The sequence below is a fragment of the Pseudovibrio exalbescens genome (genome assembly GCF_028737195.1).
GTDB lineage: Bacteria > Pseudomonadota > Alphaproteobacteria > Rhizobiales > Stappiaceae > Pseudovibrio > Pseudovibrio zosterae.
Window position 1 is genome coordinate 685,360 of sequence record NZ_JAQZAJ010000001.1, and the last position, 57,671, is coordinate 743,030.

Annotated in this window: 47 protein-coding genes and 2 tRNA genes (1 of these 49 running past the window's edge); 18 read left to right on the forward strand and 31 right to left on the reverse strand. The window is 55.6% G+C overall.

The window, feature by feature from the left end; genetic code table 11:
- The 5 genes from PUV47_RS03270 to PUV47_RS03290 form a co-directional block, all read right to left on the reverse strand.
- Nucleotides 1-512: the 5' portion of an inositol monophosphatase family protein gene (locus tag PUV47_RS03270; RefSeq protein ID WP_274217012.1), read on the reverse strand. It extends 271 nt beyond the left edge of the window; 512 of the gene's 783 nt are visible here — the first part of the coding sequence; its start codon is at nt 510-512; the stop codon falls past the left edge of the window.
- Between the two features lie 118 nt (nt 513-630).
- Complete coding sequence (der, locus tag PUV47_RS03275) at nt 631-2,049, reverse strand: ribosome biogenesis GTPase Der (RefSeq protein ID WP_274217013.1); 1,419 nt, start codon at nt 2,047-2,049, stop codon at nt 631-633.
- A 34-nt stretch (nt 2,050-2,083) separates the two neighbouring features.
- On the reverse strand, nt 2,084-3,418 hold the full coding sequence (locus PUV47_RS03280; protein WP_274217014.1) for a PQQ-binding-like beta-propeller repeat protein: 1,335 nt from the start codon (nt 3,416-3,418) through the stop codon (nt 2,084-2,086).
- A 12-nt stretch (nt 3,419-3,430) separates the two neighbouring features.
- Nucleotides 3,431-4,081, reverse strand: coding sequence for a tetratricopeptide repeat protein (locus tag PUV47_RS03285; RefSeq protein WP_274217015.1), 651 nt, complete (start codon nt 4,079-4,081; stop codon nt 3,431-3,433).
- Between the two features lie 212 nt (nt 4,082-4,293).
- The gene (locus PUV47_RS03290) at nt 4,294-4,881 is read right to left on the reverse strand and encodes an NnrU family protein (protein ID WP_337994491.1); all 588 of its coding nucleotides are present in this window, start codon (nt 4,879-4,881) and stop codon (nt 4,294-4,296) included.
- Nucleotides 4,882-5,150: 269 nt separating this feature from the next.
- Between PUV47_RS03290 and PUV47_RS03295 the strand changes: the two genes are divergently transcribed.
- From PUV47_RS03295 to PUV47_RS03305, 3 genes are all read left to right on the forward strand, one after another.
- Nucleotides 5,151-5,459, forward strand: coding sequence for a PilZ domain-containing protein (locus PUV47_RS03295; protein ID WP_274217017.1), 309 nt, complete (start codon nt 5,151-5,153; stop codon nt 5,457-5,459).
- 36 nt (nt 5,460-5,495) lie between these two features.
- Nucleotides 5,496-5,837 carry a TraR/DksA family transcriptional regulator gene (locus PUV47_RS03300; protein WP_274217018.1) on the forward strand — a complete coding sequence of 114 codons (342 nt, stop codon included), beginning with the start codon at nt 5,496-5,498 and terminating at the stop codon, nt 5,835-5,837.
- A gap of 99 nt (nt 5,838-5,936) precedes the next feature.
- Nucleotides 5,937-6,434: a DUF4405 domain-containing protein gene (locus PUV47_RS03305; RefSeq protein WP_274217019.1), complete on the forward strand. Its 498-nt coding sequence runs from the start codon at nt 5,937-5,939 to the stop codon at nt 6,432-6,434.
- 73 nt (nt 6,435-6,507) lie between these two features.
- On the opposite strand, the gene PUV47_RS03310 is transcribed toward PUV47_RS03305, so the two are convergent.
- The 3 genes from PUV47_RS03310 to PUV47_RS03320 form a co-directional block, all read right to left on the reverse strand.
- The gene (locus tag PUV47_RS03310; RefSeq protein ID WP_274217020.1) at nt 6,508-6,930 is read right to left on the reverse strand and encodes a VOC family protein; all 423 of its coding nucleotides are present in this window, start codon (nt 6,928-6,930) and stop codon (nt 6,508-6,510) included.
- 293 nt (nt 6,931-7,223) lie between these two features.
- Entirely contained in the window at nt 7,224-8,771 is a 1,548-nt protein-coding gene (guaA, locus tag PUV47_RS03315) for a glutamine-hydrolyzing GMP synthase (protein WP_274217021.1), read from the reverse strand.
- Nucleotides 8,772-8,897: 126 nt separating this feature from the next.
- A complete protein-coding gene (locus PUV47_RS03320; RefSeq protein WP_274217022.1) occupies nt 8,898-9,389 on the reverse strand; it encodes a MarR family winged helix-turn-helix transcriptional regulator in 492 nt (163 codons plus the stop codon).
- A gap of 303 nt (nt 9,390-9,692) precedes the next feature.
- Between PUV47_RS03320 and PUV47_RS03325 the strand changes: the two genes are divergently transcribed.
- Complete coding sequence (locus PUV47_RS03325) at nt 9,693-10,970, forward strand: tetratricopeptide repeat protein (protein WP_274217023.1); 1,278 nt, start codon at nt 9,693-9,695, stop codon at nt 10,968-10,970.
- Between the two features lie 11 nt (nt 10,971-10,981).
- Here PUV47_RS03325 and PUV47_RS03330 read toward each other — a convergent pair whose 3' ends face one another.
- Both PUV47_RS03330 and PUV47_RS03335 read right to left on the reverse strand, forming a co-directional pair.
- The gene (locus PUV47_RS03330; RefSeq protein WP_274217024.1) at nt 10,982-12,280 is read right to left on the reverse strand and encodes an RsmB/NOP family class I SAM-dependent RNA methyltransferase; all 1,299 of its coding nucleotides are present in this window, start codon (nt 12,278-12,280) and stop codon (nt 10,982-10,984) included.
- Nucleotides 12,281-12,534: 254 nt separating this feature from the next.
- The gene (locus tag PUV47_RS03335; RefSeq protein ID WP_274217026.1) at nt 12,535-13,197 is read right to left on the reverse strand and encodes an OmpA family protein; all 663 of its coding nucleotides are present in this window, start codon (nt 13,195-13,197) and stop codon (nt 12,535-12,537) included.
- A gap of 420 nt (nt 13,198-13,617) precedes the next feature.
- Between PUV47_RS03335 and PUV47_RS03340 the strand changes: the two genes are divergently transcribed.
- The gene (locus PUV47_RS03340) at nt 13,618-13,806 is read left to right on the forward strand and encodes a hypothetical protein (RefSeq protein ID WP_274217027.1); all 189 of its coding nucleotides are present in this window, start codon (nt 13,618-13,620) and stop codon (nt 13,804-13,806) included.
- Nucleotides 13,807-14,389: 583 nt separating this feature from the next.
- Here PUV47_RS03340 and guaB read toward each other — a convergent pair.
- Nucleotides 14,390-15,892, reverse strand: coding sequence for an IMP dehydrogenase (guaB, locus tag PUV47_RS03345; protein ID WP_274217028.1), 1,503 nt, complete (start codon nt 15,890-15,892; stop codon nt 14,390-14,392).
- Nucleotides 15,893-16,229: 337 nt separating this feature from the next.
- On the opposite strand from guaB, the gene PUV47_RS03350 reads away from it, so the two are divergent.
- On the forward strand, nt 16,230-17,660 hold the full coding sequence (locus PUV47_RS03350; RefSeq protein ID WP_274217029.1) for an MFS transporter: 1,431 nt from the start codon (nt 16,230-16,232) through the stop codon (nt 17,658-17,660).
- A gap of 38 nt (nt 17,661-17,698) precedes the next feature.
- On the opposite strand, the gene PUV47_RS03355 is transcribed toward PUV47_RS03350, so the two are convergent.
- The 3 genes from PUV47_RS03355 to PUV47_RS03365 form a co-directional block, all read right to left on the reverse strand.
- Nucleotides 17,699-18,406 carry an RlmE family RNA methyltransferase gene (locus PUV47_RS03355; protein WP_274217030.1) on the reverse strand — a complete coding sequence of 236 codons (708 nt, stop codon included), beginning with the start codon at nt 18,404-18,406 and terminating at the stop codon, nt 17,699-17,701.
- Entirely contained in the window at nt 18,403-19,746 is a 1,344-nt protein-coding gene (locus tag PUV47_RS03360) for a Ppx/GppA phosphatase family protein (RefSeq protein ID WP_274217031.1), read from the reverse strand. Before PUV47_RS03360 ends, PUV47_RS03355 begins: the two co-directional genes overlap by 4 nt.
- A gap of 460 nt (nt 19,747-20,206) precedes the next feature.
- Nucleotides 20,207-20,902 (reverse strand): gamma-glutamyl-gamma-aminobutyrate hydrolase family protein, encoded by a 696-nt coding sequence (locus PUV47_RS03365; RefSeq protein ID WP_274217032.1) that lies wholly within the window; start codon nt 20,900-20,902, stop codon nt 20,207-20,209.
- Between the two features lie 90 nt (nt 20,903-20,992).
- On the opposite strand from PUV47_RS03365, the gene PUV47_RS03370 reads away from it, so the two are divergent.
- Complete coding sequence (locus PUV47_RS03370; RefSeq protein WP_274217033.1) at nt 20,993-21,463, forward strand: DM13 domain-containing protein; 471 nt, start codon at nt 20,993-20,995, stop codon at nt 21,461-21,463.
- Between the two features lie 81 nt (nt 21,464-21,544).
- Here PUV47_RS03370 and PUV47_RS03375 read toward each other — a convergent pair whose 3' ends face one another.
- Nucleotides 21,545-22,540, reverse strand: a complete 996-nt coding sequence (locus PUV47_RS03375) for an amidoligase family protein (RefSeq protein ID WP_274217034.1) — start codon at nt 22,538-22,540, stop codon at nt 21,545-21,547.
- A 358-nt stretch (nt 22,541-22,898) separates the two neighbouring features.
- Between PUV47_RS03375 and PUV47_RS03380 the strand changes: the two genes are divergently transcribed.
- Together PUV47_RS03380 and PUV47_RS03385 are read left to right on the forward strand one after the other, a co-directional pair.
- Nucleotides 22,899-22,972: transfer RNA gene (locus tag PUV47_RS03380), tRNA-Gln, on the forward strand.
- Between the two features lie 344 nt (nt 22,973-23,316).
- Nucleotides 23,317-23,390 (forward strand) — tRNA-Gln (locus PUV47_RS03385).
- 27 nt (nt 23,391-23,417) lie between these two features.
- On the opposite strand, the gene PUV47_RS03390 is transcribed toward PUV47_RS03385, so the two are convergent.
- Nucleotides 23,418-23,762 (reverse strand): hypothetical protein, encoded by a 345-nt coding sequence (locus PUV47_RS03390; protein ID WP_274217035.1) that lies wholly within the window; start codon nt 23,760-23,762, stop codon nt 23,418-23,420.
- 222 nt (nt 23,763-23,984) lie between these two features.
- Here PUV47_RS03390 and PUV47_RS03395 point away from each other — a divergent pair, with 222 nt between their 5' ends.
- Nucleotides 23,985-24,326 (forward strand): hypothetical protein, encoded by a 342-nt coding sequence (locus PUV47_RS03395; protein ID WP_274217036.1) that lies wholly within the window; start codon nt 23,985-23,987, stop codon nt 24,324-24,326.
- A 38-nt stretch (nt 24,327-24,364) separates the two neighbouring features.
- On the opposite strand, the gene PUV47_RS03400 is transcribed toward PUV47_RS03395, so the two are convergent.
- From PUV47_RS03400 to puuE, 4 genes are all read right to left on the reverse strand, one after another.
- Nucleotides 24,365-27,529, reverse strand: coding sequence for an efflux RND transporter permease subunit (locus PUV47_RS03400; protein ID WP_274217037.1), 3,165 nt, complete (start codon nt 27,527-27,529; stop codon nt 24,365-24,367).
- A 30-nt stretch (nt 27,530-27,559) separates the two neighbouring features.
- Nucleotides 27,560-28,828: an efflux RND transporter periplasmic adaptor subunit gene (locus PUV47_RS03405; RefSeq protein WP_274217038.1), complete on the reverse strand. Its 1,269-nt coding sequence runs from the start codon at nt 28,826-28,828 to the stop codon at nt 27,560-27,562.
- A 299-nt stretch (nt 28,829-29,127) separates the two neighbouring features.
- Nucleotides 29,128-29,820 (reverse strand): L,D-transpeptidase, encoded by a 693-nt coding sequence (locus tag PUV47_RS03410; protein WP_274217039.1) that lies wholly within the window; start codon nt 29,818-29,820, stop codon nt 29,128-29,130.
- Between the two features lie 346 nt (nt 29,821-30,166).
- On the reverse strand, nt 30,167-31,072 hold the full coding sequence (gene puuE / locus PUV47_RS03415; protein WP_274217040.1) for an allantoinase PuuE: 906 nt from the start codon (nt 31,070-31,072) through the stop codon (nt 30,167-30,169).
- Nucleotides 31,073-31,274: 202 nt separating this feature from the next.
- Here puuE and PUV47_RS03420 point away from each other — a divergent pair, with 202 nt between their 5' ends.
- From PUV47_RS03420 to PUV47_RS03435, 4 genes are all read left to right on the forward strand, one after another.
- The gene (locus tag PUV47_RS03420; RefSeq protein WP_274217042.1) at nt 31,275-31,571 is read left to right on the forward strand and encodes a hypothetical protein; all 297 of its coding nucleotides are present in this window, start codon (nt 31,275-31,277) and stop codon (nt 31,569-31,571) included.
- Between the two features lie 192 nt (nt 31,572-31,763).
- Nucleotides 31,764-32,315, forward strand: coding sequence for a PadR family transcriptional regulator (locus PUV47_RS03425; RefSeq protein ID WP_274217043.1), 552 nt, complete (start codon nt 31,764-31,766; stop codon nt 32,313-32,315).
- A gap of 77 nt (nt 32,316-32,392) precedes the next feature.
- Entirely contained in the window at nt 32,393-33,433 is a 1,041-nt protein-coding gene (locus tag PUV47_RS03430; RefSeq protein WP_337994492.1) for an efflux RND transporter periplasmic adaptor subunit, read from the forward strand.
- Complete coding sequence (locus PUV47_RS03435; RefSeq protein WP_274217045.1) at nt 33,433-36,903, forward strand: efflux RND transporter permease subunit; 3,471 nt, start codon at nt 33,433-33,435, stop codon at nt 36,901-36,903. Before PUV47_RS03430 ends, PUV47_RS03435 begins: the two co-directional genes overlap by 1 nt.
- Nucleotides 36,904-37,029: 126 nt before the next feature.
- Here the strand turns inward: PUV47_RS03435 and pssA are convergent, their stop codons facing one another.
- The 4 genes from pssA to PUV47_RS03455 form a co-directional block, all read right to left on the reverse strand.
- On the reverse strand, nt 37,030-37,875 hold the full coding sequence (pssA, locus tag PUV47_RS03440) for a CDP-diacylglycerol--serine O-phosphatidyltransferase (RefSeq protein WP_274217046.1): 846 nt from the start codon (nt 37,873-37,875) through the stop codon (nt 37,030-37,032).
- Nucleotides 37,876-37,888: 13 nt separating this feature from the next.
- Nucleotides 37,889-38,590 carry a phosphatidylserine decarboxylase gene (locus PUV47_RS03445; protein WP_274217047.1) on the reverse strand — a complete coding sequence of 234 codons (702 nt, stop codon included), beginning with the start codon at nt 38,588-38,590 and terminating at the stop codon, nt 37,889-37,891.
- 96 nt (nt 38,591-38,686) lie between these two features.
- Nucleotides 38,687-40,594, reverse strand: coding sequence for an ABCB family ABC transporter ATP-binding protein/permease (locus tag PUV47_RS03450; RefSeq protein WP_274217420.1), 1,908 nt, complete (start codon nt 40,592-40,594; stop codon nt 38,687-38,689).
- 442 nt (nt 40,595-41,036) lie between these two features.
- The gene (locus PUV47_RS03455) at nt 41,037-42,344 is read right to left on the reverse strand and encodes a LysM peptidoglycan-binding domain-containing protein (RefSeq protein WP_274217048.1); all 1,308 of its coding nucleotides are present in this window, start codon (nt 42,342-42,344) and stop codon (nt 41,037-41,039) included.
- Nucleotides 42,345-42,572: 228 nt separating this feature from the next.
- Between PUV47_RS03455 and PUV47_RS03460 the strand changes: the two genes are divergently transcribed.
- The gene (locus PUV47_RS03460) at nt 42,573-43,175 is read left to right on the forward strand and encodes a TIGR00730 family Rossman fold protein (protein ID WP_274217049.1); all 603 of its coding nucleotides are present in this window, start codon (nt 42,573-42,575) and stop codon (nt 43,173-43,175) included.
- Between the two features lie 72 nt (nt 43,176-43,247).
- Here the strand turns inward: PUV47_RS03460 and rarD are convergent, their stop codons facing one another.
- From rarD to PUV47_RS03480, 4 genes are all read right to left on the reverse strand, one after another.
- Nucleotides 43,248-44,174: an EamA family transporter RarD gene (gene rarD, locus PUV47_RS03465; RefSeq protein WP_274217051.1), complete on the reverse strand. Its 927-nt coding sequence runs from the start codon at nt 44,172-44,174 to the stop codon at nt 43,248-43,250.
- 42 nt (nt 44,175-44,216) lie between these two features.
- Nucleotides 44,217-45,818 (reverse strand): citramalate synthase, encoded by a 1,602-nt coding sequence (gene cimA, locus PUV47_RS03470; RefSeq protein ID WP_274217052.1) that lies wholly within the window; start codon nt 45,816-45,818, stop codon nt 44,217-44,219.
- 109 nt (nt 45,819-45,927) lie between these two features.
- Nucleotides 45,928-47,370 carry a cysteine--tRNA ligase gene (gene cysS / locus PUV47_RS03475; protein ID WP_274217053.1) on the reverse strand — a complete coding sequence of 481 codons (1,443 nt, stop codon included), beginning with the start codon at nt 47,368-47,370 and terminating at the stop codon, nt 45,928-45,930.
- A gap of 39 nt (nt 47,371-47,409) precedes the next feature.
- On the reverse strand, nt 47,410-47,631 hold the full coding sequence (locus PUV47_RS03480; RefSeq protein ID WP_274217054.1) for a hypothetical protein: 222 nt from the start codon (nt 47,629-47,631) through the stop codon (nt 47,410-47,412).
- A 17-nt stretch (nt 47,632-47,648) separates the two neighbouring features.
- Here PUV47_RS03480 and PUV47_RS03485 point away from each other — a divergent pair, with 17 nt between their 5' ends.
- Entirely contained in the window at nt 47,649-49,502 is a 1,854-nt protein-coding gene (locus PUV47_RS03485; protein ID WP_274217055.1) for a L,D-transpeptidase family protein, read from the forward strand.
- Nucleotides 49,503-49,733: 231 nt separating this feature from the next.
- Here PUV47_RS03485 and PUV47_RS03490 read toward each other — a convergent pair whose 3' ends face one another.
- Nucleotides 49,734-50,237 carry a CreA family protein gene (locus PUV47_RS03490; RefSeq protein ID WP_274217056.1) on the reverse strand — a complete coding sequence of 168 codons (504 nt, stop codon included), beginning with the start codon at nt 50,235-50,237 and terminating at the stop codon, nt 49,734-49,736.
- A 185-nt stretch (nt 50,238-50,422) separates the two neighbouring features.
- Between PUV47_RS03490 and PUV47_RS03495 the strand changes: the two genes are divergently transcribed.
- Nucleotides 50,423-51,634 (forward strand): DUF2865 domain-containing protein, encoded by a 1,212-nt coding sequence (locus PUV47_RS03495; RefSeq protein WP_274217057.1) that lies wholly within the window; start codon nt 50,423-50,425, stop codon nt 51,632-51,634.
- Here PUV47_RS03495 and gltX read toward each other — a convergent pair.
- Nucleotides 51,597-52,961, reverse strand: a complete 1,365-nt coding sequence (gene gltX, locus PUV47_RS03500; protein WP_274217058.1) for a glutamate--tRNA ligase — start codon at nt 52,959-52,961, stop codon at nt 51,597-51,599. The genes PUV47_RS03495 and gltX overlap by 38 nt on opposite strands.
- Before the next feature lie 605 nt (nt 52,962-53,566).
- Here gltX and PUV47_RS03505 point away from each other — a divergent pair.
- Nucleotides 53,567-55,519, forward strand: a complete 1,953-nt coding sequence (locus PUV47_RS03505) for an acyltransferase family protein (protein ID WP_274217059.1) — start codon at nt 53,567-53,569, stop codon at nt 55,517-55,519.
- Nucleotides 55,520-55,939: 420 nt separating this feature from the next.
- On the opposite strand, the gene PUV47_RS03510 is transcribed toward PUV47_RS03505, so the two are convergent.
- Nucleotides 55,940-57,610 carry an NAD+ synthase gene (locus tag PUV47_RS03510; RefSeq protein ID WP_274217061.1) on the reverse strand — a complete coding sequence of 557 codons (1,671 nt, stop codon included), beginning with the start codon at nt 57,608-57,610 and terminating at the stop codon, nt 55,940-55,942.
- Nucleotides 57,611-57,671: the final 61 nt, after the last annotated feature.

The window sequence follows — 57,671 nt, forward strand, 5'->3', positions numbered from 1 at the left end:
TCCGTAACCTTCAAGGTCTTGTCCTTGTCGGACTTGGAACTGTGCCCCAGACCCACTGAACCTTCATGAAGGCCCGCGCTTTGAGAAATCTGCGCAGGTCGCCCATTTACCTTGGTGCCTTCGCCCTTGAGGGCGGTGAACATTTCACCAGAAACGGGATCATAGATGACGCCGAAGTGCTTTTCGTTGTCCTTCAGACACGCAATGATGACGCACCACTGGGGAATGCCTGTAACGAAGTTGGCGGTGCCATCAATTGGATCAATGATCCAAAGATAGCCGCTGGAGCCTTCGACGCGGCCGTGCTCCTCGCCAAGAATACCGTCTTGCGGATACGCCGCCATGATGGCATCGCGCACCAATGTTTCGGTATCGCGGTCGGCCTCGGACACCATGTCCTGATGGCCTTTGCTTTCAATGGTGAGGCTTTCAAAGCGATCAAAATGCTCGCGCGCAAACGCGCCTGCCCGCTCGGCAAGCGTTTTGGCAAACTCAAATCTTTCGTCAGACATGGTACTCAATCGAAGAACGGTGGGAGGGAGAGGCCTGCCCTTTTTTGGAGAAAGCTCCCAAGGGCAGGCTTTGTTATTTGAACCGCTCGGTTACCCGTCTTTTTCGACAGGTGTGTGACTAACGCCTCTTCTTGGAAGCGTATGGGTTGTCACCCTTGCGATAAGACAGGCGCACTGGCGTGCCCTTGATGTCAAAGCGTTCGCGAATGCCATTGACCAGATAGCGGGTATAGCTTTCTGGCAGCTGCTCCGGGCGGGAGCAGAACACCACAAAGTGTGGTGGGCGCGTCTTGGCTTGTGTCATATAGCGCAGGCGCACACGACGCCCACTGACCGCTGGGGGCGGATGGTGCACCAACACCCCATCGAGCCAGCGGTTCAGCGCTGAGGTGCTGACGCGGCGGTTCCACATCTCATAGGCACGGAACACAGCCTTCATAAGCCGATCTAGGCCCTGCCCGGTCTGGCCGGACATGGTGACGATCTCAACACCGCGCAGCTGGTTGAGGTAGCGCTCTTGAGCATCTTTCAGATGATCCCACGCGCCATCCCGGTCCTCAATGAGGTCCCACTTGTTGATTGCAATCACAATGGCGCGGCCTTCGCGGGCACACAGCTCAATGATCTGCAGATCCTGCTTCTCAAAGGAAATGGTGGCGTCCAGCGTGACGACAACGACCTCTGCGAACTTGATTGCGCGCAGGGCATCGGCCACGGAGAGCTTTTCCAGCTTCTCCTGAACGCGTGCCTTGCGGCGAATCCCGGCGGTGTCAAATACCTTGAGGTGACGGTCCTGCCACGTCCAATCCACGCTGATGGAGTCGCGGGTGATCCCCGCCTCCGGACCGGTCAGAAGGCGGTCCTCGCCCAGCATGTGGTTGATCATGGTGGATTTGCCCGCGTTCGGGCGGCCCACGATGGCAACGCGAAGCGGACGCTCCTTGGTGCCGATCTCCTCTTGTTCCTCTTCCTCCTCGCCATCGATCACATCGACGTTGGCGCGGGCTTCGTCGGCGTCAGCAGCTGCTTCCAGCTCCTCCACCGCTTCAACATAAGGCAGGAGCGCGGAATAAAGATCGGCAAGACCTTCACCGTGCTCTGCGGACATGGGGACCGGTTCACCAAAACCCAGACCGAAGGCTTCATAAAAGCCGCCTTCACCAGCCCTGCCCTCTGCCTTGTTGGCAGCAAGGATCACAGGGGTCTGATTGCGGCGCAGAAGATTGGCGAAGTGCTCGTCCAAAGGCATCAGGCCCGCACGGGCATCAATCAGGAACAACACAACGTCCGCTTCCCGAATGGCTTCTTCGGTCTGCGCACGCATGCGTCCTTCAAGGCTAGAGGCTTCAGCCTCTTCAAGTCCTGCAGTATCAACGATCCTGAATCGCAAATCGCCCAAGCGTGCATCCCCTGACCGTCGGTCACGGGTCACGCCGGGCTGATCATCGACAAGCGCCAAGCGCTTGCCTACCAGTCGATTGAAGAGCGTCGACTTGCCGACATTTGGTCTGCCGATAATGGCGACTGTCGCAGTCACGCGATTTCTCCTAAATAAGTTGGCGCTGAACCCTTTAGTTCAGCGCTGCAACCGAACCGTCTCCGCTCAGAACGATCATGCGGCCACCGGCCACGATCGGCGTTACGAACACGTCTTCGGATGTTTTCTTGGATGCGAGTACCGCACCGGTTTTCGCGTCTACCTGTACAAAATTGCCTTCGCTGGACATGGCGATCAACTTGCCATTGGCAAGAATTGGTCCGGCCCAGTTGCCAGCGTCGTCATCGCCAGCAGAAAGATCTGCTGCCCAAAGCACGCGGCCGCTCTTGTTATCGAGGGCGTACAGGTTGTCGTCAAGACCGATCATGAAGAGCGCGCTACCAGAAGCAACTGGTGTGTGAACGCTGCCGATGTCAGCTTCCCAGAAGCGCTCGCCATCGCGCAATGACACCGCGATGGTGCGGCCCGAAATGGATGTTGCAAACACACGGCCATCATGGATAACCGGGCTTGCAGAAACGTCAGAAAGACCAGAGAGCGCGCGTGTACGGAAAGAACGCGCCACGGCGTCAATCCACTTCGGCTCGCCGGACTTGACGTCCAGCGCCATCACTTCACCAGAAGAGAATGGCACAACAACGGTGTTGCCGGAGACTGCTGCACTTGAGGATGCAAGCAGGCCAGCGTTTTCAGAAATACCGGTAAAGGACCAGGACAGGGAACCGTCTTCCTGGCTGATGCCCATCACCTCGTTTTCCTGAGTGACGATGATCACCTGCCCGCCGGCTGCGGTTGGTGCGCCGCGAACAGGAATGTCGAGGTCCTTGGTCCAAAGGATCTGCCCTGCACCATCCAGCGCATGAAGCTGGCGGTAAGCGGTTGCGACGAAGATCTTGCCGTTGTCGAGGGCGACGCCGCCACCAATACCGACTTCAGACTCGCCTTCCGGGCGCAGCGACCGGGTAAAGGCCGAGCCACCGTTCATTGACAGGGCGACCAGATCGCCATCCTGCTTGTAAACGTAGATGCGGCTGCCGTCCGAGACCGGGCGCGCCGCGTTGCGTGGCGGAGAACCAACGCTCAGGAAACCGCCGCCGCGCGGCTTGCCGATGGACTTGTTCCAGGCCACTGAGCCGTTCACGTCCACGGCAATGTTGCCCGGATCGTTGTCGGCGGGACCTGCTGGCTGGGGCCACGCAGAGCCACCGGTTGCAGGACCGATGGACGCGCTGACATTTTCAGCATTGATGGTTTGGGAGCTGTAAAGCGGCTGACGGTCACCTGGCAGGAAGTCATCGTCACCGCCGAAGGGGTTCATACCAGACAGTGCGGAGCATCCGGACAACGCGGTTGCCAGAACAAGGGTTCCACATACTGCCCGCCAGGACTTTCGGTTGCATCCAATCACTTTAAAATCCCCTTAGCCGTTCGCAGCTTTAATCAAATCCAGGTAGACACGAGCGCGCCCGGCATAGTCACCAGAAGCTGCCGCGTCATTTACAATTTCTTCAAAACGGGCCTTGGCCGCATCCATATTGCCAGCCTTGTATTCCGCTGCACCAATGACTTCCAGCGCTGGGAAACGCCAAGCGTTTCCTGCCTGCGCCAGTGAGTTGGCACGCATCTTCACGTCTTCCAGGCTGCCGGTATCAAGCAGAACATAGGCTGCGCGAATGGATGCAAGCCCGCGGTACAGTTCAGACACGCCGCTGCGTGTTGCAACAGAATCGAACAGCTCCACAGCCTCAGCAGACTTGCCGCTTGCTGCCAGTTCAGAGGCAATGCGCAAATCCGCGAGCATTGGATAGCCGCCAATGTCGTCCTTGAGGGCTTCAAATGCCGCGATGGCTTCTTCGTGCTTGCCTTCATCGGAAAGCTGAACCGCTTCAAGGAAAGCTTGTCCGGCTGCCTTGGACTGGGTGTCCACCCAATACTCATAGCCACGGTAGCCACCGGTGCCGACGACGATCAAAGCGGCAGTGCCGTATACCAAAGGCGCGAAGCGTTTCCAAAGGCGTGAGTATTTTTCGTTTCTTACGTCTTCATCGACTTCGCGAAAGATGTCGGACATGGCTATGTTATTCCCGCAGCAACTTCTTCAGGTTCACTCCGCGCAGCTTCCGTGCCGTGCAGAGACCTTGTTAAAATTCATTTGCCCGTGCGCCCTCTTCCCCGTGCAAGGTGGCACAATTAGGGCAGAGCGTCATTTAGACCTTGCGCATCCGCTTAATCAAGCAGATGCGCGCAGACTCTACCGTGAAAACAGCAGGTTTACACAAAAGGTCAACCGATGACGGACACACCGATGATCAATTCGTGAAGTTTCCACACGAAGAGGAGATAAATACCCAACCCAATTATAAGGGCGATGGCGTCGTTACGGACCGCATGGGACATGTCGACTTGCGCCGGGCCACCTTGTGCCAGATCGCGCTTCTTCAGTGAAATGCGATCGATTACACCCCAGGCAAGGAAACCTCCGAAAAGAAGCAGAGACTGTGGCTCGCCATTGGCCAGAAGGTGCGCCAGAGCCCAGATCTTTACCGAGAGGATCATGGGGTGCTTGGTGCGCTTCTTGATGTGGCCGGGAAGATAAGCTGCTGCAAACAGGACAAAAACAGGCAGCATGAGGAGGAGAACAAGATGGCGCATCCAGATTGGCGGATCGTAGATTGGCAGGTAGCCCGCGAACCTTGCGTCACCGTAGCCGATCACGATCAACGTAATCCCGATCGCGGAAACAGCTGAAAAGGCCAATCGGTAAGGCCCATCACCCATTTTGGTTTTCAGCGAATCGTGCAATCCAACAAAAGTTGGCAGCATATGGCAGCCTAAGAAAACGATTAGGCCGAGGACTAGAATTAGCATCATCTCCCCCGAGAGTAGCGTGACAGGCACCTAGGTGCATAACGGATTGGTACAAAACCATAGTTTGCATAGATATGATAGGTCAGTACTGAGAAATCAAAGGGATGCAGTTCAAGTCGGCGAGATTTATGTGCAAGCTCGCGTCATGGCTTACTGTAATAGTCTTGATGAAAACTCGAAGTATGCACTGTTCATGAAAGTGTATTCGGGCAATATAGCCGCAAAAAGCAATCGACAGAAACTGCTACGCGAAAGCAACGAAGAGTTTAGGTATGAACCAAACCAATGCAGAGATGCCGGAGGACGAACGACGCCGCAGCCGCCGCCGCCGGACCTTGAAAGAAGGTCGTGTGGTCTTCAACGACCACAGTGTGGTTATCGACTGTACGATCCGTGATCTGTCGGATGAAGGCGCACGTTTGTTGCTGGAGACGACGCAAGACATCCCTGATGAGTTTTTTCTCTACATCGTGCAGCACAGACAGCGCGCAAAGGTTGAAGTTCGCTGGAGAACAGGCGACGCTATGGGCGTTGAGTTTGTAAGTGCCCTCGAAGAATTTCCGGGACTGTTGAAGTTCTAAAGCCTTCGGCAGGCACGCCTGCAGAAGGAACACGCCATGACGCTCTCACCAGATGAAGCCAAAGATCTTCTGGAAGGCAAAAGGAAAGAGCTTCAAGAACTGGACAGGATGTCGAAAGAGGCCCGAGCGCCGGTGCAACTGGATCAGCAATCTGTTGGCCGCTTATCGCGCATGGACGCTCTGCAGCAACAAGCGATGGCTCAGGCCAATGAGCGTCAGCGTGCCATCGACCTTCAACGCATCGACAGCGCCCTTCAGCGCATCAAGGAAGACGAATACGGCTATTGCCTTGAATGCGGCGAGGACATCCCGCAGGAGCGTCTGCGCATTGATCCTGCCGCGCTCTATTGCATCTCCTGTGCCCGACTTCAGAGCTGATACACTTTACGACAAACTGGTCTTTGTTCGGCACACTTAAAGAACATCTTCCTGTTAGGTTCCCTCGCAAATCCAATTGCATAGCGAAGGGAGCCTCCCATGAGTTCCACTCTAAAAACCTACGGCACGTTGTTTACGCTGGCTTTGTTCATGGTCACGGCGATCACAGGCGTGACCATGTTCTTCCATGTTGCTCCGGCTGGTTTTGCCTTTGTTCACGAATGGCTTGCCTTGCTTCTTCTGGTGCCTGTTGCCCTGCACGTTTGGAAGAACTGGTTGCCAATGAAAATGTACTTCCGCCGCAAGGTGGTGTGGGTGCCGCTTTGCCTGACATTGGGTTTGGCCACGGTCATGACTCTTCCCTCCGTGATGGCAGAAAACGCTTCCAATCCTTTGATGGTGACATTGACCGCCCTACAAGACAGCACAGTCTCTGAGGTGGCCGCCATTTATGATCTTGCCCCGGAAGAATTGGCCGCACGGCTCACGGCCAAGGGTTTTACCGTTACGGACACGGAACAATCGCTTTTTGAAATCGCACAGGCTTCGGGCAAAGAAAGCGGAAGAGCCATGATTTCCGCTGTCGCCTTGCCTTAGGAACAAACAGCCGGCCCGCTCGGCAGATGGCCTTAAAACACGTGCATTTGCGGCGCTTTGAACCTGACGCCACTTACCCGGCCTTTTCGTCGTGAAGCCATGGCGCATAGCTTAGACCCACCAGCACATTTTCCGGACTGATGAACCGAGCGACAGTCTGCCCCCATGGTTCTGTAATGGCACCATGAATGAACTTCTGCCCATTGGCCTGAAGCTCGGAAACTGCGGAGGATACTTCTTCCGGCGAGCCAAGCTCGAACTCAACTGTCGATGTCGGCTCAGGAAACTCTTCAGGCCATTCTTCCGTTCCGAAACAAGCCTTGGCTGCCATCTTGAGCGGCCAGACACCAAAGTGATTGCTGCCCGGAAACTTGTCCATGAAAAGATAGTCTTCTTGGGCTTGCAGCTCCAAACCAAGAAGCTCTTTGTACAGTTTCGCGCTCGCCTTTGGATCCTTGGTGATGGTCGCAAAACCGGCGATCGATTGTATCTTCATTATACCCCTCCTCAACTCTGATGAGGCGGAGTCTAATGCACGCACCGCGGGGCGTCCAATCATGGATACATTAAAAGGTTGTCACAGCGCGCAAGCTGATGCAGCGCAGACCTGCTTTCCCTGGACGTGAACGTTTCCCCGTCCCCAAGCATCAAAGCCAACACCAAATTTGCAGCAGGCACGAGGTGGCCCCCTCTATAAAGACTTCCTGCCACAAAACAAAAAAGCCCATGAAAACATGGGCTTAATTGCTATCTTATTCTGTTTCACAGCGGCAGATGCCTAGCCTGTGATCATTCCCACTCGATGGTTCCGGGAGGCTTCGACGTAATGTCATAGACACACCGGTTGATGCCTCGAACTTCGTTGATGATGCGGGTTGCCGCACGGCCAAGGAAATTCATGTCGAAGTGGTAGAAGTCTGCGGTCATGCCGTCCACAGAGGTGACCGCACGTAGGGCGCAGACATACTCGTAGGTGCGGCCATCGCCCATGACGCCAACGGTCTGGACCGGAAGCAGCACAGCAAACGCCTGCCAAATGGCATCGTAAAGGCCCGCCTTGCGGATCTCGTCCAAGTAAATGGCATCAGCCTGGCGCAGAATATCCAGCTTTTCGCGCGTTATGCCGCCGGGACAGCGGATCGCAAGACCTGGCCCAGGGAACGGATGACGGCCAATGAAGCTTTCCGGCAAACCAAGTTCACGGCCCAGTTCACGAACTTCGTCCTTGAACAGCTCGCGAAGAGGCTCAACCAGTTGCATGTTCATGCGCTCTGGCAAACCACCCACGTTGTGGTGAGACTTGATGGTGACAGAAGGACCGCCGGTGAAAGAGACACTCTCGATTACATCAGGATAAAGCGTGCCTTGCGCAAGGAACTCGGCACCGCCAAGCTTCTTGGCTTCTGCCTCGAAGACTTCGATGAAGAGGCGGCCAATGGTCTTGCGCTTGATCTCCGGATCGGTTTCGCCTTCCAGCTCGCCGATGAACAGGTCTGCAGCATCAACGTGAACCAGAGGAATATTGTAGTGATCCCGGAACATGGAGACCACTTGTTCACTCTCGCCCAGCCGCATCAGCCCATGGTCAACGTAGATGCAGGTCAGCTGGTCACCAATGGCTTCGTGGATCAGAACCGCAGCGACGGAACTGTCAACACCGCCGGAAAGACCACAGATAACGCGTCCCTCGCCCACCTGAGCGCGGATCGCCTCAACCGCCTGCTGACGGTATTCTGCCATGGTCCAATCGCCGGAACAGCCTGCGATCTTGTGGGTGAAGTTCTCGATCAGCTTCGCCCCATCGGGCGTGTGCACCACTTCCGGGTGGAACTGCACGCCATAGAGCTTGCGGGTTTCGTCCGCAATGGCAGCAAATGGTGCGCCTTCCGACGCCGCAATCACCTCAAACCCATCAGGGATGTTGTTGACGCGGTCGCCATGGCTCATCCAGACCTGATGGTCGGATCCCATCTCCCAGATGCCATCAAACAGCGCGCTGTCTTTCTTGACTGTGATGAAAGCACGACCAAACTCGCGGTGATCTGAGCTTTCAACTTCGCCGCCAAGCTGGGCGCACATGGTTTGCTGGCCATAGCAAATGCCCAGAACCGGGATGCCAGCGTCAAATACGATCTGGGGTGCGCGTGGGCTCCCCATTTCCGTGGTGGAAGCCGGACCACCTGACAGAATGACCGCTTTTGGATTCATTTCCTTGAAAGCGGCTTCAGCAGATTGGAACGGTACGATCTCGGAGTAAACACCTGACTCGCGCACGCGGCGGGCAATCAGCTGTGTGACCTGAGATCCGAAGTCAATAATAAGGATGCGGTCAGTCATGGGCTGCTCTTACTCCGTTACTGAGCATTTTTGAACCTCTTTCCATGCAAAAAACACCGAATGCGACGACGATGCACGACATTTCGCAGGATTGCCGGGACAGTCGGCATTGTGGCGCTGCCACCCTTAGCGTTTAGCCTTAGGCTCGCTCAGGTTTGCAAGGTGCTGGCCCAAGTGTTTGCGCTCGAGCTTGGCAAGCTTGCGCAGAACCCCCTGCTCGAAATCTTTCAGGTCACGATCAATCTCGTCAATCACGCCCTTGCCCGCATCCGTGGGCACCAGAACCACCAAGCGGCGGTCCTTCTGGTTGGGGTCCTTGATCACCAGCTCCCGGTCTGCAAGGCGCTTCGTTGCACGAGAAACGGCTACTGTATCGAGGTGAATACTCGGCCCCAGTTGCTTGACGGAGACGTTATCCTGCTTCATCAACGCGTTGAGCACCAGCCAGTCCGGAATGGTTAGGTCGTAGGTCGATTGCAAACGGTCTTGGAGCCACCGCTCCACCTTGCGGCCCGCCCAGATCAGTTTGACTGGGAGAAAGTTCTCCAAATCAAGACCGCGTTCGCCTTCAAAAAGGCTGCCTTGTGAAAACGAAAACAAGTCATCTGTTTCGGACATACTTCTTACCGGATACGCCTTGGACCGTGGGATGGGGTCAGAACTCTTCACGGCGGTGATATCAGTCAGGCTCTGGTGCAGGCAACTCATATTCGCAAATGCTCACGGATTGCAGAGATCCACAGTTGAAACCAGTGAGTACTTGACGGCGGTGATATGCACTGTTGTTGTTGATTACAGACGTCTTTGACGGAGTATTTACAAAGCCTTACCGTTTTACCGATCAGATGAATTCATGATTCGAACATGGTTACCATTTGCTTTCCAACGCAGGAAGCCAGATGAACCAAAAGGATCGGCAGAATGGCAGACGACAAGGACCAGAACTTGATGGCCTATACGACCGATGATGAACGCTCCGCGCAGATCCAACGCGCACTGGACGAGATCTCCTCCCTGGAGCAAAGCGGTCGCTATGAAGACGCTCTGCCCCTCTATCGCGACCTAATCAGCCGATACCCGGATGACATCGACATTCTGTACCGCATGGCAACCGCATTGATGCGTGCCGGAGAGCTGCGAGAAGCGATCGTTCATCTGCGCAAGGTGCTGTTCACCCGGCCTGACGATGTTGCCGCGCGCAGCAACATGGGCAACTGTCTGCTGCTACTGGGTTATCTGGAACAGGCTCAGGACGCCTTCGTTCAGGTTCTGGAACAAGCACCGGACAACCGGAACGCCCTTTATGGACTTGCCTCCATTCTGGTGCAGCTGGGCCACCATAAGGATGCGCTTGTTCCTGCGCAGGCACTGGTCAAACTGCTTCCCAAAAGCGCAGCGGCGCTGACGGTCTATGCGGACGCCTGTTCAACAGAGGCCAATCAGGAGACCGCTGTTCTCAAGTACCGCACCGCGCTGCGGATCGATTCTTCCTATGTGCCTGCCTTGCTGGGACTGGCAAAAATCTTGATCCGCCGCGGCAAGCCACAAGAAGCCCGCACCTATCTTGAACATGCCCATGGTTTGCAGGCGAGCAACATCGATGTTCTTCTCAGCCTCGGCCATTCGCACATCATGGAGGGGGACTATGAGCGCGCAATTTCTTCCTTTGAGATTGCGCAGGCCATAGAACCGGACAACGTGCAGGTTCTGCTCCACCTTTCCGTGGCAGAGCGTCGTCATGGCGAAGTCTACATGGCCGTTGCCCACGCAGCCGCTGCATGGCGCCAAGTTCCCGAAAGCCGTGAGGCTTGCAACACTTTGGGAGCCGCCCTCGCCGCCGCCGATGCGCAAGACGCCGCCCGCGCTGTCCTGACCTCACTGAACACCGGCGGCACTGTACCCGAAGCAACGCATTCCGCCATCGCAGCCATTGAAGACCTGGCAGCGCGCGGCATTACCGGTCGCCCGCAGGACACTCTGGGCCAGAGCGAAACTGTTGCAGGGACTGTTGAGAGCGAGGAAGAAGCCACCGCGCCTGACACAGCAGATGCCAGTGTGGACCGCGAGGAAGTGGAGTACGAGTTCCGCCACCCGGAAACAGATGAGCCGGTAACTGTTGTACCGGCCCGAGAGGCAGAAAACGAGGATGAACTGCCCCTTGATGAACCGCCACAGGAGGCGGAGCCAAGACGAGACTAAGCCTTGAAGGCTTAGTCTGCTTTCTTTCGCATCAACGAGATGAAGAAGCCATCTGTGTTCGTATGCGCAGGGGACAGCGTTGCATGGGTGCCATCCTCCGAGAACAATGGGTGCCGCTCCGTATTGCCGAACAGCTTGGCCCATTCAAGACGCATGTCCAGTGCTTCAAACTCGCTGTGGTTATCAAGGAACCACAGCACCTGATCCTGATTTTCTTCCGGCAACAATGAACAGGTGGCGTAAGCCATGATGCCGCCATCCTTGACGAACTCGGCAGCATGGGCCAGCACTTTTCGCTGCTCTTCGATGCGGCCAGCAAGGGCATTTTCCGTTACACGCCACTTTGTATCCGGACGACGACGCCATACACCCGTTCCGGAACAAGGTGCATCTACCATGACACGGTCCATGCGGCCCTTGAGCTGATCCAAAGAGCCTGTTTGCGGATCGACAACCTGAATGTTGCGCACACCCGCCCGCGTCATGCGCTCATAAAGCGGGGCAAGGCGTAGCTTGCTGGCATCGTAGGCGTAAATCTGGCCCTTATTATCCATGTTGGCTGCGAGCGCGAGACTTTTGCCGCCACCGCCTGCACACAGGTCGAGAACCTGCTCTCCCGGCTGAGCGCCAACAAGAAGCGCTGCGATTTGAGAGGCTTCATCCTGCAGTTCAAACCACCCCTTGCGGAAGCCTTCCTCTGCCTGAACATGCGGCGACTTCTTGGGGCCGGTTACCGGTGCCAGCCGAACACAGTTGCCAGACAAGCCACTGGGCTGAGCATTCAGGTGAGAAAGGCGCTTCAATACCTTTTCAGGGGTGCTCTTCAGTGTGTTGACGCGCATATCAATTGGCGCACGCTGCGACAGGGCCTTACCGACGGCAATCGCTTCTTCGCCAAAAGCGGACGCAAAACGGCTGAACAACCACTCTGGCACATCTGCAACGACATGATCAGGTGCAGCAGACAGATCCTGTTCGGTAAGCGCGGTGCGCTCTGCCTCGCTCAGGGGATCTGGAGCATGGGGGTCGCTTTCAATCGCGCCTTCCAACTGCTCAACGGCATTCCCCCAGCCAATCACGTAGGTCGCCAACGCCAAAGCCCGCGGCGTGCTCTCACCCATGATGTGAGCATATGAAAGCTTATGGCGGAGCGCATCGAACACAAGGTTGCCAATGGCGACGCGGTCGCCAGACCCTGCAAAACGATGTGAATTCCCCCAGTCCTTCAGAGCTTCCTGTACAGGCCGTCTGCGACTTTCAATCTCAGCCAAGACCTCAATCGCCGCAGCAAGGCGCCCACCATCACGCATAAAAAATCCTAATCTTCATCTCGGTACATCAATGCTTTCGACAAGGCACCGTTCGCGCGCCGGAGCGCCGCGATCAATCGTTCAATCGCCCCTGCGTTTAATGCAGCAAGCCTCTGCCTGTCTATAGTAACAGCGCCTTATAACCCAAGAAAATCCGAGGAATGTTTGAGTCTGGCGATATGAAAGGCATTCTGCAAAACAGAAAGGGCCCGCCTTGCGGCGAGCCCAATCAGTTAGCCCATAAAAACCGCTGCTTATAGCGGTGTCAGGACGATTTCCACGCGGCGGTTTTGCGCACGCCCCTGCTCGGTGTTGTTTGTCGCGATTGGACGGGAGAAACCGTAGCCGTAAGCGGTCAAACGCTGAGGAGCGATGCCTTGGTTCATCAGGTAACCGGAGACCGAATTGGCACGACGCTGAGACAACTGGATGTTGTAGCTCTCAGAGCCGGTGTTGTCCGTGTGACCGAGGACATTCAAGCGTGTGCGATCAAACTCTTTGCCAACCAGAGCAACACTGGAGAGCACCTGCATGGCACGTCCGCTCAGAGCCACTTCGTTGGTTCCGAAAGTCACATCATTCGGCATGTTCAGAATGATATCGTTGCCGCTGCGGGTAACAGAAACGCCACTTGCCTGCAGCTGCTGACGCAGCTTGGCTTCCTGCTGGTCCATGTAGGCACCGATACCGCCACCAACGAGGCCGCCAGCTGCTGCACCAATGAGCGCGCCCTCTGCACGGTGATCGCTACCACCAGCGATTGCACCAACAACAGCGCCGCCGAGCGCGCCGATACCAACGCCTGCAGCTGTATTTGAAACGCCAGACTGCCCGGTATACGGGTCGGTCGTCGTACAAGCTGCAACAGACAAAGCAAGCGCTGCCGCGATAGTCACTTGTGTAAGTTTTTTCATCATATTTGCCCAGAATTCCGCAGAGACCTTCGCGGATATCGGGACATTCAGAGCACCCTACCCGCTAGATCGGTCGAATCGAATGCGGCAACTGATAGCATCCAGAGCGCGACAAATAATGACCGCAGATAACAATCCACCGGATTTGATCGCGAGCTGACGCAGAGTTGACCCATTTCGGGACCTTTTCCAACAAACAAGTCTCTGAAAAGCCAGAGCTGTTGCCCATTGAATGGCCTTTCATCCAAAGTCTTCAAACCAATTGCCGAGAAGCATTCGGCAAAGAATAGGCTAGATTAGAACGATAGTGTGTGTTGTGAATGGCCCCGTTTCCGCCACTGAGGCATGCGAACATTATCGTCGCAGTCCACCGGCAGAAGATACCAAGTCAACTTGGTCCATGACTTGAAGACTGGATAAGCTATGCAGAGCAGATATTCCCCCGAAGCCACCTTCATTCTGGCACTCGCCGCATTGGTCATCACGTTCTGTCTTTATGTGACATGGCAAAGCGGCGGCATCGTACTGGCGCTGGTACTCGCTTACTTCATAGACAAGGCGTGGTACGCGCTGGCGCCGCACATTGGCAAGGATCTTATCGACAACCACTGAACGGTTCCTGAAACCGGTGCCTCTAAGCGTAGATCAAAAACGGCTGCGCCCCCACTCTTGCCGGGCACAGCCGTTTTTGTTTGGCACAGCCGCTTGTCTGTTCATTTGAAACCTAAAGCAATGCACAAAGCTGCGGCCGGGTGACTGTTCTGGCCCCGCATGTGCAGCCTGGGGCAAGTAAAGCCAAAAAAGATAATAGTTTAAGACTAAAATTCAGCTTAAATCTTCTATCGGCAATAGGTGGTTTTCTTTCTAGAAAGAGGGTTCAAATGAACAGGAATCAACTTATAAGGGTGGTGCCGTGCACTCTGCATCGCATCGCCACCCCTATTTGCTGCAGCACTCAGGGATGATGCTGATTGCTCTGTGCAGGCTGGTTTCCAGCTTATGGCGGAAGTGCCACATACCGCCAAGACGTCAATCACAGTCTGAAGCTGAAACCATAAAGAGAAAGCTAGCGCTTTTTCTTTCCCGGGGACGCCACACCCACCCTCTTTGGCTCCCCGGGTTTGGGCGCTAGAGACAAAAAAGGGCCAGCTGAACGTATCAGCGGACCCTCTTGATCTTTTATCTCACAACTCGCTTAAACAGCGCCAGGATAGTTCGGGCTTTCCTTGGTGATTGTCACGTCATGAGCGTGGCTTTCGCGCAAGGATGCGCCAGAGATGCGAACGAACTGCGCGCGCTCTTGGAACTCAGCCATGGTCGGCGCACCGACATAGCCCATGGAAGCACGAACACCGCCAGCAAGCTGGTGCAGTACGCTGAGCAGCGGCCCTTTGTATGGAACCTGACCTTCAATTCCCTCTGGAACCAGCTTGAGCTTGTCGCTGACCTCCGCCTGGAAATAACGGTCGGCAGAACCACGTGCCATGGCACCAACGGAACCCATGCCGCGATACGCCTTGTAGGAACGGCCTTTGTGGAGGTAGACCTCACCCGGGCTTTCTTCGGTACCAGCGAGAAGCGAGCCCACCATGGAACCGGATGCACCTGCTGCAAAAGCCTTGGCCATGTCGCCGGAGAACTTGATGCCGCCGTCTGCAATGATTGGCGTGTTCAGCTTCGCGCCTTCATCAGCGCATTCCAAAATCGCGGTGAGCTGAGGCACACCCACACCTGCAACAATACGTGTGGTACAGATGGAACCTGGGCCAATGCCAACCTTCACACCGTCGGCACCCGCGTCGATAAGGGCCTTTGTGCCTTCACGGGTTGCCACATTACCGGCAACCACTTCCACGTTGCTGTGGTTTTTCTTCACGCGAGCGACCGTATCGAGCACTGCCTGAGAGTGGCCATGCGCAGTATCAACCACAAGAAGGTCAACGCCAGCATCAATAAGCCCTTCTGCGCGCTTCATGCCTTCATCGCCGACGCTCGTGGCAGCAGCTACAAGAAGACGCCCCTGCGCATCCTTTGAAGCGTTCGGGTTCAGTGTGGCCTTTTCGATGTCCTTTACCGTCACCAGACCGATGCAGTTGCCAGCGGCGTCAACCACCAGCAGCTTTTCGATGCGGTGATGATGCAGAAGGCGCTTTGCTTCCTCCTGATTGACGTTTTCGCTTACGGTCACAAGGTTTTCGCGGGTCATCAGCTCAAACACGCGCTGGCTTGGGTCCGACGCAAAACGGACATCGCGGTTGGTGAGAATGCCGACGAGACGGCCGGTGTAGTAGCCACCGTTCTTGCCGTTTTCGACAACCGGAATACCGGAGATGCGGTGAGCATCCATCAGGTCCAATGCGTCCTTGAGGCTTGCTTCCGGACCAATGACCAGTGGGTTCACCACCATACCGCTTTCGAATTTCTTTACCTGACGAACTTCCTCGGCCTGACGTTCTGCGGTCAGGTTCTTATGGATTACGCCGATGCCGCCAGCCTGTGCCATGGCAATTGCCAGGCGTGCCTCGGTAACCGTATCCATTGCGGCTGAAAGGATCGGCAGACGCAGGCTGATATTGCGGCTGATCTGTGAGGTGAGATCTACCTGACCTGGCATCACTTCAGAGTGACCAGGCAACAGGAGCACGTCATCAAAAGTCAACGCCTGTTGACCGAATGAAGGCTCAAAAAATTTCGGCATTGCCAATTTCCCTTCGTGTCGTATGCGGCACTCTTTCCATCTCGGGAGGAGCGAAATGGATTGCTGATAGAACCAGCTCTGCCTAGAGAAGTTGACGCGGGTCATTACCACGGGATTGCGACCTTGAAAAGACACCCTCTGCAATATTTCATGTAAGGTGCACTGACAGGCGAGCGACCTGTGCCCGCATTGCAGGTAGTACTGCGCAGTTGATGCCACTGGATGCATGGCAGCCATGCGCCGACAGCCCCCTTCTAGGCGCGCAGTGCCGACTCACTTAGGCTTGATTGGCCTTCCATAGCTGCTTCAAGCTCATATAACCTAAAAGAGACCTTCAGTGACGCCTCGCCTGCGCCTCATCGCCCTCATCGTTTCCTGCGCCCTCATGTTGAACATGATTGATGCGACTGTTCTTGGAACGGCCCTACCCGCCATCAGCCGGGACTTCGGCGTGTCTGCGGTTTCCATGCACATGACCATGTCGATCTACCTGTTGATGCTGGCAGTGTTCATTCCCATCAGCGGCTGGATTGCAGATCGCTTTGGCACAAAGCCGGTTTTCATCGGTGCGCTGATTTCCTTCATGCTGGCATCAATCGCCTGTGCTCTGTCGCAGGACCTGACACAGCTGCTTGTTGCGCGCGCTTTCCAAGGCATGGCAGGTGCCTTGACTCTGCCGGTTGCCCGCCTGGTGCTTTTGCGCTCAGCACCGCGCAGCGCAATGGTGCAGGCCATGATTTGGGTCAGCGTGCCTGCCCTCGTGGGCCCTGTACTTGGCCCACCGCTTGGTGGGTTTCTGGTGACCTATGCAACCTGGCACTGGATTTTCTGGATCAACATTCCCATTGGTGTCGTGGGCGTAATCATGGCACTGATTTACTTCGAGAACTTCAAGGCGGACGAACAACAGCGATTTGACTGGATCGGCTTTGTGGTGTTTGGCGCAGGGGCCGTTGCTCTGGTTTTGAGCATCGAAAGCCTGCTGCAATTTGGCCCTCTTGCCCCTCTTACACTCGCCCTTGCCGTTGGCGCGATGATCGCCTTCACACTCTATGTGGTTTATGCCAAGCGCGTATCCAACCCGATGCTCGAGCTGGATCTTCTGCAGATCCCCGTGTTCCGCGCCAGCGTGGTCGGCGGCACCTTGTTTCGCATGGGTACCGGTGCCTTTCCCTTTCTCATGCCCTTGATGCTGCAGGAAGGCTTTGGCAAGTCTCCGCTGGCCTCGGGCATGCTCGTGGTTGCCACCGCCCTAGGCGCACTGTTCATGAAAATTTTCGCCACCAAGACCCTTGCGCGGTTTGGCTTTCGTCAGGTGCTGATCTGGAACACGGTGCTGGTCACCCTCTTGATGGCGATGGTTGTGTTCTTTGGCCCGCAAACCTCGGCGATCGCGATCTTCATCGTGCTGTTCTTCAACGGCTTCTTCCGCTCACTTCAGTTCACCGCCATAAATTCGGTGGGCTACTCGGAACTGGATGATGCGCAAATGAGCCGTGCCACCAGCTTCAGCTCCATGGCACAGCAGCTCTCTTTGACCATGGGCGTGGGTGTGGGGGCCATCTTCCTTTATGCCTTCCAGTCCTTGCGAGGCGGAACAGAATTGGCACCTATCGATTTTTCTCTGGCCTTCGCCGCCATCTCCGGGATCATCCTGCTGTCGATTGTGGAGTTCGCGCGTCTTGACCCCGGCGCCGGAGCAGAGGCTTCACAGCACCAGCCCGCCACCGTGGGCGGCGCAGCTCGTCCGCCGTCAGACAGCCGATGAAAGGGCATGAAAAAGGCCGCTCACGGCGGCCTTTTGGGTTAGCGCTGGTTGTTGCCTCGGTAGCCCTTGGCGAGAATGTACATCTCCGGGCTTTCCTTGCGGCTGGCCGGTGGCTTGATGTGAGCGACCGACTTGAACTCCTTTTTGAGTTCCTGAAGAAGAGAGGATTCCGCCCCGCCAGCAAACACCTTTGACAGGAACAGACCGTCCTTTGCCAAGTTCTGGCGAGCAAAGTCGATGGCAACTTCAAACAGATAGGTGGTGCGCAGGTGATCCGTTTGGCGATGGCCAGTAGTTGGTGCCGCCATGTCGGACATAACCATATCGGGCTGGTGACCACCCAGAGCATCCATCAGCATTTCCGGTGCATCATCGTCCAGAAAGTCCTTCTGCAACAAGACCACACCCGGGATGGGCTCCATTTCCAGATAGTCGATGCCAACCACAAGCGGTTCATCATCCGTAGAGCCGACAATTGGCACAGTCACCTGACACCAACCGCCCGGTGCGGCACCCAAATCAACAACGCGCATTCCCGGCTTGATCAGCTGGTGCTTTTCGTTGATCTCAAGCAGCTTGTAGGCCGCACGGGAGCGATAGCCATCAATCTTTGACTTCTGCACATAGGGGTCATTCAACTGGCGCTGCAGCCAAAGCGTTGAAGAATTTGAACGTTTGCGCGCAGTCTTGACGCGCGTGAACATGTTTCGGTCCCCACGTCCGCGACCACTGGTGTTGCCACTCATCTTTTTTCCTTTCCAACACCGCTGCGTCGTTTGTTCTGTCCACCGCGCCAGACCTTGTCTGAGGCCATCATCTCCATGAGGATGCCTTCGCGCAATCCCCTGTCGGCCACCCGAAGGCGCTGACATGGCCATTTGCGGCGAATGGCTTCCAAAATGGCGCAGCCTGCAAGCACAAGATCGGCACGATCCTCACCAATACATGGGTTGAGGACGCGCTGTTCGTAAGACATGGCGAGCAATTTGCCGACCATGGCGCTCACGTCTTCGCTGTCCATCCAAGCCCCGTCGACACGGCGGCGATCGTATCTCTTGAGTTCCAAATGAACCCCGGCCAGTGTGGTCACCGTTCCAGAGGTTCCAAGCATATGAACATTGCCCGTTTCAATGGCGCGAGACAGCTCGCGGCTCAGCGGGAATGCTTCCAGCTTCTCGGCGACGTCCTGTATCATGGCTTCGAACAGATCGGAAGTCACATTCTTCCCGCCATGGCGCTCAGCAAGGTTCACAACACCCACAGGAAGCGAAATCCAGGTGCGGATGAACCGGGTCAGCGCAAAGCCGCGGGCACCGTATCGGTTGCGCAGATCCAACCACACGATCTCTGAGGAACCGCCACCAATATCGAAAAGGAGCACACCATCGGCATCTGGATCGACAAGTGAAACACAGCCGGCAACGGCAAGCCTGGCCTCCGTTTCCTGAGAAACGATCTCCAGATAGAGCCCCGCCTCGTCACGCGCGCGGGTGATGAATTCCTCGCCATTGTCCGCTGCCCGACAGGCTTCGGTGGCAATGAGGCGGGACCGTTTGACACCGCGCTCATCGAGCTTCTGGCGGCAAATTTTCAGGGCTTCAATGGCCCGTTCCATTGCCGCATCAGACAGGCGCTTGGAAGACCCCACCCCCTCGCCGAGCCGGACGATGCGTGAATAGGCATCCACCACGCGGAAACCACGCTGCTCCGGGCGCGCAATCAGCAGGCGGCAATTGTTCGTGCCCAGATCCAACGCCGCATAAAGCTCCTTGACGTGTCCATTGGCTTTATAGAGGCCCTGCTGGCCGCCCAACTGGGGTGGGTATGGCTGCTTGCCCTCTCTGCCAGCTTTCCAGAACCTGTCCTTGCCATAAGACTGACTGTTGGGTGCCCCCCCTTTGCGGGTGTCACCGTCGCGGCGCGGCTCATCGTTTGGACGGGGCTTGCGCCTCGGCCCGTAAGGGTCCTGCTTGCTGCGATTTTCCTGAGTTTTTGCCTTTGGACGCTCTTGCCGCTCTGGTTCAGGAACCGGTGCAGGAGGCGTTTCAATATGCACAGAGGTGCCGTCCGGCTCCACATGGACCACCGGCAAGCTTCTGCTTTGGTTTGCGAGCGCCCGACGTTCGGCCCGATTGGGCTTTTGCCTACGCGCTTTCCTCTGGCGTTTTATGCCTTCCGGACGCGAAGATACCTTCTCCCCAGATGCACTTGGAGAGACTGTTACTTGAGGGGGTGCCTGATGATTGGCCTCCCCGCCACTCTTTCTTCTCTGCCGCCTGCGCCTTCTTGTGGCGTAGTGGCCGCTTTTTGCGCCGGACGACTTCACTCTGGCTTCAGAGGAATCGTCACCCGTTTTGCTCAAGTACTATGCCTTTGTGGAGCCGCCGTAAGCCGGTAGCTCATGTCATTTCAAGTTACCTTCATATTAGGGATTGAAACGAGGAAGGGCAATGGGCGCTTTCCGGTGGTACAAAGCAAATTGCTTGCCACTGTGAGGCGAGTAGCGGTTCAATAACTGCGGTGCCCAGACAACCGCTTAGGCAAGGTCAGGTGTTTTGCGCAGCGCGGACCAGCGCGCGGAACATGCGCAGGCTCGAAGGGCGGTACAAGATGAGCTCGGGATGCCACTGGACGCCGAGCACAAACTGCCCCTGCCCTGGTTCCGATTCCAGCGCCTGTACCATGCCAAGAGCATCGCGCGCAGACACCTGCAGTCCGCGCCCCAGCGTTTGCACCGATTGGCGATGCAGGCTGTTTACACGCGGGCGCAAATCGCCCTTGAAGGCACGCGCTACCAACGTGGCAGGCTCAACCTCAATGAACCGACGTGAGAAGACCTTCGCCAGAAGGCTCTCGGTTGGTTGGAACCCCTCATAAATGTCGCGGGCATTCTGGTGGAGCGTTCCCGACCGCGCGACGTTGATCATTTGCGCGCCGCGGCAAATGCCAAGAAGAGGCTTGTTCTCGGCGCTCGCGTGTTTGACCACAGACAGTTCCAGTTGATCACGCGGGTGGTCGAGAAAGTGACTCCCGGTGTTTTTGTGACCGTAGAGGTCCGGGTTGATATCGCTGCCTCCGGTAATTAGAAAGCCATCGCAGGTACTCATACGCTTCTCGGAACCCGGCATGAGTTTCACTGGCCTTCCGCCTGCAAGAAACACCGCCAACCACGAAAACACCCAGAGAGTGCGGCCGGACTTCTTTGAAGTTGTGATGCCAATGGGCGGTCGTTTTCCAATCATGTGCCTAGCGATGTGAGTTCCTTTCTGACATGTTGCGGTTCGACAGAGTTTGTGACCTGAGGTAGTGGTTTCAGTATTTGGAGGACGAACATGTTGCGGCTTTTTATTGGCATAGTGACCCACGGCGCGGCGCTGGGGCTTGGTTTTGCGCTTGGCGTTTATTTTCTTCCCATTTTGACCGCCCCTCCTTCACCAGATGTCGCCGCGCTGCAAGAAATGGCCGAAGACGCGCTCTATACCTCTGAATTTGAACAGGACTTGCGCGGGCATGATTTTCTTCATTGGGGCAAAGGCACAGTCAGTTTGACCAGATCGCAGATCGTGCACACTGGTGAGCTGGCCCCAGGCCCCGACTATATGGTCTACCTCGTACCGGAGTTCGTTGCGCACGAAGATGAGTTTTTACCGCTCAAAGACCAAAGTCAGGTTATCGGCCCGGTCAAAACCTTCCAAGGGTTCGTGCTCGATATCCCGGAGGATGTTGATATAGAGAACTACACCACCGTTCTGGTGTGGTGCGAAGCCTTCTCTGAGTTCATCGCGGCGGCCAAGTACAAATAGATATCAGAACCCTCACCGACAGATCCCGGCCCGCCATCAGGCCGAAGCTTTTTGCAAGCAAATCGGTCTCATCGGGCCCGGTCACCGCCAGCGAAATCCGATCCCTTCAGCATGCCAGATGGCCGCTGGCTCCAGCATTCGGGCATGGTCCCGTTTCCAATCTTTCATTAGGCTGGTAAGCATGTCTGGCGCTGCCGCCAGCTTCTCAACGTACCGCCAACGCTCCCACTCCAGCGAGAGCGACCACGCCGGATTTCCCAGTTCACAATTTGGCAACCGATAGTGATAGGTAGGCCGCGGCGATATCTTCTCCTCGGCCCCATAGAGGCTCCGCACAAGCTCCCCATCCAGATGCGCAAACAGTGGCAACAGATCGAGCGATCTGCTGCGGGTCGGGTTGTGGCTGTGATAGTCCAAAACGAGCTGCTTCAGGTTCGGCGCATAATCGGGTGACACCACCAATCGGCGATAGTCATTGGGAAACGGCGCCACAAAACCGGATATGCGCCTTGATAAATCCACGCCGTGTTCTTCCATGAGCCACGGCTCAAGCAACAAGAAACTCTGTATGTGGCGCAAGATGCTTGCGGTCTCAGTGGATACGGCTTCAGCGTTGATGTGAAGGCCAAAAGCATAAAGCAAACTGCCTTTCGTCCCCATACCACCGGTCTCTCTGATCCGTGTGATCAAAGGCTCGAGACGATCGATTTGGGAAATCGGCACCGGCGGCAGAACGATCTCAAATGGCACGACCTTGACGGCCACCTCACCAATGGTGTCCCCGACTTTTTGCGGCAGATCGCTCAAAGCATCAGGAAGTTTGATCTCCTTTGGCAAATCCTCGTTTAGGGCGTGGTGGAGTTTTTGAAGCGGCGCAGAGTCTAAAAGCAGCTTGAAACTGCCCCATTCGGTGTCCGTCACCTCGCCGCTGAGCGGGTTCATGAGCTGCGCATGGCCGCCGTAAAGGTCAACAATGACGTCGGCAACCATGGCCAAGTTTACGCCTGCGTACTCCACTTCAAAACCAACGCAGCGCTGGGTATCGTCTTTGCCAATTGCACCTTGGTCTGATGTCACGCGTTTTCCTTTCATCATTGCGGCCAATCTATTTCTAACAGGCAAATGCGACATCGCATGCCACATTTGCGCGCGGCGCATCTCCAAGAGCCACCCACGATAGCAGGATCAAGTTGAAACGGGTGGGTCTGCCGCCCGCTCTTGCGCTCTTGCCTAGCGCGCCACTAGGTTGTTCCTCGTAGGCACCTGTCAGTTTTACACAGAATGCAGCTGGATTTGCTGAAGAAACGCAGGTTTTTGAAAGGATTGGTTTTGATCCGATTGACAAGATGCGCTGTGGGTCATAAATAGCAGCCCACCAGCGCGGTTGGGCCACAAACGCCCAGCCATAAATTATGCGCTAACCTATTGGTTCTACTGGGGAATAGTTTAATGGTAGAACAGCGGACTCTGACTCCGTCAGTCCTGGTTCGAGTCCAGGTTCCCCAGCCAAGCCTCTCCCGACATCCTTAGAGTTTCACAATGCTTACCAGCAGGCCTTAAGCAGGGCCTGTAAGCGGATGATCGTCATCTTGCTACTTACCGCAGGCGTGCGAGGCATCTGGCTGCACACTGCCAGTCAGCGACGCAGGGACCTATTGAAGTTCGAAAGACAGCACTTCAGTTGCGGTAAACTGGCTTCAACACCAATGAACTGCACCGAAATTGTTTCACACAGGCTTTTGCCACAAAGCAGCATGAGGCAATTGACAAGCCAAAGGCGACTAAATAAACAGGCGTTCATCGACGCCGCCACGGCGTCCGGGCGGCGCAAACGCTTAGCCAATTGGTTCTACTGGGGAATAGTTTAATGGTAGAACAGCGGACTCTGACTCCGTCAGTCCTGGTTCGAGTCCAGGTTCCCCAGCCAACCGACTTTTTTCAAGACAGTTGAAATCTATTTGGTCAGGGCAAGTGTTTTCTTGCTACCGAGTGCCCATGACGTTCCAAAACTGTCATAGGCCATACAGCTGACCGACAGCCTGCTCCCAAACAGCAAACACTTTACGGTCCTGACACCAAGCAACTGGCTTTGCAGCTCGATAGCTGATTTTGCCGGCCACATCAGCTCAACCCGAGTTATTCCATAGTCACTGTAGATGTTCAGGGCCTTGGCATTGAGCACCTCTGCCCGCCCCTCTACCACGGAGAGCTTTTGAATTTCGGTCGCATTGACCGGGATGGAGTTCAGGGAGACGGCTCCCAAGAGTGTCAACAGTGCTGTTGTTATGGTTTTCGTCATGAGATCGCCTTTCTGGATGGTTGACGATCCTTAACCTTACCATAGGTCAGGTGCATTTTTTGCGCTTTATTTCATTTGCATTACAAATCGCGACAATTCTCTTAAATACTGTCTCTTTTCTGCATAATATGAAGTAAATTTAACAAGGTAAGATCCCGCTTTGTTAATAGGTTCAACCTAGCTTGTTTTCGCATAGTAATCACAGGCCCGAAAGAGAATAAAATGTTAACAACATCGAGCCTTCATGAGCATATAGTCACCTGCGAGAACTTGTTGGAAGAGCACGGAGAGGCATTCTGGCGCGATCAACTTAGTGCCACGCGTGAGGTGGACATGATCGGCAACACATATGTGAATGCGGAAAAGCTGCTTGAACTGTTTCATTCCAGTCCATCGCTGAGAGATGTTTATCTAACCCGCACGCGCATGCATGCTCTGTCAGAGGATGAGCAGATCCATGCCAATGCCCGGCTAAGTGAACTTTTCCTGCAAATTTATTATCTTGCGCGCCGCTACATCAAAGACGATGTGGAAGTGATCCACCGCTATACCGGCTATCGCTGAGGGGCTGTCCGGCCCCTCAGCGGCCTTTTTCCTTGCGATCAGTCTGGGTTTTTGTGCGCAGCGCTATCTTGCAATGCTGCGCGCATCTCCTCATGAACGCGTGCCAGATGATGCTGACGCGGTGTGCTGAAGCGGGCAAGCAGCAGATACGCTGCCGGCGTTACAAACAGCGTTGCAACCGTTGCAAAGCCCAGGCCGCCAACAATCACCCAGCCCAGCTCCATGCGCGCTTCGGCACCAGCGCCAAAAGCGAGGACAAGTGGTACTCCACCGAGCACTGTGGAAATGACCGTCATCATCACCGGGCGCAGGCGCTGAAGGCATGCCTTATGGATGGCGTCTCGCACTGAGTTGCCTTGTTCGCGCAGCTGATTTGCAAACTCCACCACCAGAATGCCGTTCTTGGCCATGATCCCCACCAGAAGCACCATGCCGATCTGGCTGTAGACATTAAGCGAGCCGCCGGTCCACGCGATTGCAAACACTGCAGCGGCCAGACCGAAGGGCACTGTTGCCAGAATGACAGTGGCACTGAGGAAGCTTTCGAACTGCGCTGAAAGCACCAGAAACACGATCAGGATCGCAAAGCCAAAGGTCAGCAACATGTTGGAGGATGTCTGTTCCAACACCGCAGCCTCGCTGAGCAGCGTGATTGTCACCTCCGGAGGAAGCACCTCAGCTGCAATGCGGCGCATGTCCTCAATGGATTGGGACAGATCATAGCCCTCATTAAGGCTCATGGAGATCGGTACGGCGCGCTGCTGCCGCTCACGGGTCAGCGACGGGGCGACAGCCTCCTCCTTGACGCTCACGATGGATGACAGGGGCAACATTGTGCCATCTGCGGCCTTCACGAACAGGTTTTCCAGATCGCGCGTGGAGCGCAGCGGTGTCGCTCCGGACTCCATGATCATGGGGATACCATCATCTTCCACGAACAGCTCCGCCACTTCCGAGCCATCCAGCAACATGCGCAGGGTGGAGATGACCAGCTCTGGAGACAGGCCCAGATCTTCCGCCCTGTCCCGATCCACGCTGAACAGCAGCTGCGGCTGGGTCGTGTCATAAGAAATGTTCGTGCGGCCGATCTTGTCACCAAGTTCATCCTGCATGGCCTGGGAAAGCGCATGTGCCCCTTCTGCCAACACGTCGTAGTTGGTGCCCGTCACCGCAAAACGCAGTCCTTCCCCTGCCCCGCGGATGCCCAATGTGTTCGGCTGAATGAGGAACACATCAATACCCTTCAGGCTCATCATGGCGCGGTTCATCTCCGCCACGATCTCCTGCTGGCTTCTGTCTCTTTCACTCCACGTTTTCAGTGGCAGAATGAGGAAGCCCATGTTCTTGCTGTTGCGTACACCTGCAATTGTCATGAGGTTCTGCGCTTCACCGCTCTCCACATAACGGCCAGCAATATCCTCGATCTCCGCCAGTTTTGAGCGGGTGTAGTCAAGGCTTGAGCCCTGCGGCGTACGGGCCATCATCAAGATGATCGAGCGATCTTCAAGCGGAGTGAGCTGCTCCGGCAAGGTCTGGTAGTAGTTCCAGCCCAGCGCGCCAAAGCCAATTGAAATTGCCACCACAAGAAGCGGCACCTTCAAAGCCTTGTTGAGCAGCATTTCATAGATGCGCGCAAGCGCGCCGCCCATCTTCATGATGAGCACCCATAGCATGGAAGGGCGCGCCGCCTTTTGCGCGTCGACCGGCTTCAAGATCCGTGAGGCCATCATGGGCGCGAGGGTAAGCGCGACGAACGATGACAGCAGCACACAAATGGCAAGCACAAAGCCGAACTCGGAGAACAGCTTGCCCACACTTCCCGAAAGAAACGAGATTGGGATGAACACGGCAGCAAGCGTTGCCGTGGTGCTGACAACCGCAAAGAACACTTCCTTCGTGCCAAGAATGGCAGCGGCGTGGGTTCCCTCGCCCTTTTGAACGCGCTTGGAAATGTTCTCCAGCACCACAATGGCATCGTCCACCACCATGCCGGTGGCCAGCAACAGTGCCAAAAGCGTCAAGATGTTCATGGAAAAGCCAACAAGCCAAATCCCGACCACAGCGCCCATGAGCGCCACTGGCACCGTAACTGCCGGGATCAGGGTGACACGCCACGAGCCCAGAAACAGCATGATGATTGCGATCACGATTGCCGTTGCCATGAGCAGGCTGATGAGAACTTCCGAGATGGCGCTCTCAATGAACACCGCATCATCTGCCGTGATGATGATTTCAACATGCTCGGGAAGTTGCTTTTCCAACTCGGCAATCACCGCACGCACATCCTGAGAAATCTCGATGGTGTTGGAATCTGCGGCGCGAATGATGCCCAGCGCAATGGCACGCACGCCATTGATGAACGCCCCTGACGCGGCATCATCAGGTCCGTAAGTCACCAGCGCCACGTCGCGGATACGGGTGGTGCTGTTGATTTTCACGGCGGCGATGTCTTCTGCGGTCTCGATGTCATTGTGTGCCCGGACATAAAGCTCCTGGTAGGTGGTCTCCAACGCGCCGCCAGAGGTGTCCATGGCCAAAGCCTCAAGAACACCGCGCACATCGTTGGGCGTCAGCCCCCGGCTGGAAAGCGCCGTCATGTCCAGCGCGATCTTGAAGACCGGCTCCCGGCTGCCGTAAGTGTCCACACTGGCCACCCCTGAAACGGAGGCAATGCGGTCGACGATCACGTCTTCAACGAGTGCGCTGAGGTCTTCCACACGCATCTGGGGTGAGGTCACCGTGGCGCGCATGACGGGTTCGGCGTCCGCATCGGCCTTCACCACGGTGGGAGTGTCGGCGTCATCTGGCAGGTTGCGCGTTACACCGCCAACGGCGTCACGAATGTCGTTGGCCGCTTCGCCCACATCCACACTGTCGGAGAATTCAACGGTGACGCGGCTACGCCCATAGCTGGAGGTGGAGGAGATTGAGGACACACCTGAGGTGCGTGCAACCGCCTCTTCAATCACACTGGTGACTTCTGCATCCACCACCTCCGGCGGCGAGCCGGAATAGGTTGTGGTGATGGTAATCACCGGACGGTCCACGTTCGGCATTTCGCGAATTTCAACACCGAGCAACGCCGCGGCCCCTGCTACCACGAGCAGAAGGTTCAGCACGATCGCAAGAACAGGACGGCGCACACACAGCGCGTAGATGCCACTGTAGAGGTTCTTGTCCTCCACCGCATTTTGCTTATGCATGGGATGGGTCTCTTTCTACACTGGACAGACTTAACGCACACCGCCGGAGGCAGCAGCCTGCTGCCCCACCCCGGAAGCGCCGTTTGGCAACGTGGTTTGCTGGTCCTTTGAGGCGTCGGAGCTCACGGCCTCTGGCATCTGCAAGCTGAAGCCCGGCTGCGCGGTGATGGTCAGCTTGGCCCCTTCTCGAAGACCACGGGAGCTTTCGGTAATCACCACCTCACCCGGCTTCAAGTCGGCCTCAACCAAAATCAGATCCGAGTTGCGCTCGATAATGGTAACGGGCAGACGCTGGGCCTTGTTTTCCCGAGCAACCCACACATAAGAGCCGTCCTGGTCCCATCGCAGAGCCAGTGGTGGGACGGCGGGCCATTCCTGCCCCTCCAAAAGCACGCGAACGGAGAAGGCCAGTCCAGACTTAAGCAAATCACGCGGATTGCTCACAAGAGCGCGCAGTTTCAAGGTTCGGCTTTCAGAGCTTACACGGTTATCAATGGTGCTGATCGTTCCATTGAAAACAACACCGGGAGCTGCCTCTGTGGTCAGCTCGACGCGGCCGCCGATAGCCACTTCATTTGCAAAACGCTCCGGCACGACGAACTCCACCAGGATTTCCGCCCGGTCATCAAGCCCGCTCAGGCGTGTCTTGTCATCCACCAGATCGCCAATTTCCACGTCCACAATGCCAAGCGTCCCTTCGAACGGCGCAACTACACGGCGTTTATTGAGTTCGACGCGGGCCTTCTCAAGTTGCAGCTCAGCTTTCTCCTTTGCGATGCGCGCGTCTTGCAGCTGTACTGAGGAGATGGTTTGGCTCTGGCTTTGGTTCAGGCGCTGGTAGCGGTCCACCTGATCGATGGCATCCTGAAGCTCAATCTCTGCCTGGCGCAAAGCCAGTTGTTCATTGATGTTATCCAGCGTGAAGAGTGTATCGCCTGCCTGCACCTTGTCGCCAGCGGTGAAAGCAATCGTTGTCACGCGGCCACTTGTTTCAGGATAAAGATCGGTGGTGCGAATGGATCTGCCAGTGCCGATGGCACGGACAAAGGTGTCGGTTTGCGCCAAAACCACGTTACGGGCGTGGACAGCGACCTCACGCGGACCGCCCGGCCCCATGCCCGGAGGACCGCCTGCTGGCTGTGCGTTTGCTGTGGCAGCATTTGCGTCCTGCACCACACCCAAGTCTTTCAGTCCTGAGAGCTTCTGGCTCTCCAGCATGGGGGCGCCGATCATAAAATAGCCAGCTGTTACGACTGCAACCGTAACGCCAGCAGTAGCTGCGAACTTCAGAGCCTTCATGGGGAAGACACTCCAATCTCTTTTTCAGTGCGGAAGGAAGCCTTGCCAGCTTCTCGTAGAATTACCCGAATGGTTCCGTGGCCAGAACACAAATGCCACCGGAATCCTAGTGGTAGTCTTATCTCCGAATTCGATGGAGCACGCCAGTGTTGTGCGCGCCCGAAAGGTAACCAACTATCTGAAACATCGTCTCCTGATACACTTTGATACACTTATTGCAGGGCGAACCACGGCGTTTGGCTACAAACAAAAACGGCTGCCCGAAGACAGCCGCTTGAAAAAACTTGGGTTTGCAGCTTTTACACGGCTGCCACTGACTGGCGCACCACAACGGGGCTGCCATCTGGCACACGATTGTAAAGGTCGATTATGTCCTGATTGAACAAGCGAATACAGCCGCTCGATACATTCTGTCCGATAGACCAGTCTTCGTTGGTGCCATGAATGCGGTACAGGGTATCAACACCGTTGTCGAACAGATAGAGGGCCCTTGCGCCCAGCGGATTACCAAGCCCCGGCTCCATGCCATTCCGGTATTTTTCCAGCTCTGGCTGGCGCGCAATCATGTCCGACGGCGGTGTCCAACGTGGCCACTGGCGCTTGTACTGCACTCTGGCATCACCAGACCACTCGAACCCTGCACGACCGACGCCAACGCCATAGCGCATAGCAGTGCCGTCAGCCCGCACCAAATAGAGGAACCGTTCGCCCGGATCGACCACCAGCGTGCCAGCACGCTCAGGACCAGTGTATGGCACCACCTGACGCAAGAAACGAGAATCCGAAACCTGTTTCAGATCGACAGCGGGGATTGGGAATTTTTCATCCGGAATGGGGCCGTACATGGCGACGTAATAAGGATCAGCGCGCAAATCCAAAGTTGCACGGGGCCGCGGGCTGGAGGTTGTCTGGCACCCTGCCAACAAGAGGGCCGATGATCCAACGAGGAAGCTGCGGCGGGTCAGCTTCGATGAGGCCAACTCGTTTTTCATTCCTATTAGTTCTTGTGCCTTCACCGCACTTTTTCCTTTTAATCTAACATGGGCTTAGGGCAGATCTTGCACGCCTACCCTAACGAACTTCTGCAGGAAGCCCAAAAATTTATCATCAAATTTGCCCCACTTATGCTTAATGGACATTAAACAAGGTGTAACAGCGCGGGACCCCAAAACTCACAGAGGCGCTTAGACCATTTGATTATGTCGAAATAAGGCAAACAGAACCTGATACCACAGGGGCCTCTGGTGGATTTGTGTGTTTTAAACAAACAAACCGCTCACGAAATTGTGTAGCGGCTTGTTCTTCAACTTTTAAGGGGGAGAAGCAAAATCTGGCCGCTCAGCCCGGCTTATGGTGCTCATGCCAATGGCGCGCAATGTCAACGCGCCGGGCCACCCACACATCGCTTTTCGCTGCAACATAATCCAAGAAGCGGTTCAGCGCTGCCATACGTCCGGGGCGTCCCACGAGACGGCAATGCAAACCAACCGAGAGCATCTTGGGCGCGCCCTGCTGCCCTTCCTCGTAGAGCGTGTCAAAGCTGTCTCTCAAATACGCGAAGAACTGATCTCCCGAGTTGAAACCTTGCGAGGTTGCAAAGCGCATATCATTGTTGTCTAGCGTATAAGGCACAATCAAGTGCGGTCCGTTTTCGCCTTCGGTCCAGTAGGGCAAGTCGTCGGCATAGCTGTCTGCATCATACAAAAAACCGCCGGTCTCCATGACGATATCCCGCGTGCGCTCGGAGCATCGGCCGGTGTACCAGCCAAGGGGCCGCTCCCCTGTCACCTCTGTGTGAATGCGAATGGCTTCCTCCATGTGGAAGCGTTCTTCCTGCTTGGAAAAATCTCGGTATTCTATCCACTTGAGGCCGTGAGAAGCGATTTCCCAGTCCGCTTCCTTCATGGCAGCCACGGCTTCCGGATTGCGCTGCAAGGCTGTCGCCACACCGAAAACCGTTACCGGCATGTTGCGGGAGGTGAATGCGCGCCACAGCCGCCAGAAGCCTGCCCGGGCCCCATACTCATAAATGGTTTCCATGTTCGGATGGCGTTGGTTCACCAGCGGTTCGGCGCCAATAATTTCTGAGAGGAACGCCTCTGAGGCCGGATCGCCATGGAGGATGTTGTTTTCCCCGCCCTCTTCGTAGTTGATCACGAACTGGAGGGCGACCTTGGCCCCGTTAGGCCACTTGGGGTCCGGTGTCTGCCTTCCATAACCCACTAAATCTCTAGGGTAATTCATATCTATGGTGCCTCGCCTGCAAAACGCTACTTAAACCAATGGGATTGCTTGCTTTTTAGTTGCAATGCCAGCACATCCCCAAAGCGGCATCAAGCCTGTAATCCAACTCGTTCCAAATTTAGTGTCAACGCTCAGACACAATTTACATTTAGCCTCTCATATTACGTTACGTAACGTGCGTTATACCAAGAGGACCTACCTGATGACACTCGCCAAGGATTTCCCGGAGCCCTCGCCTGAAGCCTCTCTCGCTGATCTTCCTGCCGTGTCGCGGTCTCGCACAACATCTCTTCGCCCCTCCTCAACGCACCGGTCCGGGCGCTACTCGGAACTCATGGCATATGAATGTCAGCTTGAGGAGCGACTTGCAGCCATGAAACGGCTCATTGCCGCGCACAGACCCGACACCAGTTCGCAGGCGTTAAGCCTGCTGCGCCAATGGTTTCCTGAATCAACGCTCCAGGAGCGTATCAGCGTTATCCATCCCAAAGCTGACTAAAAGATCAGCAATCCGCTCCATGATCCGATCCCTGTAGCCAGCGCGTGAGGTAAATGACGGTTGCGTCACTCAACGTTTGACTTATATCGGCTCGATACGTATATAAGCGATATATCGAACCGATACATATACTCGTTTTGAGTTTAATCGCGGCTAACCACCCAGCATGGTCATCAACAGGATCGATCCTTCATGAGTACACGGAAATTCTGCCTCTCTATCCTGATGAAGGGTGAAACGACAGGTTACGATCTTCGCAAACGCTCCAAGGACGGCCTGCATCGCTACTTCACTGATGCCAGTTATGGTTCGATTTATCCGTGCTTGAACAAGCTTGAAGCCGAGGGTCTTGTCACTTCTCGGGAAGAAACTGCTCCCGGCAAGCCTTCACGAAAAGTCTACACCATCACTGACAAGGGGCGGCTTGCGTTCTGTGAGGAGCTGCAACAACCTCCCTATGACGACACGTATCGCTCCCCATTCTTGTTTACCGCTCTGCACGCGGCGCACCTTTCTCCCGAGTTCCTTTCTGGGCGCATAGATATGCGCATCGAAGAACTCCAAAATAGAATTTCCGCCCTAGAGGCCGAACTGGAAGTCTGCACCCATCCTGCTGGCTGCTGGACGTTGCGTATGGGCATTGCAACGCTCACTGCCGGCCTGAAGTACATCGAAGACAATCGCTCCGAATTGGAAGCCCTGCCTCAAGCGTCCTCCCAAACGCCCGCGCAGGCTGCCGAGTAACTCGAAAAGACAAAGTCATGGCTATCCGTTTTTCATATATTTTGGCCGCAGGGATCGCTGGAGGGATCGCCCTCTGGATGAGTTCGGGCTCCGTGGTTATCGGCGGGCAAGGCGAGAACGATCAATCTGTCCCACCTCCTGCAACCCGAATTTCTGCCGAAAACGAGGAAACGTTTTCCGTTCGTGTCGCCAAGTTTCACAGCCAGATGCGTGAGGCCTATCTTGAGCTGCGCGGACGCACCGAGGCAGACGCCAAGGTTGAGGTTCGGGCTGAAACCACGGCGCGTGTCGCAAAGCGCCCGGTGAAAGAAGGTCAGCAGGTCAAACCGGGTGATCTTTTGTGCGTTCTGGACCGTGGAGCACGCGAGGCCCGCGTTCTGCAGGCGAACGCGTTGCTGGCTCAAGCGCAGCTGGATTTTGAAGCCGCCGACCAGCTTTCAGGCAAGGGCTTTGCCGCCAACAATCGCGTCGCAGCTCTGAAGGCTGCCCGTGATGCGGCTCAGGCCGAATTGCGCGAGGCAGAGATCGAACTGGAGCGAACCGAGATCCGTTCTCCGGTTGAAGGCGTGGTCGAAAGCCCCATGGTTGAAATGGGAACGATCCTGACTGCGGGACAGACCTGCGCGACGGTTGTCGATCCCAATCCGATGCTTGCAATCGGCACCATCTCCGAAACCAACATTGGCAAGGTCTACATCGGTCAGCCCGCTGAGGTGAAACTGGTTACGGGGCAGAGTGTCAGAGGCACCGTTCGCTACATTGCGCCTTCCGCCGACCCTGACACCCGGACATTCCGTGTTGAAGTTCTGATCCCCAATGAGGATGCCAAGGTTCTGGATGGCGTCACCGCCCTCACCCGCCTCAAGCTGGCGGCGCAGAAGGCGCATTTCATGAGCCCGGCCTATCTGACATTGAACGACAGCGGCATTGTTGGCCTGCGGGGCGTGGACGAGAACAACCGCGTCGTGTTCTACCCTGTGGAAGTCATCGGCGGTGATCGCGACGGCGTGTGGCTCACCGGCCTTCCCGACACGGCGACCATCATCGTTGTGGGGCAGGATTACGTGAGCGCAGGCAAACAGGTAGACCCTGTATTTGAAAGCTTGGAGGTAAACTGATGACTTCCATGCTTGAAGCCATATTGAACCGGCCTCGAACCGTGCTCACCCTCATGGTGGTCATGGTTGTGGCTGGCATCATGTCTTATATCAACGTGCCCAAAGAGGCCGCGCCTGATATCGACGTGCCGTTCTTCTATGTATCCATCGGTCAGCAGGGCATTTCTCCAGAAGATGCGAACCGGCTCATCGTGAAGCCCATGGAGACGGAACTGCGCGGCCTTGAGGGCTTGAAGGAGATCACCACCATTGCCAGTGAGGGCCATGTGGGTGTGCTTCTTGAGTTCGACATCAGCTTTGACAAGGACAAGGCGCTGGCGGACATTCGCGACAAGGTGGATCAGGCCAAGGCCAACATCCCAGAAGACGCGGATGAACCGACGATCTTCCCGCAGAACATGGCGCTCCAGCCAGTCCTTTATGTGACCCTTTCCGGAGACGTGCCCGAGCGCGCCCTGTTTCGCACGGCGCGCCGCCTTCAGGATGTGATCGAGGCCATTCCGACGGTCAAGGAAGCCAACATGAAGGGCCACCGCGAGGAACTCCTCGAAGTGGTCATCGATACACTCAAGATGGAAGCCTATGAGGTTTCTCAGTCCGAGTTGATCCGCGCCTTGACCCAGAACAACCAGCTCATTCCCGCAGGGTTCATTGATGGGGGTTCAGGCCGGTTCAACATCAAGGTGCCCGGGCTGGTGGAGACGTCGGAAGATGTGTTTTCCCTCCCGCTCAAGCAATCTGGTGAAAGCGTCGTCACACTTGGCGACATTGCCACTATTAAGCGCACCTTCAAGGACGCTTCGGAGTTCACGCTGGTAAACGGTGAGCGCGCAATCACCCTGGAGGTGGTCAAGCGGATCGGTGAGAACATCATCGAAAACAACTCAGCCGTAACCGCGGCGGTTCAGGCCGCGACCAAGGACCTGCCGGAGTCCGTCAAGGTCAATCTGATGTTGGACGAATCCGACAACATCTATCAGATCCTCGGCTCGTTGCAGTCCTCCATCATGACCGCTGTCATGCTGGTCATGGTGATTGTGGTGGCCGCGCTGGGTCTGAAATCCGCTCTGCTAGTTGGCCTATCCATTCCAACGTCCTTCATGACCGGCTTCTTGATCCTGTCTTCGCTCGGCATGACAGTGAACACCATGGTCATGTTCGGCCTTGTGCTCACCGTTGGGATGCTGGTGGATGGTGCCATCGTGATGGTGGAGTATGCGGACCGAAAGACCGCCGAGGGCATGCCGCCAAAGCAGGCCTACATTCGCGCCTCCAAGCTGATGTTCTGGCCCATCGTTTCGTCCACCGCCACCACGCTGGCGGCCTTCCTGCCCATGCTGTTGTGGCCGGGGGTTTCCGGTGAGTTCATGAGCTACTTGCCGATCATGGTGATTATCGTTCTGTCTGCGTCCCTGCTGACGGCAATGGTGTTCCTGCCGGTGACGGGGGGTGTGATCGCTGGTGTCTCGGCTTTCCTTGGTCGTCATGCGGAATGGGTCATGACCCCCATGGTGTTGGCGGCCGTTGGCCTGGTGGTTTCCACTTTGCCGGTACTGACAGCAACGCTTGGCTCCCTCGCGCTTGTCGCGGGCATTGGTGCTGCTCTTGTTTTGGCCCTTCCCGTCTTCCGTGTCATGCGCAGGCTTGCGGACATCTCCCGCAGCCGGACGGAAAAACGCCGCATTGAGGAGTTGGAGGCAGCGCGCGCTTTCTCAGGTGAAGGCAGTTTCGACCCGAAGCAGGTCAAGGGCTTCACGGGCATCTATGTGCGCACCCTGAAGCTTCTGGCGGGGAACGTGATTGGCTCCACGCTCACGATCATTGCCATGGTCGGGCTGTGTGCCGGGATTCTATTCAGCTTCATGGCCAACAGCACAGGCGTTCAGTTCTTTGTTGATGAAGAAGCAGAACGCGCCACTGTGTTTGTCTCGGGCCGAGGCAACATGTCGGCCATGGAGTCGCTTGATCTGGTTCGAGATGTAAACGACATCGTCCTTGCCATTCCGGGCATTGAGAATGCGGTGGCAACTGCGTTTCCGAGCGGCGGCAGTGGCAGCGTGGGCGGCAGCGACATCCCAGTCGACCTGATTGGCCGTCTGGACTTGGAGTTCACCGACTTTTGTTGTCGCCGTACAAGCGTTGAGATCTTCGAGGACATTCGCAAACAGACCTCCTCGCTGGCAGGCATCCGGGTTGAAACCCGCGCTCAAGAGGGAGGCCCACCAACAGGCAAGGATATTCGGCTGCAGGTCACGTCCAACGACTATGACGCAGTCGTTGCCGCAGTTGGGCGCATTCGCAACCACGTAGACCAGATGGAAGGCCTGCTCGATCAAGAGGATGGTCGTCCCCTGCCCGGCATTGAATGGTCGCTTGATATCGACCGCGAACAAGCCGCCCGCTACCGTGCTGACATCTCGGCGGTTGGGGCCATGGTACAGCTTGTGACGAACGGCGTTCTCATCGGCAAGTACCGCCCGTCTGACGCGGAGGATGAAGTTGATATCCGTGTGCGCCTTCCTGAAGAAGAGCGGACGTTGGACCGGTTTGACGCCCTCCGCTTGCAAACGGACTTGGGCATTGTACCTCTGGCCAACTTCGTGGACCGTACACCGCAGCAGAAAGTGTCCACCATCACCCGGCGTGATGGCCTTTATGCGATGGACGTGAAGGCCTCGGTTGATCAGGCTGCTGGCTTCCTCGTGGATGACAAGGTGAAGGAGCTTCAGGCCTGGCTCGACAGCCAATCCTTCCCAGAGGGGGTCTTCCTGAAGTTCCGAGGTGCAGATGAGGAGCAGAAGGAATCCGGTGCCTTCCTCATGCAAGCCATGATCGGCTCGCTGTTCCTGATGTTCATCATTCTGGTCACTCAGTACAACAGCTTCTACCAGAGTGTTCTCACGCTCTCCACGGTGGTTCTGTCCGTCTTTGGCGTGCTGCTTGGCATGCTGGTTACCGGGCAAAAGTTCTCGATCATCATGACGGGTACGGGCGTCGTGGCGCTGGCCGGTATCGTGGTGAACAACGCCATTGTTCTCATCGATACCTATAACCGCCTGCGCTCGGACGGCGTTGAGCCGATGGATGCGATCCTGCAGACCTCTGCCCAGCGCTTGCGCCCCGTGTTGCTGACAACGATCACCACCATCGCCGGTCTGATCCCGATGGCAACGCAGTTGAACTTCGACTTCTTCAGTCAGGTGACCACTTATGGCGGCACAACAGCGGTGTGGTGGGTGCAGCTTTCAACGGCGATCATTGCAGGTCTGGGGTTCTCCACCCTGCTCACCCTCATCATGATCCCGGTCATGCTGGCTCTGCCAAACGTGTGGTGGAATTTCATCTCCAGTCTTACCAGCAAACGGAGCAGCAGCGCACCGGATGCTACAGACGGGATGGACGCTACAACAGCAGGTCTGGCAATGAGTGGCAAGACCAAGGTTGATGACGTTCAGATCGCTGCGGAATAATCTGCGAACGGCGTCAGCGCCTCTATCAAACAAAAATGCCGGGGCACTGCCCCGGCATTTTTATTGGGTCTTGCGAACAAGACAAAACTCTCTAGCTCAAGCTAGACGCCTTTGAAGATGTGACCCTCAGGCCTTGTCTTCGGTGTCCTGAAGAGCGGCTGCGGCGGCCTCTGCATCTTCTCGCATGTGCTTTCGGAAGGACCGGAAGGCAAATGGAATGGATGCCAGATAGCCCAGGGTGACCACCGTCATTGTTTCGAACGGGAAGCTCAACAGCAGCGCGACAAGCGCAACGAACACCACGAACAGTGGTAACACCCATTCGCGCCGTACACGGGTACCAAACTGCTTGCCGGAATACGATGGCAGCTGGCTCACCATCAAAAAGCCTATGAGCAGCGCATAGAGACCGACCGGCGTTGCCAGTTCCTCATAGTGCGGCATGCCAAGGCGCTCGATGTAGAGCGGCAAAAGCACGATGATGGCTCCGGCAGGTGACGGCACGCCGGTGAAGAACTTTCCGGCCCATTTGGGCTTTTCCTCATCCAGCGCCACATTGAAGCGTGCCAAACGCAGCGCGCAGCATATGGCGTAGATCATGGCCGCGATCCAGCCAAGCGATCTGGCCTCATCCAGCATCCAGGCATAAAGGATGATGGCAGGTGCCACGCCGAAGTTGACAAAGTCCGACAGTGAATCCAGCTCCGCCCCGAACCGGGACGTGCCCTTCACCATGCGCGCAACGCGACCATCAAGGCCATCGAGGACAGCAGCGAGGATGATGGCTCCCATCGCAAATTCCCAGCGCGCTTCAAAAGCCATCCGAATGGCTGTCAGGCCCGCACATAGCGCCAGCAGTGTCACCACGTTTGGCAAGATCATGCGCACGGGAACCTTTTGAAAGCGCCGAGTTCTTTTCTTTTTGTTCTCAACTGACCCACCCGGGTCATATGGAGGAAATGGAGCCGTCACCCTTGTCTACCTCTTACGAGTATCGCGTTACGACATCGTTCTTTTCTGTGCTGTTCAGGTCGGCAATGATGCTTTCACCGGCAATCATCGTCTGGCCCAAAGCGACTGACGGCTGCGTACCATATGGCATGTAAACGTCAAGGCGAGACCCAAAGCGAATGAGGCCAAAACGGTCACCTGCTGAAATTGTCTCACCTTCTTTCACGAAACACACAATACGGCGCGCCACCAGTCCGGCGATTTGCACAACGCCGATGCGGGCGTTTTCGTTTTCGATGACGATGCCGTTGCGCTCGTTGTGTTCGCTGGCCTTGTCCAGTTCCGCATTCAGGAACTTGCCCGCCTTGTACGCGACGCGGGTAATCCGGCCAGCCATTGGCGCACGGTTCACGTGACAGTTAAACACGTTCATGAAGATGCATACGCGCATCAGCGGCTCTTCGCCCATGTCCAACTCACGCGGTGGCACGGCAGGGCCGATCAAGCACACCGTACCGTCCGCAGGCGATACGATCAAACCGTCGCGAACAGGCGTCACGCGTGGCGGATCACGGAAGAAGTAGCAAACCCACGCCGTCAGGATCAAACCAATCCAGAACAACGGTGACCAGAACCAACCCAGGATCAGCGTCGCCACCCCAGCAATGGCGATAAATGGATACCCTTCCCGGTGGATCGGGACAAAGGTCTTGGAAATCGTGTCCGCAAGAGACATAGCACACCCTTTAGCTGTCAGTGCGTCTTGGCCAGTTGCAGCTGTCCCCACCCCGAGAAACAGCCACTGGCACAAGGCGTCATAGAGTGTCTTGTCTTACCCTTCAACTGGAAGTGATTCAATTGCGCTTTCTTCGGCTGTTTTTCCCTTGAGAATGAAACCCTCGTCTTGTTTGCGCATGGCTTCCAGTCTGGCTTCGGCTTCATCCACTTCGCGCTGGCGCGCCCACATGGAGGCATAGAGGCCGTCTTGAGCCAGCAGTTCTGCATGGGTGCCCTGCTCAACGGCAACGCCTGCCTTCAGGACAAGGATGAGATCGGCATTCACCACCGTCGACAAACGGTGAGCGATCACCAGCGTTGTCCGGTTTTTTGACACCAGATCGAGAGCTGACTGGATCTCCTGTTCCGTATGCGTATCAAGGGCAGATGTTGCCTCATCCAGCACCAGAATTGGCGGTGCCTTCAAAATGGTGCGGGCAATGGCAACGCGCTGTTTCTCGCCGCCAGAAAGTTTCAGGCCGCGCTCACCTACCTGACTGTTGTAACCCTCTGGCAGGCTTTCAATAAACCCGTCAATCTGCGCCAGACGCGCTGCTTCCCGCACCTCGTCATCTGTCGCGTCAGGGCGGCCATAGCGAATGTTGTAGGCAATGGTGTCGTTAAACAGCACCGTGTCTTGAGGAACCATGCCAATCTTGTGGCGCAAGGAGCTTTGAGTCACGTCGCGCACATCCACCCCATCAATGGTGATGGCCCCGCCGGTCACATCATAGAAACGGAACAGCAGCCGCGAGATGGTGCTTTTGCCTGCCCCGGACGGACCGACAATGGCAATGGTCTTGCCAGCGGGCACTTCAAAGCTCACACCATGGAGCACCTTTCGGGCTTCATCATAGTGGAAGTGAACATCTTCAAACCGAATGACGCCCTGCTTGATCTCAACCGGCTTGGCGTTTTCCTTGTCCTGAATCTCGGGCTCCACACCCAACACATCGAACATGGCTTCAAGGTCGGCAATGCCCTGCCGGATTTCGCGGTAGATAAAGCCGATGAAGTTCAGGGGCATGGCCAGCTGCATCAGCAATGCGTTGATCATGACGAAGTCGCCAATGGTCTGCTCGCCCGCCTGAATGGCCCGCGCCGACATTGCCATACAAACCGCCATGCCGATGCCCAGGATCAGAGCCTGACCAAAGTTCAGCCAAGCCAGAGACGTCCACGTCTTGATGGCCGCTTTTTCATAGCCTGCCATGGCATTATCGAACCGCGTGCGTTCCATGCCTTCGTTTCCGAAGTACTTGACCGTTTCAAAGTTCAGCAAGCTGTCCACGGCTTTGGTGTTGGCATCCGTGTCCGCTTCATTCATGTCGCGGCGAATTTGAATGCGCTTGTTGGAGGCTTTCACGGTGTAAAGCACATAGGCCACCACCGTTGCCGCAACCACGACCACATAGAGGAAACCGAACTGGAACCAGATCACCACCGCCATGAAGGCGAATTCGATTACCGTCGGTACGCCGTTGAGGATCGTAAAGCGCACGATGCCCTCGATGCCCTTGACACCGCGGTCGATCACCCGTGTCAGCCCGCCGGTGCGGCGTCCCAAATGGTAGCGCAAAGACAAGGCGTGGAGGTGCTGGAAGGTCAGGTTTGCAAGTTCACGAACCGCATGAAGCCCCACCCCGGAAAAGATGGCATCGCGGTACTGGTTGAACGCCACGGCCAGAATTCTGGCGGCCTGATAGGCCAGTACGAGCATCACTGGTGCAATCAGCACCTCTGGCAGCCAAGAGGGCAAGTCACTCTGATTATTCAAGGAATCTGTTGCCCACCCAAAGAAGTAGGGCGAGAACACCGTGACGATCTTTGCAATGATCAAGGCCACCATTGCGATGACCACCTGCTTTTTCAAGTCCGGTCTGTCGGAGGGCCACATGTAGGGCCAAAGGGCTTTCAGCGTATTGAACAGACCGCTGTCATCGGCATCCAGTTTGGGATTCATGCTCCGCTTTGAAGGCGCGGACTTGTTCTGAGGTGAGGCTGTCATGCCTGTGCCTTTTCATTGCTAGGATCAGCGGGGACGAACCAAGGAGGGCAATGGCGTTTCAACCGCATCTGATCTGATCAGGGTTTCCGTCGGCCACGGAAAGCGTAAGCGCTGCAATCAAGAAGATCGATTGGTTCAGGGCCCTTTTCTCAAGGCTTCGATCCTCATGGGTACAGCTCCAGGCGCTCTTTCCAAAACAAGGCCAGTCGTCCTGAATTAGTGTGTCTGGGCGAAATTAACAGGCCCGGATTGGCCCAAAATTCAAGAATTTTTTCGAAAACCCATTGGTTTACAACAGTTCAAATAAAGAGATTCCAAGCCACACTCAAGCATCCTACGAAAAAGCGCTGCCCGTTGTTCGCGGACAGCGCCTTGTCTTCCTGCTTCATGGCGCAGATTAGTTGGTTTCTTCCTGCCAGTTCAAATCACTCTCTGGCAGCACAAACACCTGACCCGGATAAATAAGGTCGGGGTTGCGAATTTGGCGATCGTTTGCCTGATAAATCGTGGTGTATCTAAAGCCATCGCCGTAGACACGGCGGGAAATGGTCCAGAGGTTGTCTCCCTTGCGAATGATCACATTCGGCAGTTCGCCCACGCCCGCTTCAATGGTTGCGCCTGCCGCGCCGGAAGCGGTGCCAGAGGCAACGGCCAGCAGCGGCTGCAAGATCACCTTGTCGTCGGTCTTGGCAAAGGTCACCTCGGCACGGGCGACCACCTCGCCCTCACTGCCCTTTACCTGATCGGCGCGTACCTCAACATTTCCGGTGGCAACGTCACGGGCACCTTCCACCAGCCAGCGGCCGTTCTTGTCCGTTGTCACTTCGCCAATCAGGTCTTCACCCACATAGACGCGGACCTTCGATCCCGGAGCGCCTTCACCGGCCACATAAACTTTTCCGTCCTGAGACTCCACCGCTTCAACGCGCAGGTTGCCGTCTGATACCGCAGCGCCGCCTGTGGGCGCGGCAGAGGCCACTTGCTGGTCCGCCTCTGAAGCGGGCTGAGCATCGGCCTCAAGCCCGTCTCCTGAGGTTTGCGTTTGCGGCGCAACTGCAGCGGTCTGAGTGTCTGCTTCAGGCAGTTGCAGCACGGTGGACGGTCCATCCGGATCGTTCAGCACCACCAGCACTTCGCCGCCCTGCTCTTTTGGAATGGAAACGGCAATGCGCTGCTTTGAGACTGACTTTTCCTGGGTTGTCTCATTGGTCGCTTCAAGGCTCACATCGTGGTTGCCTGGCGGGAGCGGTTTGTCCAGCACAATGGCAAACTCGCCGTTTGCATTGGCAACGCCCCGGCCCACAATCTTGCCATCAGCCACCACAACGACAACCGCACCGGCTTCCGTGCGTCCCGCTACAACGGCATCGCCCGTGGGCTCAACGCGCATCACGTCAAATGTTGGCGTGTTGTCAATCTCAACCGGTGCGGCCTGAACAGGCGCTTCCGGTTCGCTTGGGGTTTCTTGCGGATCCAGCGCGGCAACCTGCGTTTCATCTGCGTTGCCTGCAGCTTTTTCCTCATCCGTTCCAACGCCGCCAGACTGCTGGCCGCTGCCGCGAACCGGCGTTACCAGAGTGCCATCGCCTGATGCGGTCTGTTGTGAGGATGAGCCAGTGTTCAGCACATATACGCCAACACCAATGGCCGCCACGGCCACGAGTGCAGCCGTCCCCAATAGCCAGTTCATCCCTTTGTTTGCCATTTTATCCGTTCGCTCCTACTGTCGCGACCTTTCGCACCAACGGCGCGGTGGTTTGCGCCTGTTTTGGCATCTTTTCCGCTATCTCTCAATATCTTAAACAATATCGCGCGTTTTCGCATCATTGTGCGCGATATTTATATTTAACATCACGTCCAAAATGCTAGATTTGGCGGATGATCCTCATCAACCCCAAGCGACTCCCATAAAAATACAGGCACCTGAAGCAATATGAGTGAACTAAATACCATCTGTGTGTACTGCGGCTCCGGCGAAGGAACCAATCCTGCCTATGCAAAAGCTGCAGAAGCCCTTGGCCGCCTTCTTGCTGAGAACAACATTCGTCTCGTCTATGGTGGCGGTTCCATTGGTCTTATGGGCATCGTTGCACGAAGCGTGCTTGAACATGGTGGCAGTGTTACCGGAGTTATCCCTGAGTTCCTCAAGAACCGTGAGGTGATGCTAACGGAAGCCCATGATCTGATCGTCACACAGGACATGCATGAGCGCAAACGGATCATGTTTGAAAAGGCCGATGCGTTCATCGCCTTACCGGGGGGCATTGGCACCTTGGAAGAGCTGGTGGAGATGCTGACCTGGGCGCAGCTTGGGCAGCACCAGAAGCCGGTCCTTTTAGCAAACATCGACGGTTTCTGGGAACCGCTGAAGACCCTGTTGCAGCACATGCAGCAGGAGAAGTTCATCCGCGAAGAAATGGAAGTGCGTTACGAAGTCACCGATGACATGGAAAACGCCATTCCGCTGCTGCGTGCCTCCATTCAAAAGCCGGTCCTGCACAAGGACAAGGCGGTTGGTACCATCGCGGACTACTAATAGTCGGGTCTAAAAAACCAAGCGAACAGCCGGACACGCTCCGGCTGTTTGTTTTTGTGGCTTCAGCGCGCCCTACCGGGCTGCCCGCCGTTTGCGATAGCCATAGACGCTGTCGATGGTGAAGATCGCCAGCGCACACCAGATGACCGCGAAACTCAGGAAGCGCTCCCAGCTCAGCGGCTCGTTCCACACCCAGACAGCCAGAATGAACTGAAGCGAAGGCGCAACGTACTGCATGAAGCCGATGTAAGTGAGTGGCAATCTGCGCGCGCCATAGGCAAACAGGGTCAGTGGCACGGCGGTCACAAGGCCGGTTCCGATCAACGCAACAAGCAACCATGGGTCGTCATGGGGCACCACGTTCATGCCGATGCTGCCAAAATACGCCAAGCCAAACAACGCCACCGGCGTTGCAATCAGCACCTCGCCCAACTGCCCGGACAGCGCCCCCACCGGCGTTCTCTTGCGCACCAGACCATAGAGCGCGAAGGAGATCGCCAGATAAAGCGAAATCCACGGAAAAATTCCGAGCAGGAACGTCTGATAGAGCACAGCCAGAAGCGAGATGGCCAGTGCCAGTACCTGCCCTTTTGAAAGCCTTTCTTTCAAAAACACAACGCCCAGCGCCACGCTCACCAACGGATTGATGAAATAGCCAAGACTGGCGTCCAGAATGCGGTCAGCTTCAACCGAATAGATGAACACAAGCCAGTTTGTGGTCACCAGCAGGGTCGCCAGACACACCATGAAGAAGGTGCGTTTACTGGCAACGATTTCCCGCAGCTGGTGCAGTTTGCCCACAAGCGCCAGATAGCCGCCGACAAACAACACCGAACCAAGAATGCGATAGCAAATGACGATGGCCGCCGGCACTTCCGCTGTCAGCTTGTAGTAACCGGGCACCACGCCCCACAACAAATAGGCCCCAAAAGCAGACAGGAGCCCCAGCTTGAAGGCCTGGGCCTCATCTGTCGTGATGCTTAGTTGAGATTGCGCCATGACCGGTCTCCACGACAGACCAAGAGCGCTTCAAAAAGCGCTTCAGGCTTTCGCTTGTTCAGTTTTGAAGATGATATAGCGCACGGAATCGACGAGCGCTTGAAACGAAGCGTCGACAATATTGCTGGACACTCCCACTGTAAACCAGCGGTGTCCGGTCTCCTTGTTCATGCTTTCGATCAAGACCCGTGTAACAGCGCCCGTACCACCATCGAGGATACGCACTTTGTAGTCGATCAGTTCCAGATTGGTTATCATGGCCTGATAGCGTCCCAAGTCCTTGCGCAAGGCAAGATCAAGCGCGTTTACAGGGCCGTTACCTTCGGCAACGGACATGAACGTTTCGCCGTCTACATCTACCTTCACGACAGCTTCTGACACTGTCACCTGCTCGCCCAGCGCGTTGTAGCGCCGCTCAACGCCAGTGCGGAATGAAATCACGTTGAAGAAGTCCGGCACAGAATACAACCGGCGACGTGCCAGCAACTCGAAGGATGCATCGGCTGCCTCATAGGAGTAACCGCGGGCTTCCAGCTCTTTCACCTCGGCCAACAGCGTATCGAGGCGCGGATCGTTCTTGTCCGCTTCCACCCCAAGACGCTTCAACTCGCCCAACAGGTTGGACTTGCCCGCCTGATCGGAGACCAACACGCGGCGCTGGTTGCCGATCATTTCCGGCGGCACGTGCTCGTAGGTTTCCGGCTCCTTCAAAAGCGCAGATGCATGAATACCGGCTTTGGTCGCAAAGGCGCTCCGGCCCACATAAGGCGCATGAATGTTGGAAGATCGATTCAGGATCTCATCAAAAGCTCTTGAAATTGCAGTCAATTCTCTCAGAGCGCCTTCTGTGACACTGATCTCGAACGTCTCCATGAATGGCGACTTCATCATCAAGGTCGGGATCAGCGTGACAAGGTTGGCGTTGCCGCAGCGCTCGCCAATCCCGTTCAGTGTTCCCTGGATCTGGCGCACCCCGGCGCGAACAGCGGCCAGCGAGTTGGCCACCGCATGGCCCGTATCATCGTGGGCATGGATCCCCAAGTGTGTACCTGGTACGGCTTCCTGAACGGCCTTGACGATGGAGGCAACTTCTTCAGGCAGCGTGCCGCCATTTGTGTCACACAAAACGACCCATCGGGCACCAGCATCATAGGCGGCCTTGGCACAGGCCAGAGCGAACGCCGGGTTCGCCTTGAAGCCATCAAAGAAGTGCTCACAGTCAACGAGCGCTTCTTTGCCAGCCTCAAGTGCGGCCTTCACGCTTTCACTAATGCCTTGAAGGTTTTCCTCATTGGTGGAGTTGAGTGCCACCTTCACGTGATAGTCCCAGCTTTTTGCCACATAGCAGATCGCGTCCGACTGGCTTTGCAGCAGCATCTGGACGCCCGGATCGTTGGCGGCTGAGCGTCCTGCCCGCTTGGTCATGCCAAAGGCGGTAAACTTGGCCTTTTCTGTGCGTTTCTTCTCGAAGAACTGGGTGTCGGTCGGGTTTGCTCCCGGATACCCGCCCTCCACGTAGTCGACACCAAGCCGTTCCAGGAGGCCTGCGATGGCGATTTTCTCGTCAACGGAGAAGTCGATGCCCGAAGTTTGCGCCCCGTCGCGCAAGGTTGTGTCAAATAGGTAGAGCCGTTCTTTGGCCATCTGTTCTTGTTCCCGACTGGATTTCTGGAAGGCCAGCGCCACAGGTCTTGCCTTCTTTTGCGAAGGTCTTGCGTCCCATGATTGGCGCTGGCTGTCGTTTGTTGCGTGTTTACTTCACTTCCCAGGTGGTTTCGATCTCACCTGTTTCCTTGTTTTTCTGATCCTTCAGAATAATGCCTTCGGCTGCCAGCTCATCACGAATGCGATCTGACTCGGCAAAATCCTTGTTCTTGCGCGCCTCAAGACGCAGAGCAATTTGTTCTTCAACACGCGCTTGAAGCGCAGGATCAATGTTCTCCAGGGTGGATTGCTCCTCCCTCGTTTGAGCTTCCACCCAAGACTTTGGATCGAAACCAAGGAAAGCAAGGCTGTCTGCCAGCTGCTGAGCAGCTTCCTTGTCGCCGGACCGAGCATTGCGAGCCAGCTTGTGCATGGCGGCAAAGGCGCGCGGCGTGTTCAGGTCATCCGTCAAGCCCATCACCACTTCGTTCTCGGGCTTGGGATCGCTGTTCTGCACCACACCCAACTTGATGAACAGGTCGGTCCAACGCTTGATCTGCTTTTCCGCTTCCACAAGCCCTTTCTCGGTAAAGTCGAAGGGCTGGCGGTACTGGGTCTGCAGCAGTGTGTAACGGATCGCTTCACCGGACCATTTGCGCCCGCCAAAGTTCTCGCTCTCCAGCAGCTCATGAACCGTGTAGAAGTTGCCAAGAGACTTGGACATCTTCTCACCTTCCACCTGAAGGAAGCCGTTGTGCATCCAAACGTTCGCCATCACCGGCGTGCCATGGGCACAACGTGACTGAGCAATTTCGTTCTCATGGTGCGGGAACGTCAGATCGATGCCGCCGCCATGAATATCGAAAACGGTACCCAGGTGCTTTGCAGACATGGCAGAACATTCGATGTGCCAGCCCGGACGCCCCGGCCGCTCGATGCCGCATGGGCTGTCCCAGCCCGGTTCGCCCTCACCGGCAGGCTTCCAGAGCACGAAGTCGGTCGGGTCCTTCTTGTAGGTCGCCACTTCCACCCGGGCACCAGCAATCATCTCATCCAGAGAACGCCCGGAGAGTTTGCCGTAGTCTTCCATGCTGGGCACGTTGAACAGCACATGGTCGTCCGCAACGTAGGCATGGCCCTTCTCAACGAGCGTTTCGATGATCTGTTTCATCTCCTCGATGTGCTCGGTGGCGCGTGGTTCGATATCAGGGGACTGCGCGCCCAATGCTGCCATGTCATCATGAAACTGCTGAGCCGTGGTTTCGGTCAGCTCGCGGATCGTGATGCCCTCTTCGGCAGCGCGGGCGTTAATCTTGTCGTCAACGTCGGTGATGTTGCGTGCATAAGTGACATGCTCCTTGCCGTAAATCAGGCGAAGAAGGCGTGCCAGCACGTCAAACACAACCACAGGACGGGCATTGCCCACATGCGCGTAGTCGTAAACGGTCGGACCACACACATACATGCGCACGTTCTTCTCATCGATCGGTACGAACTCTTCCTTCGTACGCGTGAGGGTATTGGTGAGCATCAATTTGTGCTGAGCGCTCATGAATGTGGATCTCCTGGCCGGCTGGCCGGGACGTCCATCTCACATGTCAAGGCAGGAAGGAACGGCCACAGCCAGCGATTTCGCTAGCTGCAAATAATGGTGATGAAAGAAGAAATGTGCATCGCCGTTTTCATGACCTTGCTTTTCGCTGATTGTTGCGTACAGGTCAAGGTGCTGCAAACAATCCTCACTAAAGTTTCTATAGTTAATTTTATCTTTGGCTTTGAGGGGCAGCTTTAATCGTATTGCTGTTTTAAACAACTAGGAAGCCGCCGCTCGTGACCTCCCTGCGCACTCATCTATGCATATCCGCTGCGCTGATTGCTCTGACCAGCACCACTGCTCTTGCGGAAGAAGTCAATAAAAAACAATTTGTTGACCCGCTTGGATTGCATGACGGTGGCGCTATCGTGGCACTCACGCAAGACAACACGCCGCCAGACACCACCGGTTCCATTGTCGTGCCGGAAGAGGAAGTGTCTGCGCAGCAGCCAGCACCGGCCGCATCCGCAAAACCACGAATCGAACCGCCGTCAAAGCAACCCGCAGAGGTTGAAAACCAGCGCGAAGAGCCGAAAGCGGAGCCCATCGCGGCGCGCAAACCGTTCAGCTCATCTGTTTTCCGCAGTTTTTTGAAGAGTTCAAAGAAATTTGAAGAGAGCAAGCGCGAGCAGCTCGAGGACTTTTACAGCGACCATCGCTACAAGCCGCAATGGACAGAAGCGAGCGGTCTGTCCGCGGCTGGCAAGGAGCTTCTGAGCGCCGTACGCAACGCCTCTTCTCACGGCCTTCGTGCCGAGGATTACCTGCCCCACAGCTATGTGGCACAGACCAATTCATTTGCTGGCTGGCCCGCACAAGAACAGGTCGAGCTGGACCTGACACTGGCCTATCTGCAGTTCGCTGGCGATCTGGCTGCCGGCGCGGTCAAACCGTCACGCACGGGCGACGATATCTACCTTCAGCCCACACGGCCCAGCAATGAGGATCTGTTTGAGCGCCTTGAAAAGGCCAGCTCCATTTCCGCTTTGCTGCACGCGCTCCAGCCACAAGATCCATCCTACGCCCTGCTGCAAAAAGAGCTCAAGCGCTACCGAGATCTGGCCAAGACCAAAAAGCTGGTGCGCGTACCGAGTGGCCCGACCTTGCGCGCTGGCGATGCGGACAGCCGCGTGGAAACCATCAAGCAACGTCTTGCGCAGGAGGGTTACTACACCGGCTCTCTGGCAACCCAGGACCGCCAGTATGACGGCGACGTTGTAGAAGCCGTAAAGGCATTTCAGCGCGCCAACGGACTAGCTGCGGACGGCGTTGTTGGCCGCAACACACTTGCGGTGATGAATACCTCCATCGACGATCGTGTGCGGCAGATTGAGGCCAATCTGGAGCGCCTGCGTTGGTATGACTATCAGGCAAGCGGTCGCTTTGTGGATGTTAACATCGCTTCCCAGATGCTGCGCATTGTCGAGAACGGTCGCACCGTGCATTCAACCCGCGTGGTGGTGGGCAAGCCGAAGTACAAAACGCCGATCTTTTCCCACCGCATCTCCTATGCGGAGGTAAACCCTACTTGGACCATTCCCCGTTCCATCGCGCTCAAGACCTATCTGCCACGCCTGCAGAAGGATCCTGTTGCGGTCATGCGGCAAGGCATTCGCGTGTTCCATGGCAACCGGGAGATTGATCCGCGCAGCATCATCTGGTCCACGGTACAGCCGCGGTTCTTCAACTTCACCTTGCAGCAGCGCCCCGGCGCGAACAACGCGCTTGGCGGCGTGAAGTACATGTTCCCGAACCGCCATGCCATTTACCTGCATGACACGCCCTCCAAGCATCTGTTCAGCCGCTCAAGCCGGGCGCTGAGCCATGGCTGCATCCGCGTGGAAGATCCGTTCGCTTTCGGTGAGAAGCTGTTCTCGACAGATGGCTGGACGCAGGACCGATTTGCTCAGCTGCGTCAGCGCACGCAGGACCCACAGCGCATCAACCTGTCTCAGAAGGTGCCTGTACACCTGCGCTACTTCACGGCGTTCATCGGCGAAGATGGCAAAGTTCAATTCCGTCATGACATCTATGGCCATGACAAGGGCCTGATCGAAGCCCTGTCTGCTCAGAATTATCCATATTCCTGAGGCATTTAGAAACATGAACGGTTTCTGAATGCAGCGCTCAGCAACGCTTCAGACCGCAAAGCCTATTGTCTCCTCATCACCGGCACACAGGGTGCTGGCCATGAGGAGACAAACAAATGACACGGATGTTGATTGGTGCTTTCACCCTCGCAACGCTGATCTCTAGCCCAGTTGTTGTATTTGCCGCCGTCAAGCTGACCGTTGGCGCTTAAGGCCACAAAGACCGCCCTTTCAGTCCTCCAGATGATCTGCACATTTTTGTGCTGGCTGGTCACCCCAAGGCATGATGGGCACCGTGGACGTTGAGTTCTTCGGGCTGCCTTCCACCAGCTTGTCGGAGTAGACCAGATAGACAAGCGTGTTCCGCTTGGCGTCGCATCCGCGCACGATGCGCATTTTCTTGAAGAACAGGCTGCGGCTTTCGCGGTACATTTCATCGCCCTGTTCAAACTTCTCGGTAAACTCGACAGGGCCAACCTGACGGCACGCCAGCGAGATGTCGGAGACTTCCTCCGCTACGCCGATAAGGCCGCTGAACCCGCCCTTTTCCGGCACCGTAAAGTGACAGGCCACGCCCTTGACGATGGGGTCATCGATGGCATAGGTCGCCAGCTTGTGATCTGGGCTCAAGAATTTCCAGACTGTCGATTTCTTGAAAATGAGATCCGGTTCCTGAGCCAGTGCCGGGGCGGCCAACAGGCTCAGCGCGAGTGAAATCGCAGCGATAATCTTCATAAAAGCCTCGTTCCGTAAAATACACGCAAGTTTGATATAAGAGACCTATGCCACAACGCCAAAGAGAAACGGCCTATAAAATCCGTGCTACTTTACTTTTGCTGGCCGAAGGACAAAATATCGGCAGCGTTATGGTGCTCTAACACGACGCAGTTCCACAAACAGAGTATTTGATAAAAACCATCATGTTGTTCGGCAAACCCGCTACCGTCCTGTTCACCGCCCTCGTTTCCAGTGCCCTTGCCGTTGGAGCCGTTCACGCGCGCCCACAGGCCTGCACCAGTCTGGAAGCGGAGTTCATTCGCCTGAGCAACGAAGCCAGCGGGGCGCCACGGAGCGCCATCCTTGCTGATTCCTATGAGCAGCAGCTGGAAGCCATGCGCCTGACACGGCAGCAGGCCCAGCGTCTTGGCTGCGGCGGCCAGTTTGCCCCCCAGCAGCAGTGTGATGCCCTTGCTTCGCGCCTGTCGCACATGCAGGCCAATCTGGACTTCCTTCAGGACGAGCGCTCGCGCAGCATCCGCGCAGGCAGCGTTCATGAGCGTCTTGCTGCTGTCCGCCAGTCCCTGATGGACCTGAATTGCGGTGGTGGCGGTCCGTCCATTCAGCAACCTGTTCAGCCGGTTTATGGCAGCACCATCGAGCCCGGCGTTCCCACACCGCCCGGAGGTGTTCAGCAGGCCCCCGTCTACGGCAGCGTCCCGAACGACAACCGCCCCACCTACATGCGCCCTGATGTGCAGCCGCTCAGCCCGCAGCCGAGCCGCTCCTCAGCGACGATCAACCAGAACGGGGCCGCGAGCTACACCAGTTACTGCGTGCGCACGTGTGACGGCTATTACTTCCCTGTAAGCAGCAGCACACCGCAGCAGTACCTCAACGAAGATGCAGCGCTGTGTTCCTCCATGTGTCCGGGTACCGAGACCCAGCTTTACGTTCATCTGCAAGGGGAAGGTATTGAGCAGTTGCGCACGCCGCAAGGTGCGCCCTACACCGCCTTGCCAACGGCCTATCAGTTCAAGAACGGCACCGCCCCTTCCTGTTCCTGTCAGGGCGGCATGGAGCTGCCCCAATCAAACAGCATTGAAGAAGCGTCCCTGCCCGCGCTTGATGGCGTTTCCGTCGCACCAGACTACTCCACAGGCGCGGTCAATCCTGCCGCTCCGAGTACACTTTATGAAGTTCAACCTAACGGTGAGATTCAAGAACTCGATCCAAACGACCTGACAACGCAGAGTCAGCAAGATGAAGTTGTGATTCAAGAAGAACCTGCGGCCTCGGAAGAAGCCGCAGCACAAACAAAAACGGTGCAGAGCGAACGCCCTGCACCGCGAAAGGTTGAACCCAAGTCAGGCCCTGTCAGACAAGTCGGTCCAAAGTTTTTTGCCGACCAATAAGCGGCAGCATGCTCTTCAGGTCTGGCCCGTGGGACAGACCTGTGAGCGCCTGACGCAGTGGCATGAACAGGCCCTTGCCCTTGCGGCCGGTCTTGTCCTTCACCGCCTTGGTCCAGGTGCCCCAGGTGGTTTCATCCCACGGCTCTTCTGGCAGCAGTTCTTTTGCTTCTGCGATGAATGCGCGGTCTTCCTCAGCAATCACTGGCGTAATCTGGCCATAGGCGATCGGGGTCCACTCCGTCACATCCTTGATGGAAGAGCAGTTTTCTTTCACCGCATTCCAGAAGGCTTCACTTGCCTCAATGCCCAGTGTTTCAAGACGCCCTTTGACTTCTGCAAATGGCAGTGAATGCACAATCTTGGCAGACAGGTGCCCCACATCTTCCGGGTCGAACTTGGCGGCTGACTTGGAAATGCCGGTGAAGTCGATCATCTCGGCGAGCGCTTCCAGATTGGCCGCCGGTTCCACGGCGTGAGAGGTGCCGGTCAGGACGGCGAGCGAGCAGACGGCCATTGGCTCGTAGCCTGCTTCGCGCAGAGAGCTGATGGACAATGCGCCGGAGCGCTTGGACAGCCCCTCACCACTTGCTGTCGTCAAAAGGTTATGGTGGCCGAAAAACGGCACAGCCGCGCCCAGAGCTTCAAAAATTGCAATCTGAACGCCGGTATTGGCCACATGGTCTTCCCCACGGATCACGTGAGTAACCCCCATATCCGCGTCATCCACGATGGAAGGCAGCGTGTATAGGTAAGTCCCATCGCCGCGGATCAGCACCGGATCAGAAAGCGAAGCCAAGTCCACGGTCTGGCGGCCACGGATCACATCATCCCAGTGCACTTCAGTCCGCTGAAAGGTGAACGGATCGCCTTCCGGGTGGTTTGGCAGCTTGAAACGCCAATGGGGCGTGCGGCCTTCTTCCTTGAACTTTTCCAGCTGCTCATCGGTGTACTTCAGGCCCGCGCGGTCATAAATCGGTGGCTTGCCGAGCGCCCGGGCACGGTTACGGCGACGTTCCAGCTCATCGGCGGTTTCATAGCACGGATACAAGAGCCCGGCTTCTTTCAGCTTTTCAGCTGCCGCATCGTAGAGCGCAAAGCGCTCGGACTGCTTTTCAACGCGGTCTGGCTTGATGCCTAGCCACGCCAGATCCTCGCTGATGGACTGGGCGAACTCTTCTGTCGAACGCTCCCGGTCGGTATCATCAAAACGCAGGATGAAAGATCCACCTTGCTTTTGAGCATAAAGCCAATTGAAGAGTGCTGGACGCACGTTACCGATGTGAATTCGGCCGGTTGGCGATGGTGCAAAGCGGACGGTTACAGTCATGATCTGTCCTTGTCTTAAGGAAACGAAATTGATGCTCTTCCGGTAGCCTGTTGCCCTTCAAGGGTCAACCGTTTGACGGCATGCCGGGTGCGCCATGCGCAAGAAACCTGCGGGTTTTGTGACAGCAGTGAAGTGCCCGTAAAGTAAATCATGACGATATGTTATAGGTCCCAAATGCCAACGCCCAAGTGACGCTCCAGTTCAAGCATCCACCCGCCTTCAATATACTCTTATTGATCGCACCCAACGTAGACGATGTTTTTAATTAGAATTGAAGACAATCCATTAGCGAAACAGTTAGTTCAGCTGAGACATTCGACTTTATTGAGAGACTAACTACTTTCAAAACTACCAATTGCAAACGTCTTCACGGCTAGAAGTTGCGAATGACGTGCAAAGAAACAATTTTCAACACGAAAATCAGGCGCATTGCGTGGATGCTACCATGTAGAAAGGAAGAAAATCACCAAAACCAATGTGATAGTAAAAAATTGAATTTTCACTTTGGAGATGCTCTGGCTTCCCCGCACTAGACATCCTACGCACCCTCGCTTATAACGCACGAAAATTCACACTGAAATTCAAACTGCCTATGCGTGTTGTTAATGTTCAATAGGGCGAGTCAAGGCTTCCGGCCTGACATAGAAGGCTTGCGAGGCCTTGCTGTTCTTCTTGTAATTCTTTTTCACTTCAACCTATTGGGCTTACAAGCAGGCTTCATCGGCGTAGATGTTTTTTTTGTCATCTCCGGTTTCCTGATGACACAAATTATACTCAATCCCAAATTTGAGTGGAACCGCTCAGGTATTCTGTCTTTCTACAGAAAACGTTTTTGGCGCTTAGCTCCATCCTACTATGTGGTGTTACTAGCAATTCTGGGCCTCATCTATGCATTTCCTTGGCAATTCGATTTTGACAAGTTATCCACTGGACTACTTTACTCTACAATATACGCCTACAATATCGTAGCCCCTTCTGACACTGGGTATTTTGGCACTGAAGCTATCAATAATCCGATACTACACCTCTGGTCTCTAGGAGTGGAAGTTCAATTCTACCTAGTATGGCCAATTGTACTTCTGCTAATAAAAGGTAAAAGCTATAGGACAAAAATTATATCTCTTGTAGCAATTACTGTAATATCACTTATCTTGTCACAGGTTCTGGTTATTAAGGATCCTGAAGTTGCTTATTTTTTATTATTTAGTCGTCTGTGGCAGTTTTGTTTCGGTGCTTTGGCCGCACTTTTAATTACCAAAGAAGGCCTCCGGTTTCCAAAACGAACCAAAACGCTTGTGCAAACAATCTCTTTGACATTCATAGTAGGTTCTGCATGGATCGCGCCTAAAACGGAATGGCCTAGCATATATGCTACGATACCGACCATCGCCACTGCAACAATAATTATATTCGGAAGTAGCCAAGCTACCAATTCAGCCTCTGCCCTCTCCCTACCTCCATTACGTTGGCTTGGCAAAATTTCATACAGCCTGTACCTCATACACTGGCCTATGGTTGTTTTAGGAAACGCAACCTTCGAGACCTACAACGAGAATACAGCAATCAGGATCGGCTTTGTTGTAGCCTCCCTGTTCGTTTCTGTTTTACTATTCCATCTTATAGAAAAACGAATGCGGGCATTAGGGCTTCGTGAAACGAAATTAGGTTTCTTGGCAGCTCCAGCTTGCGCTGCAACTATAGTTATCTCTGGGGCTGTGGTCCTGAAGTACGAGCAGCTAAACTCAGCAATTCTAAATGACAAATTTGTAGAGCTTAAACGGCTCGAGTCTGCTTATTACGAAGTCCGTCAGAATTCTTGCCATAACGGCGACAGAAAACCGTGCCTATTTGGCGATATTGAATCTGATAAAACGGTTTTAGTTTGGGGAGATTCTCATGCTCGGCATTTACTTTATGGTTTGAATCAAAAATTCAAATCTGAACGGATAAAAGGTGTACTTTTTGAAAGCCCTGCCTGCGCACCTCTTATTGGAACCACGCGCACTGGTAGTGCTATGGATTCTAGAACCTGCAGCGCAAACAACACGAGCGCATTTGACTATGTTAAGTCAAAAAAAGACATCTATCTGATTGTTCTCGCTGCAAGGTGGTCTTTATACAGTAGCAACAATGGTCTTCTATATGACGACAAAAACAAACGTGAAGTTCCGAATTTTCTAGCAGCATTGCAAGATACTATAACCGACCTGAACAGCTTTGGGCATAAGGTGCTTTTTGTGACACAAGCACCACAATTCCCATCCTCAAAAGAACACAAAAAATGTAAACTGGCCTACATTGTTTCGAAGAATGATCTTGAACCGAGCCAATGCCAAATATCTGCTCAGAGTATCAAAAAACAGCTCAGTCTAGATCATATAATCTCAGAAGAATTTATTGATTCTAGAAACAATAAAATTCTTGATTTGAAAGATGCTTTCTGTTCTGGCAGCAAATGCTTTGCTATCCATGAGGGAACCCCTCTGTATCACGATTATAATCACCTAAACACTGTAGGTTCGGAATATGCAGCAGAAAAGCTATTTTCTGGAATCTGAAGGTTATCAAAATGATCTTACAGTTAAAACCATTGGCATGGCTTGAACCAGTTACCAAAGAAACGCTGGCGTATCATCTAAACTAAGCGCTTAGGCTCAGAAGGTGAACTCATACCGGATCACGCCATTATTGTTATCTCCTATAATAAATTAAGTTTCGCATATGTTTGTATTGCACCAAGAAAGCAACTTTATTTAGAAAAAGACACAAGACTTTTGTGCAGAGGCATTTTCTCTAGGCCAAAAGCGATGAGAAAAGGTTGCTATATGCTACATCCACAACCCGCAGGACTAGTAGAGGGCCTGCTCCACAAAGGCTTGCTTACAACTACAAACCCCTTCAAGCTGCTCCTAGCAGCAAGAAAGCCGGAGAGAGGTTCACTCTATCCGGCTTTCTGGTCTTTCACAATCGAGCGACGCTCAGCGGGAGCGGTCGCGGAACCTGTTGGTGATTGGATAGCGGCGATCACGTCCGAAGTTCTTCTGGGTGATCTTCACACCCGGCGCGGCCTGACGGCGCTTGTACTCGGCAATATATAGCAGGTTCTCGATACGGTGGATGACCTCCACTTCATGGCCGCGCTGCGCGATGGCATCAACGGACATTTCCTCTTCCACGAGGCAATGCAGAATGTCATCGAGAACATCATATTCAGGCAGGCTGTCCTGATCCGTCTGGTTTTCACGCAGCTCCGCCGTTGGTGCTTTCGTGATGATGTTGCGCGGGATCACCTCGCCTTCAGGCCCCAAACAGCCGCTAGGGCGATTGTTGTTGCGCCAGTCAGAGAGCCGGTAGACCTCGGTCTTGTAAAGGTCTTTGATCGGGTTGAAGCCGCCGTTCATATCACCGTAGAGCGTGGCATACCCCACCGACATCTCGGATTTGTTGCCTGTGGTGACCACCATGGAGCCAAATTTGTTGGAGATCGCCATGAGGATCGTGCCACGAGCGCGAGACTGAAGGTTTTCCTCTGTAATGCCCGGCTCGGAGCCTGCAAACATCTCGGCCAGCGCAGAGTGGAAGCCTTCAACCGGCTCTGCAATCGGCACGATATCGTAGCGCACACGCAGAGCATTGGCGCAGTTCTTGGCGTCGACGAGGCTTTCCTCGGATGTATACCGATACGGCAGCATCACACAGTGCACCCGCTCCGCGCCAAGCGCATCCACCGCCATGGCCGCACAGATCGCGCTGTCAATCCCGCCGGAAAGGCCGAGCACCACGCCCTTGAAGCCATTCTTGTTCACGTAGTCGCGCAGCCCCATGACACAGGCCTTCCAGTCGGCCTCGTCGTTTTCTGGCAGGCGCGTCATCTCGGAACCTTCAAGCCGCCATGAACCGTCATCCTGCTTGGTGCAGTCCACATAGGCGATGCCGGCTTCCAACTGAGGCATTTGCAGCGCCAGAACACGGTCTGAGTTCAGCGCAAACGAGGCGCCATCAAACACCACCTCGTCCTGCCCGCCAAGCTGGTTGCAGTAAACAAGCGGCAGCTCGGTTTCAACAACCCGTTGGATCATGATCTGCAGGCGGCGTTCTGCCTTGCCTCGGTCGTAGGGAGACCCATTGGGGACCAGAAGCATCTCAGCGCCTGTCTCTGCAAGGCACTCGGTTACCTCGTCGGTCCAGGCGTCCTCACAGATCGGCACGCCAATGCGCACACCGCGGAAATTGATTGGCCCCGGCAAGGGTCCGGAATCAAAAACCCGCTTTTCATCGAAGACGCCATAGTTTGGCAGATCCACCTTGAAGCGCAGCGCTTCCACCTTGCCGCCATCAAGATAGGCCACGGCGTTGTAAAGCTTGTGATCCTGCGTCCATGGCACGCCAATCAGCATGGCCGGGCCACCTTCTGCGGTGTCAGCGGCAAGCTCTTCCGCAGCGGCGCGGCAGGCTTTCATGAAGGCAGGCTTCAACACCAGATCTTCTGGCGGGTAACCGGAGATGAACAGTTCGGAGAACAACACCAGATCGGCGTTTTGTGCAGCAGCGTCTTTATAGCATTTGCGCGCCAGTTCGATGTTTCCGGCGATATCACCCAAACGTGGGTTGGCCTGAACGACGGCAATGCGAAATCTATCTGAAATCATGGGGATGCTAGATCTTAGCCTCGTGTCAAATCATATCCCCTGTGTAACGGGTCGAGGCCTG

Excerpts from the sequence above, each read along its gene's own strand:
- PUV47_RS03390 (WP_274217035.1), bottom strand. The coding sequence starts at position 23,762 with ATGACGAAAACCATAACAACAGCACTGTTGACACTCTTGGGAGCCGTC.
- gltX (WP_274217058.1), bottom strand. The coding sequence starts at position 52,961 with ATGACTGTAACCGTCCGCTTTGCACCATCGCCAACCGGCCGAATTCAC.
- PUV47_RS03450 (WP_274217420.1), bottom strand. The coding sequence starts at position 40,594 with ATGAATCCCAAACTGGATGCCGATGACAGCGGTCTGTTCAATACGCTG.
- PUV47_RS03420 (WP_274217042.1), top strand. The coding sequence starts at position 31,275 with ATGACACTCGCCAAGGATTTCCCGGAGCCCTCGCCTGAAGCCTCTCTC.
- PUV47_RS03295 (WP_274217017.1), top strand. The coding sequence starts at position 5,151 with ATGAACCAAACCAATGCAGAGATGCCGGAGGACGAACGACGCCGCAGC.
- PUV47_RS03320 (WP_274217022.1), bottom strand. The coding sequence starts at position 9,389 with ATGTCCGAAACAGATGACTTGTTTTCGTTTTCACAAGGCAGCCTTTTT.
- PUV47_RS03405 (WP_274217038.1), bottom strand. The coding sequence starts at position 28,828 with ATGAAGGCTCTGAAGTTCGCAGCTACTGCTGGCGTTACGGTTGCAGTC.
- PUV47_RS03290 (WP_337994491.1), bottom strand. The coding sequence starts at position 4,881 with ATGATGCTAATTCTAGTCCTCGGCCTAATCGTTTTCTTAGGCTGCCAT.
- PUV47_RS03370 (WP_274217033.1), top strand. The coding sequence starts at position 20,993 with ATGTTGCGGCTTTTTATTGGCATAGTGACCCACGGCGCGGCGCTGGGG.
- PUV47_RS03285 (WP_274217015.1), bottom strand. The coding sequence starts at position 4,081 with ATGTCCGACATCTTTCGCGAAGTCGATGAAGACGTAAGAAACGAAAAA.
- cimA (WP_274217052.1), bottom strand. The coding sequence starts at position 45,818 with ATGGCCAAAGAACGGCTCTACCTATTTGACACAACCTTGCGCGACGGG.
- PUV47_RS03310 (WP_274217020.1), bottom strand. The coding sequence starts at position 6,930 with ATGAAGATACAATCGATCGCCGGTTTTGCGACCATCACCAAGGATCCA.
- cysS (WP_274217053.1), bottom strand. The coding sequence starts at position 47,370 with ATGAGCGCTCAGCACAAATTGATGCTCACCAATACCCTCACGCGTACG.
- rarD (WP_274217051.1), bottom strand. The coding sequence starts at position 44,174 with ATGGCGCAATCTCAACTAAGCATCACGACAGATGAGGCCCAGGCCTTC.
- PUV47_RS03400 (WP_274217037.1), bottom strand. The coding sequence starts at position 27,529 with ATGCATAAGCAAAATGCGGTGGAGGACAAGAACCTCTACAGTGGCATC.
- puuE (WP_274217040.1), bottom strand. The coding sequence starts at position 31,072 with ATGAATTACCCTAGAGATTTAGTGGGTTATGGAAGGCAGACACCGGAC.
- PUV47_RS03330 (WP_274217024.1), bottom strand. The coding sequence starts at position 12,280 with ATGCGTGATGGTGGGCGCCTTGCTGCGGCGATTGAGGTCTTGGCTGAG.
- PUV47_RS03435 (WP_274217045.1), top strand. The coding sequence starts at position 33,433 with ATGACTTCCATGCTTGAAGCCATATTGAACCGGCCTCGAACCGTGCTC.
- PUV47_RS03505 (WP_274217059.1), top strand. The coding sequence starts at position 53,567 with ATGTTCAATAGGGCGAGTCAAGGCTTCCGGCCTGACATAGAAGGCTTG.
- PUV47_RS03395 (WP_274217036.1), top strand. The coding sequence starts at position 23,985 with ATGTTAACAACATCGAGCCTTCATGAGCATATAGTCACCTGCGAGAAC.
- PUV47_RS03335 (WP_274217026.1), bottom strand. The coding sequence starts at position 13,197 with ATGATGAAAAAACTTACACAAGTGACTATCGCGGCAGCGCTTGCTTTG.
- PUV47_RS03340 (WP_274217027.1), top strand. The coding sequence starts at position 13,618 with ATGCAGAGCAGATATTCCCCCGAAGCCACCTTCATTCTGGCACTCGCC.
- PUV47_RS03460 (WP_274217049.1), top strand. The coding sequence starts at position 42,573 with ATGAGTGAACTAAATACCATCTGTGTGTACTGCGGCTCCGGCGAAGGA.
- guaB (WP_274217028.1), bottom strand. The coding sequence starts at position 15,892 with ATGCCGAAATTTTTTGAGCCTTCATTCGGTCAACAGGCGTTGACTTTT.
- PUV47_RS03325 (WP_274217023.1), top strand. The coding sequence starts at position 9,693 with ATGGCAGACGACAAGGACCAGAACTTGATGGCCTATACGACCGATGAT.
- PUV47_RS03425 (WP_274217043.1), top strand. The coding sequence starts at position 31,764 with ATGAGTACACGGAAATTCTGCCTCTCTATCCTGATGAAGGGTGAAACG.
- PUV47_RS03490 (WP_274217056.1), bottom strand. The coding sequence starts at position 50,237 with ATGAAGATTATCGCTGCGATTTCACTCGCGCTGAGCCTGTTGGCCGCC.
- PUV47_RS03510 (WP_274217061.1), bottom strand. The coding sequence starts at position 57,610 with ATGATTTCAGATAGATTTCGCATTGCCGTCGTTCAGGCCAACCCACGT.
- PUV47_RS03365 (WP_274217032.1), bottom strand. The coding sequence starts at position 20,902 with ATGATTGGAAAACGACCGCCCATTGGCATCACAACTTCAAAGAAGTCC.
- PUV47_RS03455 (WP_274217048.1), bottom strand. The coding sequence starts at position 42,344 with ATGGCAAACAAAGGGATGAACTGGCTATTGGGGACGGCTGCACTCGTG.
- PUV47_RS03445 (WP_274217047.1), bottom strand. The coding sequence starts at position 38,590 with ATGTCTCTTGCGGACACGATTTCCAAGACCTTTGTCCCGATCCACCGG.
- PUV47_RS03305 (WP_274217019.1), top strand. The coding sequence starts at position 5,937 with ATGAGTTCCACTCTAAAAACCTACGGCACGTTGTTTACGCTGGCTTTG.
- PUV47_RS03355 (WP_274217030.1), bottom strand. The coding sequence starts at position 18,406 with ATGAGTGGCAACACCAGTGGTCGCGGACGTGGGGACCGAAACATGTTC.
- PUV47_RS03300 (WP_274217018.1), top strand. The coding sequence starts at position 5,496 with ATGACGCTCTCACCAGATGAAGCCAAAGATCTTCTGGAAGGCAAAAGG.
- PUV47_RS03495 (WP_274217057.1), top strand. The coding sequence starts at position 50,423 with ATGTTGTTCGGCAAACCCGCTACCGTCCTGTTCACCGCCCTCGTTTCC.
- PUV47_RS03430 (WP_337994492.1), top strand. The coding sequence starts at position 32,393 with ATGAGTTCGGGCTCCGTGGTTATCGGCGGGCAAGGCGAGAACGATCAA.
- PUV47_RS03410 (WP_274217039.1), bottom strand. The coding sequence starts at position 29,820 with ATGAAAAACGAGTTGGCCTCATCGAAGCTGACCCGCCGCAGCTTCCTC.
- guaA (WP_274217021.1), bottom strand. The coding sequence starts at position 8,771 with ATGACTGACCGCATCCTTATTATTGACTTCGGATCTCAGGTCACACAG.